Genomic DNA, 57,671 nt, shown 5'->3' on the forward strand with positions numbered 1-57,671 from the left:
TGGTAAGGCAGAGGTCTGCAAAACCTTCATCACCGGTTCAAATCCGGTTACCGCCTTCCAAAATATCTTGCCGGCGTGGCGGAATTGGCAGACGCGCTGGACTCAAAATCCAGTTCCTTCACGGGAGTGCCGGTTCGACCCCGGCCGCCGGTATACTAAAGACTGTTAAATCATTGATTTAACAGTCTTTTTTGTTTATTATTTTCTCGAATACATAAAAAAACCATCTCAAAAAAATGAGATGGAAAGTTAAGTGAGAGAGTGATAAGTATAGTGCGAATAAATACAAGGGTTACAGAAGAATGTGGGGGTTCTGCATCATCGTCATTAAATGTTCCTGCAGTAGGAATATGAATTTCTGTCATATTATATTCAATAACTTGAACTGTGATGATTGCAACAGTTCCAATGATTGCTAACATAGTAGTCATACTTTCACTCCTCTCTTAATTTTAAATAAAAGTACTTACTTAACTGATTGACTAGAGACTAAAAAGATACATCAACATGAACGTTGAGCTTTAGCACTATACAACGTAAAGATCACTCTTAGCTATTTTGAGAAAAGCCTTCTCCTCGACCAGTCTTGTTCTACTCATTGGTGTCTCTCGACATTTCTGAGCAATAGCCTATGTTTGTATAGGAGCCTCACCTAACTTATTACAAAGAAATAATAGTCTTTTAAGTAACTCTTTGTCAAGACATAAGCAGAAGTCAAAACAGTTCTATTTACAAATGAATGCGACGAACCATTTCTTCTGTTATTTGTTCTACAATATCAATGGTTGTTTTTGGCGAACGTTGATTTCTGGGGATATCGATTGAGTAAATTTTGGCAATACGACCAGGATTTGCATCCATTAATACAACCCGATCAGAAAGTTGAACTGCTTGTTGAACATCATGCGTGATCATCACAATTGATTTAGTCGCAATTTGATTGTTTAGCCAAATTTCTAATAAATCGTTAGATAATTGGCTGGCTGTAATGATATCTAAAGCTGAAAAAGGTTCGTCTAAGAGCAATAAGCTAGGTTCGATGGCTAAAGCACGAGCAAAGCCTACACGCTGTTTCATTCCACCAGATAACTCTCTAGGATAAGCTTTTTCAAAACCAGTTAAACCAATCATTTCAATGAGATTACTGACTCTTTTATTTATTTGTTCACGGGAAATTTCTTTACGGTTTTCTAAGCCAAAGCTGATATTTTTTTCAACTGTCAACCAAGGAAAAAGGGCAAAATGTTGAAAAACCATGCCGATATTGGCATCAGGCTCATTAATGATTTTATCTTCAAAAGTAATTTCACCTCTAGTTGTACGAAGAAGTCCAGCAATACTTCTGAGCAACGTTGATTTTCCTGTTCCTGATTGTCCGATAATACTTAAAAATTCATTCGTTTTAACTGTTAAATCAATATTTTCAAGGACTTTTAAATGTTCTGAATGTCCTTCAATTTCAAATTCTTTATATACTGATTTTATGCTTAATAATTCTTTATTTTCCATCGTCTTATTAGATAGGTCAAGGGAAATCACCTATCGTTCTCCTCTCTAGTTTATCTTAAAAATTTAGTCGAGTTGAGTCGTCCAGCTATTAATAGTGAAATTTTTGTTTTGCTGCTCGATATAAAGGTTGCCAAACAAAGGCGATACATAAACCAACAACGAAACACATCGCTAAGGTTCCTAAGGCAGATTTATCTTTTACACCATCGTTTGCCGCAATATATTGTCCTAGGCCAGTAACATCTATTGATTTTTTGCCCCATTGAATGCTTTCTGCTGCGATATCAGCGTTCCAAGCAGCACCAGCAGCGTTAATAATTGCTGTAATGAGGTAAGGTAAAATAGAAGGGATCAAAAATTTTGTCCACCATTGCCATTTAGATAATTTAAAAAGTTTGGTCACGTCACGAATATCATCAGGGATGGCTAAGTAGCCAGCAATTACATTAAAGAAAAAATACCATTGGCAACCAACCATGATGAGTGGTAAAATCCACCATTCTAATTTGTTGAAGCCCATACTAATAATCAACACAATGAATGGAGTATAAACATTTGACGGAATGGAGCCTAAAATTTGTCCAATCGGTTGAACGATACTTAAGCGCCGATTATCATTCGCAACCCAGATTGCTAAGGGAGTAAAGATAATGCCAGCAACGACCATAGCCAAGGTAACCCGTAGCGTAGTATAAAGGGTTAATCTAGGAATCATGCTGAAATCTTGATGGGGCAAGAAATGATAGAGCTTAATAGAACAATAAACCCCAATAATGGTTAAGCTGACATACCATAATGTTTTGAAGAAATGGCGTAATTTTGCTAGTAATCGATAGAGATAGTCTAGCTTGAAAAAGTACCAAACTTTTGGTAAATCGTAAATCCAAAAATGACTGAATTTCACAAAAGCTTTTGAAAAGTATTTCGTTAAAGTTGCTTTTTTTAATAAATGATAAATGATGGATTTAGGTGGCGTTGTACTTTCGACATCTGTTTCATATTTAAAATAATAAGTGGCTCGAACTAAAGGTTGAAAAACTAAAAAGTTTAAAATCACCACATTGATTAATAAGGCAAAAACAGCCCATAAACAGGATTTAAAGTCGGCTCGATTTAATGCTACTTGGATATAAGAACCAATTCCTGGTAAATAAAGGTTGGTTTCTTTAGGAAAGGCAACAGAAGCTTGCTCGCTGGCCACCAAGGCAAACCAAGCCGCAGTTTGAGAAATAATAACGTTCCAAAGTAAGCCAGGAATTGAGTAAACAAATTCAAGCCGCCAAAATTTTTCCCAAGCATTGTACTTGAACTGATCGGTCACATTGACTAGATCTGAAGGAATAACTTCCATTATTTGATAAAGAGTCAACATGATGTTCCAAGCTTGACCTGTGAAGATGGCAAAAATAGCAACCGCTTCTGCGCCCATCACATTTCCTGGAAATAAACCAAGTAACCAAGCAGTTGTAAAGGTCAAAAAACCTAGCAATGGAACAGATTCAAGGAAATTAACTAATGGTAAAATGACTCTTCGTGCCGTTTTATATTTTACGGCTAAAATACCAAAAACAAAGGAAAACAGGAAGGACCAAGCCATACCCACAATCATTCGAAACATGGTTCGAATTGAAAAGTAAAAAAGATTTGATGGAGATAAGAAATCATCTGTTTTACTTGGTGTTGCGAGGAATTCTTCTGAGGGAAGGGTGTGGAGAGGGCGATTCATTTTTAGCCAAGAGAAGACGATGATAAAAATGAAAATGCCTAAAATGATGAGCAAGGTAAGATTTCCGATACTTTTAGCAAGTAGGGTATTTTTCTTAGATGATGCAGTGACAGCTTTCAATTTAAAAACCTCCAATTAATCATATTAAAGAGGTCGCCGAATAAAAGAAGAAGATTATAGGGTAATCACAATAATTGAGCTTTGGCTTTCTGAGACGTAAGAAAAAAATTCTAGTTATCTTAGGAAAGCCTTAATTCGACAATCCCTGCTTTACTCGTTACTGTCTCTCGACATTTCCGAGCGATAACCTGTGTTCTTCAGAGTAACCTCACCTAATATGATTCTATTTGATTTACATGCTTATCATACTCGTGACTAAAAATAAAACAATTTCTAGCTGGTTATACCTGAATTACTGTTTGTTGTTATTCTATTCAATGATTCTTAAAAAGATTGCCCACATTCTGTTTTTTTAGGGAGAAATTATCAGATGAGTATGTTATGTAACGCAAGGTGAATAGTATAGGATGTTGTATTTTTAGTTTGTCTCGTTTACTGTTAAAGATGTAAGTAGTAACTATAAGTGAATGGCTAAAAAAATTAAAAGTAATCTAGCACCTAAATTAAACAACAAAGAAATTTGTTCAGAAGAAAGGAAATTATGATGATTATTTGGTTAAACGGTGCGTTTGGAGCCGGAAAAACGACCATTGCACATGAGTTACAACAAAAACTTCCCAATGCAATCATTTATGATCCAGAAATTATTGGTAGTGCATTGATGGAGTTAGTTCCCGAAGAAATGAAAGAAAATGATTTTCAGGAGTATCAGGAATGGCGTTGCTGGAATGCTCATTTATTAAAACGAATGTCCAAAGAGTCTGGACGGCCGATTATTGTTCCAATGACCCTTTATAAAAATGAATATGAAGAAGAGCTGATTGGATATCTGAGACGAGCAGGCATTGACGTTTATCATTTTTTGTTAGCGGTAGAGAAAGAAGAAATTTTACAGAGATTATTGAAAAGAAATGATGGAACTTTTGAATGGGGGAAAAATAAGTTGCCCGAAGTACTTGAAGGTTTTCGTCAGATTCAGTTTACCGAGATTTTTAGAAATCATTCAGCTGACACGACAGAAATTGTAGCAACCATTCTTAATAGAATAACCGAATAAAAATAAAATAAGGGACCTAAGCCGAAATGACTTAGGTCTCTTATTTTCTACTTCTTAAGATAATCAACTACCAGCTACCCTGATTTCTTCAAACTTTAAGACCGCACATTTACGACAATCTATTTTTACACTGTCAAAATTTTCTTTCAAGTCTTGCATTTTGTTATTTTTAGCAGTATATTTTAGGTGTACCTAAAATATATTAGAGGTTAACCTTCTAACAGGAAGGGCCTTTTAAAATTATTGCAAAACGAAAGAAGGAATTGAATTGAAAAATTCAGAAGAACATGAACCAAAGCAAAGACATCATTTGATTGAATATGCAAATGGTCCTTCGCTTGAAGAAATTAATGGCACCATCGACGTGCCTAAAAATATGAGTTTTTGGAAAACGTTATTTGCTTACTCAGGTCCAGGAGCATTGGTAGCAGTGGGGTATATGGATCCAGGAAACTGGTCTACTTCAATTACTGGGGGACAAAATTTTCAATATTTATTGATGTCGATTATTTTAATTTCCAGTTTGATTGCAATGTTGCTCCAATATATGGCTGCTAAATTAGGCATTGTTTCACAGATGGATTTAGCACAAGCGATTCGTGCTAGAACTAGTAAGACGTTAGGTATTGTATTATGGATTTTAACAGAGTTAGCAATTATGGCTACAGATATCGCTGAAGTTATCGGGGGCGCAATTGCCTTATATTTATTATTTCATATTCCTTTAGGTCTGGCTGTCTTCATTACGGTATTTGATGTTTTACTTTTGTTGTTATTGACAAAAATTGGTTTTAGAAAAATTGAAGCTATTGTTGTTGCTTTAATTGTTGTTATTTTTGTGATTTTTGCTTATCAAGTGGCATTGTCAAATCCAGTATGGGGAGATGTAATTAAAGGGCTGGTTCCTAGCGCAGAAGCTTTTTCTACATCACATGCGGTGAATGGGCAAACGCCACTGACAGGTGCATTGGGGATTATTGGTGCAACAGTGATGCCTCATAATTTGTATTTACATTCTTCTGTTGTGCAAAGTCGTAAAATTGATCGTAAAGATAAAACCGATATTCAACGCGCTTTACGCTTTTCAACTTGGGATTCTAATATTCAATTAACGATGGCATTTTTTGTTAACTCTTTATTATTGATTATGGGTGTGGCCGTTTTTAAATCCGGCAGTGTCAAAGATCCTTCATTCTTTGGTTTGTTTGATGCTTTATCAAATCCAGCGGTTATGAGTAATTCTATTTTAGCGCATATTGCAGGTTCTGGAATTTTATCAATTTTATTTGCGGTAGCCTTATTGGCATCAGGACAAAATTCAACAATTACAGGAACGTTAACTGGTCAAATCATTATGGAAGGGTTTATTCATATGCGCGTACCAATTTGGTTACGTCGGATGGTCACACGTTTGTTATCTGTTATTCCTGTCTTAATCTGTGTTTTAATGACCAGCGGAAAAAGTACAGTGGAGGAGCATATTGCGATTAATAATTTAATGAACAATTCACAAGTTTTTCTAGCATTTGCTTTGCCATTTTCGATGTTGCCTTTACTGATGTTTACAGATAGCCGTGTTGAAATGGGTGAACATTTTAAAAACTCGTGGTTAATTAAATTGTTAGGCTGGGTTTCTGTCATTGGCTTAATTTACCTCAATATGAAAGGTTTACCTGATCAAATTGAAGGATTCTTCGGTGATAATCCGACAGCGAGTCAAATTACGTTAGCCGATAATATTGCCTATGTCATCATAGCACTCGTCATCCTCTTGTTAGTTTGGACGGTTGTGGAATTATATAAAGGCGATAAACGATATGCACAGCAGCTTGCAGCTATGGAGCAACAAGTAGAGGAGGTTAAATAATGAAATTTTCAAAAATTATGGTTGGTGTTGAAGAGTCGCCAGATGCGTTAAAAGCATTTCATTATGCTATCCAAAAAGCAAAAGAAGAACAAGCTGAATTGGTTATTGTTTCGATTTTAGAAGAGAAAGAGATTAATGTTTACCAATCGTTAGATAAAAATTATTGGCAAGAACAGTTGGCGAAATTAGAGAAACAAACGGAAAAATATCAACAAGAAGCGTTAGCGAATGGCATCGATAAAGTAAGTGTAATTGTCAATGAAGGGAACCCAGGAGAATTAATTATTAATAAGCTTATTCCTTTGAATAAACCAGATTTGTTAATTATTGGCTCCAAGTCAACTAGCAAATTAAAAAGCTTTTTTGGTAGCCAAGCAGCTTATATGGCTCGATATGCACCAATTTCTGTAATGATTATTCGCTAACAAAATTGAAACAGTTAAAAAAGCCGCCACGATTTACTATTCGTGGTGGCCTTTTTATAGTAATTTTTGTTTATATAAATAAACAGCCAAACTTAGTTGTAGCGAACTATCAGGAAATTCTAAAGTTAAGTGAAGAATCTCTTCTATTTTTTTTAAGCGGTAAATAATTGTATTACGATGTACATACATATTTGTGGCAGTCAACGAAATATTTTTATTCGATTGAAAGTAGGTGTTGATGGTTTCTAGTAGGGAACTTTCATGTTTTTGATCTTCTTTTTCTAATGGTTCAATCAATCGTTGATATATTTTTTGTTTGGCTTGTTTGGTCAGGGTTTCGATCATTAAACGATAAAAAAAGAGGTCGTCATAATTCAAAATAGTTCGTTGTTGTAATTCTTGACTTGCTTGTGCTAAGTGGAATGTTTCTTGTGCTAATTTATAAGAATCACACAGATTGGTGATTTTTTTGACAGTTGGCCCAATCGCTAATTTAAATGATAATTTTGGATTCAGTTTCATTAGTTGCTCTAGTAAATTCTTGGCAAGATGAGTGGTTTGTGCAAGGTAGGTGGCTTCCTCTTGCGCTGGATTTTCTAGTAATAAAATAAAGCCAGTTTGTGTAGGAAAGGCAGTAATTTTTTGTCGATATCCTTCTAAAATATGATTCAATTGATGGCCAATGCTATTCATTTGAATAGTCGGATTAAACAGTTGTTCCAATTGTTCAATGGCTACAAGCAAGAGACTAAATGTATCTTTTTCATTTAATTGCAGATAATTACTAAATTCTTGCCAAGCTTGAGGATTGGTATTTTTTTCTTGGATAAGGTCTTGAAACAGCGCCCCGATCTTTTGCCTCGTTGTTAAATTTTCCGAAGATTCTAATTGAAGTTGTGGTAAAAGGTAGTGAGCACAGACCTCCACAGATAATAAATCAATCGTCTGTAATTTTTTGGTAGTTTGCCAAATCACTAAGTAAGATAAGCTGAGATTTTTCTTTTTGATGGGTAAAATTCGCAAAGATAACTGATGGTTCGCTAAGGAAAATTCAACAGTCAATGGTTCTTTATAAAATAATAGGAGCTCATTGTTCTGGGCTTTTAAAGCTGTCTCAAACTGTTTTTTGAGAGTCGCGTTATTTAAAATACTGGTGATTCTTGTTGGCGCATCAGGTAAATCAAAATGATTCATAATCTGAAAACGCTCGTCTAAAAGCATTACAGGCGCTTGAATCGCGGCACTTAATACTTCCAGTAATTGGGTACTTTTTCCGCCAGCTTTGATAATTGTATAAAATTTATTATGCATATGAACAGAATGTTGGCTAATCGTTTCGTCAGGTTGATTGACTCGGCGATTGACCAATGAAATAATTTGAGAAAAGTTGTAATTATAAGGGATTGAGAGAATTGGTAATCCGACGTCATTCGCTAATTGGATCATCTCTTGTGGAACTTCATTGAAATAACGTTGGACTTTAAAGCCTAGAGCAGCGCAGTTCATATTTGCTAGTTCTTGAATAAGACGTTTTTGCAAGCAAGGCTGATCTTTGAAAATATAGCCGGTAGTTAATAAAATTTCTCCTGGCGTTAACCAGTCAAAAGCATCAGGATTTTCTAAAATATTTGCTTGTAGAATTGGCGCATCTAAATTGGTCTCGTGCGTCAATAAGGTTAAACCAGGTAGTTCTTCTGCATGGAGTAGATCATTGACCGTCATCATTAGCAAGGCCTCCTTTTGTATGAATTATCTAAAAATTAAGTGTATTTATTGTAAGATGTTACAAAACTATTTTAGGGAAAATAAGGTATCCTTATACTAATAGAAAAAAGTTCCAAGTCATCACGTGATTGGTAGTCACAAGTGACCAAATAAGAACAATCAGCGCTTACAACCTATAGAAACGCATCGTTTAAAGATATAGCAATAGTATACTTAATTTTTAATGCTTTTACTATTGTTTCAGCTACTTTAAATTTCTCAAGTATTTCTATAATCTGTAAGTTTTTTGAGACTCTTATCAGATATGCTTCTTTTTCTATATTTTATCAGAAAATTCTGGTAACTTTGAAGGTTATAGTTTGTAAAATGGAGGGATCGGTATGAAGAAATTAAAAATGTTAGGATGCGTCGGGTTGCTTTTAGCTTTAACGGCTTGTCAGGCGGGAACGGGAAACTCGGCTGATAGTAACAAAGCAGCGGAACAAAAAATTGCAATTAGTTCTGAAGCGGCTATTTCGACAATGGAACCACACACAGCGGGGGATACGACCTCGACTTTAGTCATGAATCAAGTTTATGAAGGACTCTATGTTTTAGGTAAAGAAGATGAATTAGAGTTGGGGGTCGCTGCCGAAGAACCAGCGATTTCTGAAGATGAAACCGTTTATACATTTAAGATTAGAGAAGATGCCAAATGGTCGAATGATGATCCAGTAACAGCAAACGACTTTGTTTATGCATGGCAACAAGTTGCTTCCCCTAAATCAGGATCGATTCATCAAGCTTTATTTTTTGATGTCATTAAAAATGCTAAGGAAATTGCTTTAGAAGGCGCAGATGTGAATACTCTTGGGGTTAAGGCGCTAGATGATAAAACGTTAGAAATAACTTTAGAACGGCCCACCCCTTATTTGAAATCATTACTTTCGTTTCCTGTTTTGTTTCCACAAAATGAAAAATATATCAAAGAACAAGGGGATAAATATGCTACTGATGCAGAACATTTGATTTATAATGGTCCTTTTAAATTGAAAGAATGGGATAATGCCTCTTCTGATGACTGGACCTACGAAAAAAATGATACGTATTGGGATGCTGAAAAAGTTAAATTAACAGAAGCGAAAGTTTCAGTAATTAAGAGCCCAACGACAGCGGTGAATTTGTTTGACTCGAATGAATTGGATGTAGTGAATAAGCTAAGTGGTGAATTTATTCCTGGTTATGTTGATAATCCAGCCTTTCTTTCAATTCCTCAATTCGTCACATACTTTTTAAAAATGAACAGCGTTCGTGATGGAAAAGAAAATCCGGCTTTAGCGAACAACAATATTCGTAAAGCGTTGGCACAAGCTTTTGATAAAGAAAGTTTTGTAAAAGAAGTCTTGCAAGATCAATCAACGGCTACAGATCAAGTAATTCCGCCGGGACAAACGATTGCGCCAGATGGAACAGATTTCACAAAACTAGCTGCTAAGAAAAATAACTACTTAACCTACGATACAGCGAAAGCAAAAGAATTCTGGGAAAAAGGGAAAAAAGAAATTGGGCTGGATAAAATCAAATTAGAATTTTTAACAGATGATACAGACAGCGCCAAAAAAGCTGCTGAGTTTTTCCAATTTCAATTGGAAGAAAATCTAGATGGATTAGAAGTGAATGTTACTCAAGTTCCTTTTACTATTCGTGTTGATCGTGATCAAACGAGAGACTATGATTTAGAATTATCTGGTTGGGGAACCGATTATCGTGATCCATTAACAGTTATGCGCATCTTTACTTCGGATAGTACCTTGGGCGGCGTAACGTTCAAGAGTGATACGTATGATCAATTAATTCAAGAAACTAGAACAACACATGCGGCTGATCAAGAGGCTCGTTTAAATGACTTTGCTCAAGCACAAGATATTTTGGTGAATCAGGAAACGGTTTTAGCACCAATCTACAATCGAAGCATTTCTGTATTAGCTAATCAAAAAATCAAGGATCTGTATTGGCATTCATTTGGACCCACGTACAGTTTAAAATGGGCTTATGTTAACTAATTGAATGAAGGTAGGAAGGGGTTTGTCATGCTTTTAAAAAACTGTAAATTAGAAACAGGATTTTCTACTGTGAATCAGCGAATTGTTGCGACAGAAACAGCTAGCTATGATATTCGAATTGAAAACGAGGTCTGTACTGCGGTCGCACCGCAGTTAAGGCCTTTAGAGAACGAAACAGTTATCGATGTGAATCAGCAACTCGTTTTACCTGCGCTAAGAGAAATGCATATTCATATTGATAAAACGTATTTTGGGGGACCTTGGAAGGCATGTCGTCCACTAACGAAAGGAATTTTAACACGTATTGAAGAAGAAACTTGGCTGTTACCTGAACAATTACCAACTAGTTTAGAACGTGCTTGCCAAGTTATTGAGCAGTATATTCAACAAGGCCATTATCATATTCGCAGTCATTGTAATGTAGATCCATCTATTGGAACGAAACATATTGAAATTACTAAAGAAGCATTTAGTCGATATGAACAATACATTACTCATGAAATTGTGGCTTTTCCTCAACACGGATTACTCCGCTCACAAGTCGAACCTTTGATGCGCGAAGCCTTACGCATGGGGGCAACTCATGTCGGCGGCGTTGATCCAGCCCTTGTGGATCGTCATGTGGATCATTCAATCGCAAAAATATTTGAATTAGCTACCACATTTAATAAAAAAATTGATGTTCATTTACACGCCCGTGATACTTTGGGACTTTATGAATTTAATAAATTTGTTGATTATACAGAACAAGCAAAGATGTTTGGCAAAGTCACTTTAAGTCATGCTTTAGCCTTAGGGAGCTTAGAAGAAGCAGCAATTAGAGACATTGCGCAAAAATTCATCGAAACAGGTATTGATTTGACTTCGACTGTACCAATTGGAATGCCCACCATGCCGATTCCAACCTTGGTTGAACAAGGTGTTAAGATCTCCATGGCTCATGACAGTTTGACGGATCATTGGTCGCCTTTTGGCAGTGGCAATACAATAGAAAAATTAAATACAGCCGCTCAAAGATTTAAAATTAGCGATGAGTATCGCTTGAATCGTTTATGGGGCTTAGCGAGTAATTTTGTAACGCCTCTTGATCCTAACGGGCAGCAAGTTTGGCCTAACGTCGGCGATTCTGCAGATTTCCTACTATTTAATGCTGAGAGCACTGCTCACGTGATTGCACGCCAACAGCCAATCCAACAACTGATACTAAAAGGACAACTGGTTGAAGCCGTTCAAAAGGGGGAAAAAGAATGACAGCATCCATTGTTTATTTGAATAATGTTCGTTTAGAAACTGGTTTTGCTAAAGACCACCACGAATTAACGTATACTAAAACCGCACGCTATACTTTAGCGATTCAAGAAGGCAAAATCCAAGCGATTATTCCGCAAAATCAAGTCACTGAAAAGCAACAAGGCACTGATTTAAACGGACAACTGGCTATTCCCGCTTTTCAAGAGAGTCATAATCACTTAGATAAAACCTACCTTTCATTAGGCTGGCGTGCTAGCCAACCTGTTAAAAATTTAAAAGAGCGTTTAGCAGACGAAGCCAGTGAACTTAAATTGTTAGCTCCGTCAACAGAACAACGAGCGACGGCCATGATTGAAAAATTGATTGGGTATGGAGCCTCTTATATTCGGACACATGTCAACATTGATCCTTATGTAGAACTAGAAAACTTCTGGGGCGTCAAAAGAGCCTTAGAAAAATATGCGCATGTGATTGATTATGATATTGTTGTCTTTCCACAGCATGGATTATTAAAAAATCCCCAAACGGTTTTACTCATGAGAGAAGCTCTAAAAAATGGTGGAACAATGGTTGGTGGTTTAGATCCTGCAGGCATTGATTATGCAATTGAAGAATCTTTAGAAACTATTTTCGATCTGGCAGAAGAATTTCAAGTAGGAATCGATATCCACTTGCATGATACGGGGGAAGTGGGCGTTTATACAATTGATAAATTTTTAGACATTTTAGAAGAACGAAAATTTACTCAGCGAACCGCTATCAGTCACGCCTTTGCGCTGCTAGATGTACGACCAGCAGAAAAAGAAAAACTATACCAACGCTTGGCAACGCATCAAACGGCGATTATGTCTACAATTCCCTATGATCCTCGTTATTTATTGCCACCAATTGATGTGTTACGCCAAGCTGGTGTATCGGTTCATTTAGGTAGTGATGGCTTTTTTGACTCTTGGAGTTCTAATGTTTCAGGTGATTTATTTGAAAAATTACGTAATTTTTGTGAAATGACAGGAAAGATTACAGAAGAGCAACTTACTCAAGCTTACGTCCATGGCTGTGGCAAAGTAGCACCTTTTTCATTTGAAGAAGAACGCCTTTGGTTTACAGAAGGCGACGAAGCAAACTTTATTTTTACAGAAGCAGCTTCTACAGCAGAAGTGATTGCTAGAAAACCACAGAAACGCCAGATTATGTTGAAAGGACAATGGGTTTAACTTGCTTTAAAATTAGGTAGAAATAGAATGCTAAAAAGCCAAACAGAGGAAACAAGGTTCAGCTCTGAGCAACGCATAGTGTCAGTCTAGCGGTTACTCGTCACAGTTTAATCCTTATAAAGTGCTTCTGCTCACAACGTGTATCAGCGTTTCAAGTTTGTTTGACTCACTTTAACATAGCACTTTTGCGTATCTTCCTTTATAATAAGACAAAATGAAGGAGATGAACCAAGCATGACTGAACAAACGAGAGAAAACAAAAAAGCAGCCTACGAATTGTGCTTACAACAATTGAGCGGTTTGTTAGAAATAGAAACGGATGCTATTGCAAATTTAGCAAACTCGTCCGCGTTACTTGCACAAACATTACCAGACACCGTTTTTGCTGGGTATTATTTATATAAAGATGAAGAATTAGTTTTGGGGCCTTTTCAAGGGAAAGTCTCTTGTACCAGAATTAAAATGGGCAAAGGTGTCTGTGGTGAGTCCGCGGAAAAACAAGCTACATTGATTGTTGATAACGTGAAGACACACGCCAATTATATTTCTTGTGACTCAGCTGCGATGTCTGAAATCGTTGTACCGATGGTAAAAAATCATCAATTGGTCGGTGTTTTAGATATTGATAGTGGTGTAACAAATAGCTATGATGCGGTTGACCAACTGTATTTGGAAAAATTTGTTACCTTGTTACTAGAAAAATCAGATTTTTAAGCAGACTATTTTTGCTTTCTGACAAATCATGAGAAAATAAAGTATAAAATTTGATCATGAAAGAAGGTGAGTCATTTGTTAGAGCTGTATATAAATTTTAAAGGTGAAGCAAAAGAAGCAATTGCGTTCTATGAAGATGTTTTTGATACAAAATGTCAAAATTTAATGACTTTTGGCGAAGCACCTGAAGATCCTGAGCATCCTATAAACGACGAGATAAAGGATTTAGTGATGAACGCAAGTATCATTATTGAAGGAACCTATGTAATGATTTCAGATGTTCCTGATATGTTTGGTTTTGAAGTTACGGAAGGAAATAACCTTTCGCTCGTGGTTAGCACAGATGATGATGAAAAAATTGATCGCTTATTTAAGCGATTATCTGAAGGTGGCACTGTTACAATGCCGTTTCTGAAACTTTTTGGTCCAAAAAGTATGGTTCCCTAAAAGATCAGTTTGGCATCCATTGGATGTTTAATTATTATGAAGAAGATTAAAAAAATCCCCAATCCGTTATTTTCATTGGATTGGGGATTTTTTATTCATGAAAGAATTGCTTCTTAGCGATTTGATACTGCCGTTGCTTTTCTGTCCAAAATTGCTGATCGTTTTCATCAATTTTGCGAATGACTTTTGCTGGATTACCCCCAACAATCGTGTTGGCAGGAACGTCTTTTGTAACCACAGCACCAGCAGCAACAATAGCATTTTTTCCAATTGTAACGCCAGGTAAAATGGTGGCACTTCCGCCAATCCACACGTTATCTTCAACAATAATTGGCGTACCGAATTCTAATTCTGCAGTTCGAATCGTTGGATCAATTGGATGGCCGGCAGTATAAAAACTAGCACGAGGGCCAACCATGACATTATCACCGAAGATGATTTTGTTTACATCTAAAAAAATGCAATCCATATTTGCATAAAAATTTTCTCCTACCTCAATATGGCGACCGTAATCTACATGGAGGGGTGGGGTGATATATAACTCATTGCCAGTTTTTCCTAATAATTCTTTTTCTAGGGCCACAATTTCTTTCACATTATCGATAGGAAGTTGATTGATTTTTTGAGCTAACACCTTGCCTTTTGTTGATTTGTTTTCGGGTAAAATGGTGGGGGCGTAATATAATTCACCTTTTAACATTTGCATATAATCAAAGTCATTTTGTTTCATGTAAGCGCTCCTTTAGGCTTTTTCTCTATTGTATCAAATCAATACAATAAGTCGAGGAATATGTAAAATAAAAAAGGACAGATAGCAAAATAGCCTTGCTTATCTATCCTTTATCTAAGGTTATCCAATTTTTTTAACTCTCCCGCCAATTTTATCTGCTAATTTTTGTGCTTCTTTTTCAGAGTGGTAAACTAAACAACCTGATTTATCTCGCGTACGTTTACCATCTGCAGTTAAATAGCCATGAAAAAATTTGATTGCATACATAGACATCACCGCCTTTCTAATTGAAAATAGTGTAAATGGAGCGATTAAAAATGTCAAATAATAGAAGTGCTCTTAACCATTCTTATCTTTTTTAGTTCGAAGATAAGCTTGGTTAAGAGCACCATTTCACTTAATAAATTAGTTTGAAACGGGTCGTTGAGTGAAATTCCTGTTCAGGTGAGAGGGTGATAGAACCGAACAACGGAAATCTTTCAGCACCAGGACAGACTTGGGTTTCAAATGTGAGCGCTCCGTGATTGACTAATTTTTGCCCTTGAATATCGGGACCGTTATCAGCAAAATTTGCTGAAAAAATAACAACTGAAGGTTGATCAGTGAACATCTCTAAGGTGATATCTTTAGTAGGACTTTTTAAGATAACATCCGGGTTAATTAAATCATGATTGGTTAAGATGAAAGGGTGATCGAAGCCGTTCATCTTTTGGATTTGTTCATCGTTACTTGAAAAAACCTCAGCTAATTTTTTAGGTTTTTGTAAATCAAAAGCTGTCTGGTCGACGGAAGCTAATTCTCCAAGCGGTAAAACTCTTTCATCAAGCGGGACAAACTTTTGGGCATTTATTTGTAACTCATGCGCATCAATGGGGATTGTAGGATTTCCAGTTAAATTAAAGTAGACATGATTGGTTGGATTAAAAAGTGTTTGTTCATCTGTAGTTGCCTGATACTCAATTTGCCATTCATTTTCTTCAGTCAATGTATACGTGACTGAAACAGTGAGATTTCCAGGAAAACCATTTTCACCAGCAGGACTCTCTAGCCAAAATTTCACAGAAGGATTCGCTTGTGCCTCTTGGATTTCGCTGTGCCATTTTTTACTTTCAAACCCAGGTGTGCCACCGTGAAGTGTTGTTTGAGTAGGAGTATTAATCATCGTTTGATACTTTTTACCCGCTAGTTCAAAGGAGCCATCGGCAATTCGGCCAGCTGTTCGACCAATTGTTGCACCAAAATATAAGTCTTTAGACAAATATTCATCTGCTGAGGGAAAGCCTAGCACGAGTGATCGGGATTCATTTTTTGTAAGAGGAACGTCGAGCGCAACAATTCGCGCACCAAAATCTGTTGCTTTTAAAGTCACACCATTTTTATTCGTCAGTGTGTAAAGAAGCATTCCTTGTCCAAATGATTCAGTTGAAATAGTCAAAATAATCAATCCTTCCTTTAAGTAAATATTTAGTAAATTTAACTTTGTTGTTTAGATTATTTAAATAGTCAAAAAGAAATGCTAAGAAAATAAATCTTTATTTAATTGTATTGTACACGTTTTCAATTGAAATGACAATTAAGAAAATATTAAGTAAACATTTGCAAAAGTTTAGTAAATATTGTACAATTTGTTTACTAGTGAAAGGAGCGATTAGTGATGGAAGAACTGTTAATGAATCGATTTGTAGAAATATTTGGTGAGAAAGGGACAGCCTGTTATTTTGCCCCTGGAAGAATTAATTTGATTGGTGAACATACAGATTACAATGGCGGTCATGTTTTCCCAGCGGCTATTACTTTAGGGACATTTGGTGTGGCAAGAAAAAGAGACGACCAAAAAATTCGGATGTTTTCTGATAATTTTAAAGAGGTTGGTCTCATCGAATTTTCATTAGAAGATTTAACCTATTCAGATTCAGATGATTGGGCAAATTATCCTAAAGGCGTTTTAAATTACTTGATTGAAAGCGGACACAATATTGATTCTGGCTTAGATGTGCTCTTCTACGGTACGATTCCTAATGGTGCTGGCTTGTCTTCTTCTGCTTCTATTGAACTTTTAATGGGAACGATCTGTAATGATTTATATGCTTTACACTGTCCAATGCTTGAATTGGTGCAAATCGGTAAAAAAGTGGAGAATGAATTTATTGGCGTTAATTCAGGAATTATGGACCAATTTGCCGTAGGGATGGGAGAAAAAGATCAAGCTATTCTACTAGATACCAATAATATGCACTATGAAATGGTTCCCGCCAAATTAGGTGAGTATACGATTGTCATTATGAATACTAACAAACGCCGTGAATTAGCAGATTCAAAATATAATGAACGTCGTGCAGAATGCGAAGAAGCCGTTCGTTTGCTTCAAAAAGAGTTATCTATTGAATTTTTAGGTGAATTAGACAGCGAGACATTTGAACAATATCAAGCATTGATTGGAGATCCAGCGTTGATTAAACGAGCGCGTCATGCCGTCACAGAAAATGAACGAACTTTATTGGCAAAACAAGCGCTAACTGAAGGGGATTTGGAAGAATTTGGCTTATTATTAAATGCCTCACATCGTTCGCTAAAAGAAGATTACGAAGTAACTGGCATTGAGTTGGATACCTTAGTGGCTTGTGCGCAAGAACAACCAGGCGTTTTGGGCGCACGGATGACTGGTGCAGGGTTTGGCGGTTGTAGTATTGCTTTGGTACCAAAGCAAAATATAAATGCATTTATTGAAGCTGTTGGCCAGAGTTATCAAGATAAAATTGGCTATGCTGCTGATTTTTATCCTGCATCAATTGATGATGGTGCCAGAAAGTTATTTTAGAAAGGAAGGCTTTAAATGTCTATTTTAGTATTAGGTGGCGCAGGCTACATCGGCTCACATGCCGTCGATCAATTAATTTCAAAAGGCTATGCCGTTGTTGTTGTTGATAATTTATTAACGGGGCATCGTTCAGCAGTTCATGAACAAGCGACTTTCTATGAAGGCGATATTCGTGATAAAGCTTTTTTACGTAGTGTCTTTGAAAAGGAATCAATTGAAGGGGTGTTGCACTTTGCGGCCAATTCTTTAGTAGGAGAATCCGTGGAGAAACCGTTAATGTATTTCAATAACAATGTTCACGGCACTCAAATTGCCTTGGAAGTCATGCAAGAATTCGGAGTGAAACACATTGTTTTTTCTTCCACAGCGGCCACTTATGGCGAACCAAAAGCAATGCCTATTACAGAAGAAACCCCAACGAATCCTAAAAACCCGTATGGGGAAAGTAAATTAATGATGGAAAAAATCATGAAATGGTGCGACAACGCTTATGAAATGAAATATGTTGCTTTGCGTTATTTTAATGTTGCAGGAGCAAAAAAAGATGCCTCAATTGGTGAGGATCACACGCCAGAAACGCATATTGTGCCAATTATTTTACAAGTGGCATTGGGCCAACGAGCAGAGCTAAGTATTTTTGGGGATGATTATGATACACCAGATGGCACGTGCATTCGAGATTATGTTTACATTGAAGACTTGATTGCAGCACATATTTTGGCTTTAGAATACTTGAAAAATGGCGGCGAAAGTGACGTCTTTAACCTGGGTAGCAACAACGGCTATTCTGTTAAAGAAATGTTAGATGCTGCTCGCGAAGTGACAGGTCAAGAAATTCCTGCGACAATCGCCCCACGCCGAGCAGGGGATCCTAGTACGTTAATTGCTTCTAGTGAAAAAGCCAAACGAGTTTTAGGCTGGCAACCAGAAGTAACTGAGGTCAAGGATATTATCGCCACCGCTTGGCAATGGCATGTGAAACATCCTCAAGGCTATAATGAATAGGAGAACATCAGATGATGAAAGAAAGTAGTAAATGGATTGCTGCATTTGTAGAGATAATCATAGAAAATGGCGATTGGACGGAAACAGACCGCTATTATTTGACGAATCGGATTGCCAAACTAGTTGGCTGTGATTTTTTTGAACAACCAGAAGCGGTTGCTTGTGAGCAAGAACCGTTGCGTGTGGTGGAACATCTTTTAAATATTGCACAAGCCAATCACCAAATCGATGACTCAATTACGGAAGCAGAACAACTAGAAGCGGAGTTAATGGATTTTATTACGCCGACCCCAACCATCATTAATCAGAAGTTTATGGATTATTATCAAGAGTCTCCACGAAAAGCAACGGATTATTTTTATCAGTTATGTAAAACGAATAACTACATTAAAACGAAAGCAATCGCCAAAAATATTATTTTCCCAATGGACTCACCCTATGGTAAACTAGAAATTACCATTAACTTATCGAAGCCAGAAAAGGATGCTCGAAAAATTTTGGCTGAAAAGAAAATGAGTCAAAAAAAATATCCAGCGTGTATGTTATGTATGGAGAATGAAGGCTATTATGGCCGTGTAAATTATCCAGCACGTACAAACCATCGGATTATCCGACTAAATTTAGAGGACGAAGCTTGGGGCTTTCAATATTCGCCATATGCTTACTATAATGAGCATGCGATTTTCTTGGACCAACAACATCGAGAAATGAAAATCGAGAAAAAAACGTTCCAGCGACTCCTTAAAATTACGGAGTTATTCCCTGAATATTTTGTGGGCTCTAATGCAGATTTGCCAATTGTTGGTGGTTCTATTTTATCTCATGATCATTACCAAGCAGGACGTCATACATTTCCAATGGATTTAGCACCAATGGAAAAAAGATTTTCTTTGAAAAAATATCCTGAGATAACTGCTGGTATTTTAAAATGGCCGATGTCTGTGATTCGTCTTCAAAGTGATCGTCAAGAGGAACTAGTTGAGGCGGCCGAATTAATTTTGACCAAATGGCGCAATTATTCTGATGAACGTGTCTCAGTTCGGGCCTATTCAAAAGATGGCACACCGCATCATACGATTACGCCAATTGCCCGACGCAAAGGGTCATTATTTGAATTGGATTTAGTTTTACGAGATAATAATGTTTCGGAGGAATTTCCAGATGGCATTTTTCATCCACATCCAGAAGTACAACATATTAAGCAAGAAAATATTGGCTTAATTGAAGTAATGGGACTAGCTATTTTGCCACCAAGGCTGGCACAAGAATTAAGAGAAGTCGAAAAGTATTTATTAAAGCAACCCAATCAAATTGCTGAAAGTCATCGAGCTTGGGCGGATGAACTCAGTCAGCAAACCATCACTGAAGCCAATGTCAAAGAAGTGATCCAACAAGGAATTGGGACAATTTTTGTTCAAATTTTAACAGATGCCGGCGTCTTTAAACGTGACGAAGAAGGTCGTCGTGCTTTTGAACGATTTATTCAATGTATAGAAAATGATTAGTTTGAGGTGAGGAACATCGTAACCATTAAAGATATAGCAGAGCAAGTCGGTGTTTCTTCGGCGACAGTTTCGAGAGTTTTGAACTATGATGAAACATTATCAGTTAGTGATGAAACGAAGAAGAAAATATTTGAAACAGCAGAAACGTTAAATTATAAAAAGCGAGCCAGAAAAAAACAAGCAGGCAAAAAGAAAATTCGGTTTGTCCAATGGTTCAGCGATCCAGAAGAACTGGATGATATTTACTATTTATCGATTCGTTTAGGTGTTGAAAAGCGGGCAGAGGAATTGGGTTTTCTTTTAGTCAAAGAATCTCTGACAAACCTGTCTCAAAAAAGATTTGATGGGACAATTGCCCTAGGAAAATTTGATGAAAAGCAAGTGGCGGCCTTAGCCGCCTTAGGCGCACCTCTTCTATTTGTAGACTTTGATGCAATGGCTTTTGGCCAAAACTCCATTGTTGTTGATTTTGCTGGAAGTGTTAAAACAATTGTGCAAGAATTTTTGGCGCAAGGGCATCAGAAAATTGGTATGCTTTCTGGGCAAGAATATACGAAAGAGTCCCACGTGGCATTGGTTGATCCACGTTTTGTCGCTTTTAAAGAAACCTTAAAAGATCTGGACCTTTATCATCAAGAATGGGTTGTCGAAGCAGCTTTTTCTGTTGAAGAAGGCTATCAAGCGATGAAAGACTTTATTGAAGAAGCGGACACTCGTCCAACCGCTTTTTTCGCTGCAAGTGATACATTGGCGATTGGTGTAATGCGGGCGTTACAAGAAGCAGCCATTCGTGTGCCAGAAGATATTTCTATCATTGGTTTTAATGATATTAGTGTCGCAAAATATGTTTCACCAACATTAACAACAGTTAAAGTTCATACTGAATGGATGGGTGAGCTAGCCGTTGAGACAATGAAAGAGTTATGCTTGAATCCCCCCCCAGTTCCTAGAAAAATTATTGTCGGAACGGAATTCATTCAGCGAGATTCAACGAAACATTCATCAAAATAACAGCAAAACTTGGAGAGTTTTTTCCAAGTTTTTTGCTCTTTTGTGCTGGTTTTCAACAATCAAGAAAATGGAGGGAAACAGATGCAACCGAAATTAATTATTTTACGTGGTAATTCTGGTAGTGGTAAAACAACGATAGCTAACGCGCTTCATCAGTGTCTTAAAGAACAATCGTTATTGATTTCTCAAGATGTGGTGCGCAGAGAAATGCTTCGTGTTAAAGATGAAACAGGTAATCTAAGTATTGCTTTGTTAAAACAGTTGGTAGCTTTTGGGTATCAAGAATGCCAGTATGTGATTGTTGAAGGGATTTTTCAAAAAGCCATTTATCATTCCTTTTTTCAGGAAATAATCCATCTCTTTGAAGGAAACGTTCAGGTTTATTATTTTGATATTTCTTTTGAAGAAACGCTGAAAAGACATAGCCAGAGAAACAAGAATCAAGAATTTGGTGTCGTGGAAATGAAACGTTGGTGGCTACCAGAAGATTATTTAGGGTTTCCGGGAGAACAGCGGTTATCTGAACAACTGTCTGAAAAGCAGATTATCAGGCAAATTTTAGCAGATATTCAGTAGTAAGTGCTGCGCTTTTTAGAGAAATGGATGTTGTGGTATGATAAAAAAGAAGGAGTGGTTTCAATGGATTACCAAGAACGATTAAAAAATTTACCACCTGAAGTCATGACAGCTTTTTCAGAATCATTTATTTTTTTAATCAGTAATGATAAAGTTCAACATTTTCCTGCACGAGACTTAACGCAAGCTGAAATGATTCAACGAGTGAAAGAGAAATTAGGTGAAGCGGTGACGTGGTCCTTATGGCAAGGGTTCGTTATTGCTGTTAATTCAGAAGAAACATGTGTTGCTGTTTTGCCCAAATATCATCAACTCGATGGTTTTTGAAAATGAATAAGGGAGCGAAGAATTATTCGCTTCGTTGTATAAAATGAAAACGTTTTTTGGGAGGGAAGGCTGATGTCTGAGCTAGTGGTTATTAGAGAAATGCAAGAGAAAGATATCTTAGCGCTGGATACTCAATTTGTCCAACAAGGTTGGCCAAGTCGCCAAGAGATTTTAATGAACTATTTAGAAGAACAATTAGTCAAGCAACGAACGGTTTTTGTAGCGGAGAAAAAGGCAACGCTGTTAGGTTATGTGACGTTACTGCCATTAGCTAAGGAAGGACCTTTTAAAAATTTATATCCTGAAATAGCTGATTTCAATGTATTCTTACCATTTCAAAAACAAGGAGTGGGGCGGTTATTATTAAATCGTGCAGAAAATGTTGCCAAAAGTTATGCAGATACTGTTTCTTTGGGAGTAGGCCTGCATCCTGGTTATGGTGCAGCGCAAAGATTATATATCAAACAAGGATATGTGCCAGATGGTTCAGGAGTCTGGTTTCAAAATAAGCAGCTGAAACCAAACGATCGGTGTGTTAATGATGATGAGTTAGTTCTTTATTTATCGAAAAAACTATAGAGTAGCCAAAGTAATACTCTATAAATATCATTTAGGAGGTTGTTACCCTTGATTAGAAAAATGAAGCCAACAGATGCAGCGGCGTTAACTATCATTAATAAAGAACAATTGGGCTATGAAGTTCCCGTTGACGTGACCTGTAAACAGATTGAGAAATTACTACTAGCCAGTGACAGAGAGTTTTTATATGTTTATGAAGAAACGAAGACAGGGAAGATTTTAGGCTATGTGCATGCGCAACTGTATGAAACAATTTATTCCCAAACGTTATTGAACGTTCTGGGATTAGCAGTGGCAAAAGAAGCAGAAGGCCGTGGAATTGGCAAACAATTAATGACGAAACTAGAAACGGAAGCTAAAAAGTGTAACTTGTCTGCGATTCGCTTAAATTCAGGGGAACAGCGTACAGCAGCACATCAATTTTATGAACACATTGGCTATGTTTCTGATAAAAAACAAAAGCGATTCATTAAATACTTGGATACTTAAGTTATGTCTTTAAAAAATAACAATTTCCTTTAAAAAAATAAGTAAAAACTAGTGAAATTTTCAGCGAATTAGTGTAAAATGTATCTCAATGACTCAACGAGTGTTTCAGCCGAAACACTGTCAAAGAAAGTACATACAAAGAAACAGAAATAGCCATTTTTGATGGCTGTTTTTTTATGGAGGAGGCAAATTATGACGAAAAAAAATAGTATGATGTACTTAGCAATTTCTAACTTATTTCTTGTTTTTCTAGGCGTAGGCCTAGTCATTCCCGTAATTCCCCAATTAAAAGAAGAAATGCATTTTTCTGGTACCACAATGGGAATGATGATTTCTATTTTTGCGATTGCCCAATTAATCACATCGCCAATCGCAGGTGTCCTTTCGGATAAAATTGGTCGGAAAAAAATGATTGCGACGGGCATGTTGGTTTTTTCAATTTCTGAGTTATTATTTGGTTTAGCCCAAGCGAAAAGCGGTTTTTATATTTCTCGTGGTTTAGGTGGGATTGCCGCCGCTTTATTAATGCCGTCAGTGACAGCCTTTGTGGCAGATATGACCACGATTTCTGAACGTCCGAAAGCGATGGGGCTTGTGTCAGCTGCAATTAGTGGTGGTTTTATTATCGGACCAGGAGTTGGTGGTTTTATTGCTTATTTAGGTATTCGCGCTCCATTTTTTGCGGCCGCATTTTTAGCATTTATTGGTTTTATTTTGACATTAACTGTTTTGAAGGAGCCGGAGAAACGAATTTTAGCCGCTGTTGAAGCGAAAAAAGGTTCATTTATGGATATTTTAAGAAATCCAATGTTTACCTCATTATTTGTGATTATCTTAATTTCCTCTTTTGGCCTGCAAGCGTTCGAATCTATTTATAGTATTATGGCGACTATTAATTTTGGCTTTACCACAAGTGAAATAGCAATCGTGATTACGGTTAGTGGTATTTTAGCGTTGATTTGTCAGTTGTTTTTCTTTGATGCAATCGTCCAAAAAATAGGTGAAATGGGTTTAATCCAATTAACCTTTTTTGCAAGTGCCATTTTTATTGCCGTGATTGCCTTTACAAAAAATAATTTAGTTGTTGTATTTTCAACGTTTATTGTCTTTTTAGCGTTTGACTTGTTTAGACCAGCAGTAACTACTTATTTATCCAAACATGCTGGAGATCAACAAGGAACCATCAACGGACTAAATTCGACATTTACAAGTTTTGGTAATATTTTAGGACCAATGGCAGCAGGAGCTTTATTTGATATCAATCACTTTTTCCCTTATTATGTTTCAGCAGTAATTCTGTTAGGAACGGGCTTTTTATCGTTATTTTTAAATCGAAATAAGATGTAAAAGAAAAAATAAGTATTTGGAATATAAAAATTCCGAATACTTATTTTTTTTTTGATCACCAACCGTTCTTGAAAAAAACAAAAAAATAAACAGTGTTCGCTTGATTAATCGAACGTTTGTTCGTATAATGATTTTGCAAGTGAGGTGATGTTTATGAAATTTGATTATGAAAAAGAACCTAGTCGCGATATTCTTTGTATTGATTGCAAAAGTTTTTACGCTAGTGTAGAATGCGCAGAACGTGGGTTAGATCCGTTGAAAACGATGTTAGTAGTGATGAGTAATGCCGAAAATGCGGGGGGATTAGTTTTATCAGCATCGCCAATGGCAAAAAAAGTTTTAGGTGTTTCAAATGTTACGCGTAAAAATCAAGTGCCCGCTCATCCTGATTTATATGTGGTTCCGCCACGAATGAATTTGTACATGAAAAAAAATCAAGAAATCAATAATTTATATAAAAAGTTTGTCGCAGATGAAGATCACTCTGTGTTTAGTGTAGATGAATCATTTCTTGATGTAACGGCTTCTTTAAGTTATTTTCATTGTGAAACCGCCTATAAAATGGCTCGGATTATCCAAAGAGTCGTTTATAATCATGTGGGTATTTATGTGACCGTTGGGATAGGGGACAATCCGTTACTGGCTAAATTGGCGTTGGACAATGGCGCCAAACATTCGCCAGACTTTATTGCAGAATGGCGGTATGATCGTGTACCAGATACTGTCTGGCAGTTGCCTTCTTTGACAGATTTTTGTGGGATTGGTCGCAGAATGGCTAAACGACTGAATCGTTTAGGAATTGATTCTGTATATGAGTTAGCGCAAGCGAATCCGCATCTTTTACAAGAAACATTTGGCGTGATGGGGCTTCAATTGTATGCTCATTCATGGGGGATTGATCGTACCTTTTTAGGGAAAAAAGCACCACATAAAGCTGAAAAATCATTTGGGAATAGTCAGATTTTACCGAGAGATTATGCGCGAAGAGATCAGATTGAACTAGTCTTAAAGGAACTGACAGAACAAGTGGCTGCTCGTTTAAGAAAAGCGCATTGTCAAACGGAATGTATCACAGTCTACGTTGGTTATTCCAAAGGTCAAATTGACCGTGAAGGACGAACTGGTTGGCGAAAACAACAAACGATTTCTGCAACAAACAATACAAAAGTTTTGATCACCTATGTATTAGCCCTTTTTAGAGAACATTATCTAGCGGGAACCGATGTCCGGCAATTAGGGCTTTCATATGGGAAATTAGTTTGGAATGAATCTTTACAATTAGATTTATTTTCGGAACCAGAAGAGCAAATTAGTGAAATGGAGTTAAACTATCTGATTGATAAAATCCGACAAAAATTTGGCTTTCAAGCTTTAATCCACGCCTCTTCTTTGTTGGAAGGCGCGACGGCAATTCATCGTTCAGGATTAGTCGGTGGACATGCTGGAGGAAATGTCGGTTTAGGAGGATAACATCATGAAACGAACAAAAAAAGAATTTACACCTTATAATGAGTACCATGATCGGCCCTTTGAACTGAAATGGGCGACCGCTTTTGCATTGGGGGAGTTACAAGAAGGAATCGAAGCTTCTGACGAATATTCTAAGAGAGCGTTTGAACGCTTACCGCAACAGACAACAGAAGAAATTGAAGAATACTTAGAGCAGTCTTTAAAAAATAACCAGGTTTTAGAAATCCAATTGAATACATTGGATGATTTTGGCCGTGTTCAACCGCCAATTGTTGGTGTTTTTGAAGGGATGAGTTCAATGGAGTATGCAAAAGTTGGACATACACATATTTTATTTGAAGAGATTCGGCATATTAAAAGTCATGAGTTTACAAAGTGGTCGAGCCTTGATTAAAAAACTATTGTTATACGTGCGTTTTGTGAAAACATATGAGATAATTTTCATAGGTAATAGAAATAAAAATTATGGAGGTGGCTAGGATGGGACATCATTTAAAAGGACACCATGGCAAAAAAACAAATGCGAGTGGCGGCTTTTTAACAAAGTTATTGGCTGGTGGTGCCTTAGTGGGCGTAGGAAAAAAGTTATACGACAATCGTGAAAAAATTAAAGAGCTGTTAAGTGACGACAAAGAAAAAAGCAACGATACTGAAAACAAATAAAGGACTGGATTGACGGAATGGTAAAAGATGCAGCGTATATTATTGAAGAGATTACCACGATTTTAGAAGGAACCTATTTTGTGATAACCAAGAAAGCGAATAAGCGCCGCATGTGTTTACATGTTTCAGATACCGCGAAAGAATTTTTACGTTGTCGACTGGAATATGAAACATTCTTAGAGCAACAGTTTGATTATGCCACAATGTTTTTAGAAACATGTACGGAAGATGTTTCTGTTGAAATTCAAACGGGACTACTTGAAGAAACAAATTATCAAGCATTAACCGTGGAAAAATTACAACAGATAGCCACTAAAATGTAACACAGCTGTTGTGTTAGTTTTGATTCTTAATTTGGTTAAGGAGGCGGATAAAATGTCAGTATATCAACATATTTTGGTTGCTCTTGATGGCTCAGATCAATCTGAAAAAGCTTTTCATGAAGCTGTCAGGATTGCCAAAGAGGAACAAGCCACTCTTTATTTAGCTACAATTATTAATGATGCTGAATTTACGACGAGTCCATTTTCTTTTGAAGAATTGTATGATTTAGAAAAACACAAGTCAGAAGAGATGCTCACTGAAAAGGCAAAACAAGCGAGTGAAATTGGTGTAAAAACAGTCAAAAAAATTGTTGAGCTTGGGAGCCCAAAACGTTATCTTGCCAACACGATTTCTGAAAATTATGCCATAGATTTAATTGTGCTAGGTGCCACGGGAAGAGGTGCTATTCAACGAACCTTAATTGGTTCTACTACAGATTATGTGGTTAACCATGCTTTGTGCAATGTCTTAGTCGTTCGCTAATTGTGAGTAAATAATCAAGGGAACAATGTTTTATCGGGACGTTTTTTTAAATTAAACGAGAGGTGAGTTTATGAAAACAAAAATCGGAAAAACAGTTATCTTGTCAGCGTTTTTATTCACAAGTTTCTTTTTACTGAGTGGTTGTACCTCGGCTGGCGAAGAGATGGAAAAAACAATTGATCGACAGAAAGAAAAAGTCGATAAAACGGTCGATAAGCAGAAACATAAAAATGAAAATTCCATGGAAAGTTACGACGAAAAAGTTGACCGTTCTTTAGATAGTCAAGAAGACAAAATCGATACTACTGAGTAACGGGAAAGCTTTCAACTATCGGCTAGTAAATAAATAATATACAAAAGGGAGCATCCACTGCAGTTATTTCTCACAGCGGATCCTCTCTTTTGTGGTTAAAAAGAAAAAGTTAACTGCTCCCCAACAGTTAACTTTTAATCATGTTGCACATAGTTAAAACACTCTATGTATCATTTATATCATTTGAAACGGGTAGTGTAAAAAGAAATCTCTTGAAAAGAGTCTCCATTTATAGGGAAGAATTCCCATAAAAAAGAGAAACGTATAATCACAGAGAGTTAGAGAAAGCAAAGGGAAATAAGTATGTTAAAATAAGAAGCAAGAAAGAATACAAGTATGCAGAAAATAACAACTAATTAGGTGAAAACAATGGAAATACATTTTGAAAAAGTAACAAGCGATAATCGTAAAGCAGTGGAAAACCTACAAGTTTTCGCTGAACAACAAACCTTCATTGAATCAATGGCAGAAAATCTAAAAGAATCGGACCAATTTCCAGAATGGGAATCGGCAGGTATTTATGACGGCAATCAATTAATCGGCTATGCCATGTATGGACGTTGGCAAGATGGGCGCGTTTGGTTAGACCGCTTTTTAATTGATCAACGGTTCCAAGGACAAGGTTATGGGAAAGCAGCCTGTCGACTTTTAATGTTAATGCTAATAGAAAAATACCAAACAAACAAGCTATACTTGAGTGTTTATGATACGAACAGCTCAGCAATTCGGTTGTATCAACAACTCGGTTTTGTATTTAATGGTGAATTAGATACGAATGGTGAGCGGGTAATGGAATGGACACATCAGAATAAGTAGATAGAACAGGTGAGACAAAAGCCATAGCGCATTTTGTTTCACCTTTTTCTTTTAATTGGCTTCATTTGTTTACTTTTAGTAAGTAAAATGGTAAATTTAGTTCAATCTGTTTTGAAAAAAGAGTTACTGGAGGGTAAGGATGAAAATAGAATTTTTCCATGATGTTATTTGTAGTTTTTGTTTTCCAATGTCTGACCGCATGCATGAGATTCAACAAGAATTTCCTGAAATTGAATTGATCCATCGGTCGTTTGCGTTGGGGTGGTCCGCAAACGATTTTGAAACAATGTTTGGCTCACGAGCAGCAGTAAAAGAAGAAGTTTTGACGCATTGGGTGCATGCCAATCAAAACGATTCAAAGCATCGTTTTAATATTGAAGGGATGAGGAAGCAACGATTTGATTTTCCAACATCAAAGAATGCATTATTAGCAGCAAAAGCAGCTGGATACATTGGCAACCAAGACACTTATTGGTTACTGTTTGATAAGTTACAAGAAGGTTTATTTATGAGAAGTTTAAATATTGAAGAGCCAGAAGTAATTGAGGAGCTAGTAAAAGAGACAACGATTGATTTTGCTTTATGGAAAGAAGCTGTTGCTTCCGAGGCTGTTTGGGCGGCGGTTCAAGAAGATTTTGCGCTAGCTTCTGCTTATGGTTTACAAGGAGTTCCCGCACTAATCATTAATCAAAAATATTTAATTAATGGTGCAGTACCGAAACAGCAAATCAGCCAAACTATTCAAAAAATTCTCGCAGAAGAAAAACAACAGCAACCGTTAGTTTCATTAACTCCTTCTTCTGAAGAGTCAGCTTCGTGTGAGTTTAAGGAAGGCACATGGACGTGTCATTAAGCAGCATAAAATAACGTTATTCTTTGACAAAACGAAAGACTTCTGTAATAGTTAATGCGGGGGTGATAATATGTTTAACGCGTATAGAGAATACTGGAATAATATTACAACAATGAATGCGTCAGCAACACGAGCACAATATTGGTGGCCACAATTAATTAATTATTTGGTGTTAGGGATTTATTCAGCAATTACGGGCGTTTACAGATATATTGAAGTAACACCCAATGATGGAACAATCATTAAAGAATGGAATACCGTGACCATTATCTTTTTCTTGCTGACTGCTTTAATTTGGTTGGCAAACTTTACTGTTCGAGCAAGAAGACTGCATGATCGCGACCACAGTAACTGGTGGATTTTATTCTATTTACTTCCTTTTATCGGTACTTTAGTGATCTTCATTACATTAATTTTGCCAAGTAAAAGTCACACAAGATGGCCAGTGAATCAATCAGAAATTTAATTTGCTGGTTTCGTTTAGCTGATTATCTTAAGAGTGAAAATAGGACATAAGTCATTTCGACTTATGTCCTATTTTCTTTTTTATTTCAGAAAAATATCTTCTGTATGATGGCACCTCACATTACGCGGTTCTTGATAAAAGGGCTATCTTTTTGGTAGATAGGGAAAACCATTAAGACGTTAAAAGTTTAATAAATCGAGCAATTCTCTTTTGTTAGAAAATAAGATAGCATCATTAATTAAAATACTTGGAACGCTGGTTTCAATAATTGGTTGATTGGTAATAATCAAGTCAAATTCTTCGAGTCGATGGTCACCTAATTGTTCTTCCGTAATTGCTAACGTATTTGAACGAATCCGATGCAAAGCTAAAATATCGTGGACATAGTTTCCAATATATTGACTATGATTCAGGCCCATGTCGCTAATAATCAAAATCTTTTTTGAGTCGAAACTCTGGTTAATTTCTGGAAAAGTATTAAGCAACCAAAAAATATAAGAAGATGAATAGTTTAATAGATTTGTTTCTAAAAGAGCGGAAAAGAAATGCAATTCTGCTTTTAATCGTGCATATAAGTGAAGCTGAGTAAAATGAATTTGTCGAGTGAAAAAGGTGGCCCTTTGTGTCAATTCGGAGGTGTCAAAAGGCACTAATTGAGAAAACAAATAAAGACAGGTTAACAAGTGAACAGCGAAGTCGACGACTTCTTCTGTTAATTGTTCAATCTGTGAAAAAGCATTAAATTTTAAATTTTCACGTATTCTTTGACTGATGACTTCTTGGTCTTCGGAGTAGTATTGCTGAAAAGCGCCTCTTTGAAAATATCGGAGAACTTCCCGATAGGTTTCACGGCTGAGTCCAGTGAAATGACGACTGAGTAAAAGATAATCTTCCATTTTGATTGGACTCTTTTTATCTGTTTTTTTCTGGAAACGTTGTTGAAATCCTTGATGCTCTCTTAATAAATCAACAATAAAATACATAATAAAGAAATCGTGTTCATAACTGTTATCCATACTAATAATATTTAATTGGCATTGATTACGACGCATTAATTGTTTGATTTCCTGCTTATCTAATTGATAAGGCAATTCATAATGACCATAATACATTAAAAAGAAAAAGGTTGTAAAAATACGTAAAGGCAATTCTTCTGTTTGGCTAGTTAATTGATAGCCTTGATCAACGATAACGCGAAGAGAGTAAGTTTCCAAGACCTGATTACACTGCTTCAATTTTCGAGCAAAAGAAGAGCGACTAATATTGATGGTATCGCAATAATATTCGATGGTTTTGCCAGGATTTTGGATAAACTCATGGAGCAATTGGGTGGTCGTTGACGTTTTTGCCATATCCGTCAGCACGTTTAAATATAAGGACACATTAAAGTTTTCTAAACGATAGCCTAATTTATGCGATGTTTTAATGGTTAAACTTTCGCCCCAACGCTGTTTAATCTCCTCAATATAACGAATAAAAGTAGACTCAGAACTACCAATATATTTTGCAAGTTCTTTTTTAGTCATCCATTTATCAGAAATGGATAAGACACGAATGATTTCTTCCATTTTCCGATAATTTTTTTCTAAAAACCTAATCATATTGTTTCCTCCCAAGTCCTTTACTTTAATGAAACAATCATCGAAACAATAACGCAATTTCAGAAATGAAACCGCTTGGTATGAAAGCTGGTGTGATTTAATGAGCTCCTTCTCTGTATAATAATTATCAGATTAGAATAATGAAATTTTACGTGCTAGGCAATTCTAATTTAACTGTTAATTCATAAAAGAAAGGAGAGAACAGACATTAAATTACTAAAGAAATTTGGGGTTTTCGGCGTAGTCTTTTTACTTGTCTCATCCTATTTCATACCGCTCATTGGCTATGCAGAAACAGCCAAAGAAGTTGAAATTACATCCGCTCAAATGATAACAGATGAGAATGATAAAACGAATATTAATATCGAGTTAAATCTTCTCAACCAAACAGAGCAGCCATTACAACGAGAAATTCAATTGAAAAATGCACAGTTCATGGATACTGCTGTAATTGAAAAAGACGGATATTCTTACCAAGTGACTAATGGTACGCTTTATCTGACTTTGGACGCACAAGTAAAAAAGCCGGTACAGCTTTCGTTAGCTGTTGAGCAAAGTTCGCTTCAAACAGCTCAGCCACCTAAGTTATTGTATGAAAACAACGAATATGATGTTTCAGTTACTTCTGAAAAAATAACAGTAGAGGATTCTGCTAAAGAATCAACTGAACCAGAAAAAATAACTGTACCAGAAAATACGAAAGAAACTAACAAAAATGATTCGGCTCCAGAAAAAACAGAACAGCCGACCGCAACAGAAGAGGTAACCAATCCATTTGCAGAAGCAAGAATGGCGCCAGCTACTTTGAGAGCGAATCTGGCACTGCCTTTAATTGCACCACAATACACGACGGATAATTCTGGGACTTATCCGACAGCTAATTGGCAGCCCACAGGCAATCAAAATGTGTTAAACCATCAAGGGAATAAAGACGGTAGTGCACAATGGGACGGCCAAACGAGTTGGAATGGGGACCCTACTAATCGCACAAATTCTTATATTGAGTATGGCGGTACAGGAGACCAAGCCGATTATGCCATCCGAAAATATGCTAGAGAAACAACAACACCAGGGCTTTTTGATGTATATCTTAATGTGCGTGGGAATGTTCAGAAAGAAATCACGCCATTGGATTTGGTCTTAGTCGTTGACTGGTCCGGTAGTATGAATGAAAACAATCGGATTGGTGAAGTTCAAAAAGGAGTGAACCGTTTTGTTGATACATTGGCAGATAGCGGTATTACCAATAACATCAACATGGGCTATGTTGGCTACTCAAGTGACGGTTATAATAACAACGCCATTCAAATGGGGCCGTTTGATACAGTCAAAAATCCAATTAAAAATATTACGCCAAGTAGCACTAGAGGAGGAACTTTCACTCAAAAAGCATTAAGAGATGCTGGTGATATGTTAGCAACGCCAAATGGACATAAGAAAGTCATTGTACTTTTAACGGATGGCGTCCCAACCTTCTCTTATAAAGTGAGTCGAGTTCAAACAGAGGCGGATGGTCGCTTTTACGGGACACAATTTACGAATCGACAAGATCAACCAGGTAGCACTTCTTATATCTCTGGTAGCTATAATGCGCCAGATCAAAACAATATCAATAAACGGATTAACAGTACGTTTATCGCCACGATAGGTGAGGCAATGGCCTTAAAACAACGTGGGATTGAAATACATGGATTGGGCATTCAATTGCAAAGCGATCCACGAGCTAATTTATCTAAACAACAAGTTGAAGATAAAATGCGTGAGATGGTGTCAGCCGATGAAAATGGAGACCTTTATTATGAATCCGCGGATTATGCACCAGACATTTCTGATTATTTAGCGAAAAAAGCCGTTCAGATTTCAGGAACGGTTGTAAACGGAAAAGTAGTTGATCCAATTGCTGAACCTTTTAAATACGAGCCAAATACATTATCAATGAAAAGTGTGGGTCCTGTTCAGGTTCAAACATTACCAGAAGTGTCGCTAACAGGCGCTACAATTAATAGTAATGAGATTTATTTGGGTAAAGGGCAAGAAATTCAAATTCATTATCAAGTACGTATTCAAACAGAGTCAGAAAACTTCAAACCTGATTTTTGGTATCAAATGAATGGTCGGACAACGTTTCAGCCATTAGCCACGGCCCCTGAAAAAGTTGATTTTGGGGTTCCTTCGGGAAAAGCACCTGGCGTGAAGTTAAACGTGAAAAAAATCTGGGAAGAGTATGATCAAGACCCGACAAGTCGGCCAGATAATGTGATTTATGAAATTAGTAGAAAGCAAGTAACTGACACAGCCAACTGGCAAACTGGGTATATTAAATTATCAAAACCAGAAAATGATACCAGCAATAGTTGGGAGCGCAAAAATGTAACCCAACTTTCCAAAACCGCGGATGAAAGCTATCAAGAAGTTCTTGGGCTTCCCCAATACAACAATCAAGGACAAGCTTTCAATTATCAAACAACCCGTGAATTAGCAGTTCCTGGTTACAGTCAAGAAAAAATCGACGATACTACTTGGAAAAACACGAAGCAGTTCAAGCCATTAGATTTAAAAGTAATCAAAAATTCTTCCTCAGGTGAGAAAAACTTAGTGGGAGCCGTCTTTGAATTGAGTGGTAAAAATGTTCAAACAACATTAGTGGACAATAAAGATGGTAGCTATTCCTTGCCAAAAGATGTGCGCCTACAAAAAGGGGAACGCTATACATTAACTGAAGTAAAAGCACCTGCAGGACATGAGTTAGGCAAGAAAACGACTTGGCAAATTGAGGTGAGTGAGCAAGGCAAAGTAAGCATCGATGGACAAGAAGTGACCACCACAAATCAAGTTATTCCATTGGAAATTGAAAATAAATTTTCTTCTTTGCCAATCAGAATTAGAAAATACACCATGCAAAATGGCAAACAAGTGAACTTAGCAGAGGCGACTTTTGCGTTGCAAAGAAAAAATGCTCAAGGAAGTTACCAAACTGTGGCAACTCAAAAAACAGATACTACAGGATTGAGCTATTTTAAAATTAGTGAAACTGGTGAGTATCGAATGGTGGAACAATCAGGACCATTAGGCTACGACACTCTTGCTGGAAATTATGAATTTACTGTTGATAAATATGGGAAAATTCACTATGCAGGCAAAAATATTGAAGAAAATGCGCCAGAATGGACACTGACACATCAAAATAATTTGAAACCTTTTGACTTAACAGTTCATAAAAAAGCCGATAATCAGACGCCACTTAAAGGAGCGAAATTCCGTTTAACAGGACCAGATACGGATATTGAATTACCAAAAGATGGCAAAGAAACGGATACTTTTGTTTTTGAAAACTTAAAACCAGGGAAATATGTTCTAACAGAAACCTTTACGCCAGAAGGATATCAGGGGTTAAAAGAACCAATCGAATTAATAATTCGTGAAGATGGTTCAGTCACGATAGATGGGGAAAAAGTAGCAGATGTTTTAATTTCTGGAGAGAAGAATAATCAAATTACTTTAGACGTTACGAACCAAGCAAAGGTTCCTTTACCTGAAACTGGTGGCATAGGACGCTTGTGGTTTTACTTGATAGCGATTAGTACATTCGTGATAGCGGGTGTTTATCTCTTTATTAGACGACCAGAAGGGAGTGTGTAATCAATGAAAAACGCACGTTGGTTAAGTATTTGCGTCATGCTACTCGCTCTTTTCGGGTTTTCACAGCAAGCATTAGCAGAGGCATCGCAAGCAAGCGTTCAAGTTACGTTGCACAAATTATTGTTCCCTGATGGTCAATTACCAGAACAGCAGCAAAACACAGGGGAAGAGGGAACGCTGCTTCAAAATTATCGGGGCTTAAATGACGTCACTTATCAAGTCTATGATGTGACGGATCCGTTTTATCAGCTTCGTTCTGAAGGAAAAACGGTCCAAGAGGCACAGCGTCAATTAGCAGAAACCGGTGCAACAAATAGAAAACCGATCGCAGAAGATAAAACACAGACAATAAATGGAGAAGATGGAGTGGTTTCTTTTTCATTAGCTAGCAAAGATTCGCAGCAACGAGATAAAGCCTATTTATTTGTTGAAGCGGAAGCACCAGAAGTGGTAAAGGAAAAAGCTAGCAACCTAGTAGTGATTTTGCCTGTTCAAGATCCACAAGGGCAATCGTTAACGCATATTCATTTATATCCAAAAAATGAAGAAAATGCCTATGACTTACCACCACTTGAAAAAACGGTACTCGATAAGCAACAAGGCTTTAATCAAGGAGAGCACATTAACTATCAGTTAACGACTCAGATTCCAGCGAATATTTTAGGATATCAGGAATTCCGTTTGTCAGATAAGGCGGATACAACGTTGACACTTTTACCAGAATCAATTGAGGTAAAAGTGGCTGGAAAAACAGTTACTACAGGTTACACACTGACGACGCAAAAGCATGGATTTACGCTTGATTTTTCAATTAAAGACTTACAAAACTTTGCAAATCAAACAATGACTGTGTCGTATCAAATGCGTTTAGAAAAGACCGCTGAACCTGACACTGCGATTAACAACGAAGGACAATTAGTCACGGACAAACATACCTTGACTAAAAGAGCCACAGTTCGTACAGGCGGCAAGTCTTTTGTCAAAGTTGATAGTGAAAATGCGAAAATCACCTTGCCAGAGGCTGTTTTTATCGTCAAAAATCAAGCGGGGGAATACCTCAATGAAACAGCAAACGGGTATCGTTGGCAAAAAGAAAAAGCATTAGCTAAAAAATTCACGTCTAATCAAGCCGGTGAATTTTCAGTTAAAGGCTTAAAAGATGGCCAGTACTTCTTGGAAGAAATCTCTGCACCAAAAGGTTATCTTCTGAATCAAACAGAAATTCCTTTTACGGTGGGAAAAAATTCTTATGCAACGAACGGACAACGAACAGCACCGTTACATGTAATCAATAAAAAAGTAAAAGAGTCAGGCTTCTTACCAAAAACAAATGAAGAACGTTCTATTTGGTTGACGATTGCAGGCCTGCTAATCATTGGGATGGTAGTCATTTGGCTATTTTATCAAAAACAAAAAAGAGGAGAGAGAAAATGAAGCAATTAAAAAAAGTTTGGTACACCGTTAGTACCTTGTTACTAATTTTGCCACTTTTCACAAGTGTATTAGGGACAACAACTGCATTTGCAGAAGAAAATGGGGAGAGCGCACAGCTCGTGATTCACAAAAAGAAAATGACGGATTTACCAGATCCGCTTATTCAAAATAGCGGGAAAGAAATGAGCGAGTTTGATAAATATCAAGGACTGGCAGATGTGACGTTTAGTATTTATAACGTGACGAACGAATTTTACGAGCAACGAGCGGCAGGCGCAAGCGTTGATGCAGCTAAACAAGCTGTCCAAAGTTTAACTCCTGGGAAACCTGTTGCTCAAGGAACCACCGATGCAAATGGGAATGTCACTGTTCAGTTACCTAAAAAACAAAATGGTAAAGATGCAGTGTATACCATTAAAGAAGAACCAAAAGAGGGTGTAGTTGCTGCTACGAATATGGTGGTGGCGTTCCCAGTTTACGAAATGATCAAGCAAACAGATGGTTCCTATAAATATGGAACAGAAGAATTAGCGGTTGTTCATATTTATCCTAAAAATGTGGTAGCCAATGATGGTAGTTTACATGTGAAAAAAGTAGGAACTGCTGAAAATGAAGGATTAAATGGCGCAGAATTTGTTATTTCTAAAAGCGAAGGCTCACCAGGCACAGTAAAATATATCCAAGGAGTCAAAGATGGATTATATACATGGACAACGGATAAAGAACAAGCAAAACGCTTTATTACTGGGAAAAGTTATGAAATTGGCGAAAATGATTTCACAGAAGCAGAGAATGGAACGGGAGAATTAACAGTTAAAAATCTTGAGGTTGGTTCGTATATTTTAGAAGAAGTAAAAGCTCCAAATAATGCAGAATTAATTGAAAATCAAACAAAAACACCATTTACAATTGAAGCAAACAATCAAACACCTGTTGAAAAAACAGTCAAAAATGATACCTCTAAAGTTGATAAAACAACACCAAGCTTAGATGGTAAAGATGTGGCAATTGGCGAAAAAATTAAATATCAAATTTCTGTAAATATTCCATTGGGGATTGCAGACAAAGAAGGCGACGCTAATAAATACGTCAAATTCAATTTAGTTGATAAACATGATGCAGCCTTAACTTTTGATAACGTGACTTCTGGAGAGTATGCTTATGCGTTATATGATGGGGATACAGTGATTGCTCCTGAAAATTATCAAGTGACTGAACAAGCAAATGGCTTCACTGTCGCCGTTAATCCAGCGTATATTCCTACGCTAACACCAGGCGGCACACTAAAATTCGTTTACTTTATGCATTTAAATGAAAAAGCAGATCCTACGAAAGGCTTTAAAAATGAGGCGAATGTTGATAACGGTCATACCGACGACCAAACACCACCAACTGTTGAAGTTGTGACAGGTGGGAAACGTTTCATTAAAGTCGATGGCGATGTGACAGCGACACAAGCCTTGGCGGGAGCTTCCTTTGTCGTCCGTGATCAAAACAGCGACACAGCAAATTATTTGAAAATCGATGAAACAACGAAAGCAGCAACTTGGGTGAAAACAAAAGCTGAAGCAACTACTTTTACAACAACGGCTGATGGATTAGTTGATATCACAGGGCTTAAATACGGTACCTATTATTTAGAAGAAACTGTAGCTCCTGATGATTATGTCTTGTTAACAAATCGGATTGAATTTGTGGTCAATGAACAATCATATGGCACAACAGAAAACCTAGTTTCACCAGAAAAAGTACCAAACAAACACAAAGGTACCTTACCTTCAACAGGTGGCAAAGGAATCTACGTTTACTTAGGAAGTGGCGCAGTCTTGCTACTTATTGCAGGAGTCTACTTTGCTAGACGTAGAAAAGAAAATGCTTAATTTCTAGCATCACCGAAGAAATTTTTAGAAAAACAAAGAGCCTGGGCCAATCACTGTCCCAGGCTCTCATGCTTTATTTTTAAGGAGGAAGCAATGAAGTCAAAAAAGAAACGTCGTATCATTGATGGTTTTATGATTCTTTTACTGATTATTGGAATAGGTGCATTTGCGTATCCTTTTGTTAGCGATGCATTAAATAACTATCTGGATCAACAAATTATCGCTCATTATCAAGCAAAAGCAAGCCAAGAAAACACCAAAGAAATGGCTGAACTTCAAGAAAAAATGGAAAAGAAAAACCAAGAATTAGCGAAAAAAGGCAGCAATCCTGGATTAGATCCTTTTTCTGAAACGCAAAAAACAACGAAAAAACCAGACAAATCCTATTTTGAAAGTCATACGATTGGTGTTTTAACCATTCCAAAAATAAATGTCCGTTTACCAATTTTTGATAAAACGAATGCATTGCTATTGGAAAAAGGAAGCTCCTTGTTAGAAGGAACCTCCTATCCTACAGGTGGTACGAATACACATGCGGTCATTTCAGGCCATCGTGGTCTCCCTCAAGCCAAATTATTTACAGATTTGCCAGAATTAAAAAAAGGCGATGAATTTTATATCGAAGTCAATGGGAAGACGCTTGCTTATCAAGTAGATCAAATAAAAACCGTTGAACCAACTGATACAAAAGATTTACACATTGAGTCTGGCCAAGATCTCGTCACTTTATTAACTTGCACACCGTATATGATAAACAGTCATCGGTTATTAGTTCGAGGACATCGTATCCCATATCAACCAGAAAAAGCAGCAGCGGGGATGAAAAAAGTGGCACAACAACAAAATTTACTATTATGGACATTACTTTTAATTGCCTGTGCGTTAATTATTAGCGGCTTCATTATCTGGTACAAGCGACGGAAAAAGACGACCAGAAAACCAAAGTAGTATGACGAAAAGGCTAAACATACTAAAAAAAAGAGTAAAAAAATAGCTTTTCAATTTTTAATCCTCCTTATCGTGCATAATTGAACCAGAGAAACAGAAGTATTAACGAAATAACTAAAAGAGCAAGCCCTGAATAAAAAGCGACAAAGGGCCAATCAATCGACTGTTTAAATTCCTGCCAAGTTTGGATTTTTCTGTTTTTTTTCGCGCTATCCTCAAGCGTGAGTAAATAATTCAATAGTAAGAGGAGTAGCAACACCGTGAAATCATTTGTGGTAAAAAGCACATGTAAAAATAGAATGACAAAGACAACACGGGATAACACTCGATTCCGCAAAATTAAAAATAACTTAGCACGCATAATAAACCACCATTTCTTATCAGAGATAATGAATCTGTTTTTGTCTACTCTTTAGTTATATCATAAAATTCTTAATAATGAAAAAATGACTCGAGAAAATAATTGAAAAAAGTTTTTTTTCCTGAATCATTATTTTCGTAAATAAAGAATAAACGTGTTACTCTTGGCTTATCAAATTTGGAAGGAGTGTTAAAAATGAAATATCTGGATATTATTGCTTTAATTTTATTGATTGTCGGAGGTTTAAACTGGTTATTAGTTGGTGCATTTAATTTTGATTTAGTTGCAACAATTAGTGGCGGTGCAACCACACCATTAGCAAAAATTATCTATATTATTGTCGGAATTTGTGCGATTTATTCTATTAAGTTTTTAGCTCCTTTGTTCCGCGAACCATAGGATTGATTTAAAAGATTTAGATAACGTGAAGTTATTTTGACTTAGCAATTGAGAGTTTCCTTGAGAAAGGGGACTCTTTTTTTATTTTCTATATTCGTTTCAGAAGGTTTAGACAAGCTCAAAAAATATTTCAAGAGAGCTGCGTTGTTTTCAAAATAGAACCTAGCATTACCTCGAACGTACCTCAAATAACCTGTGTCTTTTTTTGAATCATTAGTTCAAATTGATGTGATCACTAGTGAGAAAAATCAGCTCTAGGATATATAGGAAAATATAAGCATCAAATAGGGATTTCGATGATAAATTATCTTTTTCCTTGTTATGATTATAACAAGGAAAAAGAAAGTAGGGATTTATTTATGGAATTACAGGTGACAAAAAAGGCTAAATTTTTTTGTTTGGCGATGGCATTACTAATGACATTAGGTATTTTTATCAGCGCTGGTACAAGTGTTTATGCATCTGACCAGCTAGAGGATTCAGAAGTTGAGGCTGTAGCAAAAGGACTGGAAGAAATGTATGCGAATGGAGTGACGGAAGATAACTTTAAAAACTATGTCAAAAATAATTTTGCTCAGCAAGAGATTTCTTCAGTTGAGGAAGAATTAAATGTAAATATTTCTGATGCTTCAACAGTAGTTCAAGCACGTTTTAATTGGAATGCATTAGGAAGTTGCGTTGCTAACAAAATCAAAGATGAGTTTTTTGCAATGATTAGTATCAGCGCAATTGTAAAAGCTGCACAAAAGAAAGCCTGGAAAGAATTAGCAGTGACTGTATTACGCTTCGCTAAAGCCAATGGGTTAAAGACGAATGCTATTATTGTAGCTGGACAACTAGCTTTATGGGCAGTTCAATGTGGGCTAAGCTAATGAATTTAAAAGATCATGTTACGGAAATAGTAATTACTTTTATCATCGCTTTTGTGTATACTTGGATAGATTCAGGAGAAATTGAAATCTTAAAAACTCTTTTGATAACAATAATATTTTTAGCCATGTTCTATGCAATACCCAAAATCACCAATAGAAAAAGAAAATGAAGTGGTTTTAGAAAGATAATGTGATAGGAAGTGTAAGAGGAGGTAACGAGCCTTCTCTTGCTTATAGAAAAAAAGAGCTAAAACCTTTATTTTATAAGGTTTTAGCTCTTTTTTGTTTTTCTCTACTTTTCTAAAAATGGAGACGGCGGGAGTCGAACCCGCGTCCAAACATATTGCCACTTAAATCTCTACGTTCATAGACACTCATTTAAAGGTTCGCTTTACAGCGTGCCGAGTGACAGGCATTCTGTATTGCTAGTCTGGTAAGCTCCTCTAAATTTTACAGACGGAAAAATTTAGCGTATCCCACTTCGATTAGGACCCTGACCCGAGCACATGGGCGATGCCGGGAGGATCTTCGCTAGCTGGTTTTTAGGCAGCTAAAGCGAAAGAATTGTTTTCGTTTTTAGCAGTTATATTTAACTGTAACGTTTTAACGTAGCCGTAACCTACGAAACGCAATTCAAGCTCAACTATGCCTGTCGAATCCGTAACGCCCCCGAAATAACATAAGTATCCCTTGATACTTATCAAAGTATAGCATAAATTCCTTGTTTTTTCAAAGAGTAGGATAACACTCTGTTAGATATTCATAAAAAGAGGAAGGATGGACCGTAACTCAGTTCATCCTTCCTCTTTTTATGAAAGTGTGTGGGTATGTTTTGTAATCCATTGTTGCAAACGGATATTCAACCAAAAACCATAAATTCCTAAAGTAATTATAGTTAATAAAAGCCATTTAATCCAATGACCGAATAATTGCATAGCTGTACCGTCAAAATAAAGGCGTTTACCATCAATAACGGTATGCTTGATTTTCCAGTTGTACATCATACAAATTCCCCAAGGTGCGCAAATGCCTAATGTAAAGACAGTAATCAAGGTTGCTAAAATTGAAGTCCCGATATACGTTGCTAAACCACCGTCAAAATATGAATTTTTCATTCTTTTCCTCCTTATCTCATAAACTTTATTATAACAAGAATAAATGGCCTGGGAAACAAAATGAGGATGAAATAAGTATTTTTATTCATTATTGATGTGAAATATGTTATTTATGCAACTCAAATTTGGCAGCATTAGATATTTTGTAACAAATGTTATCTAATGTAACTACCATAATAAACCGTTTTCCTTAGAAAGTGAATTAGAAATTTTAAAAAAAGGCTATTTAAATGAGCATTAATATTGTGTGAGATATATCTTTTTGCTATTGTCAACTTCTGAAAAAGACCACTAAGTGGAAAAAATAAGAGAAAAGAAGGGTGAATAATTTTTTATGACAAAAAGTGTAAAATTTTTAGTGTTACTGTTGGTAATGATTCTACCAATTGCGGGGGCGTTATTGATTGGTCCAATTTCGTTTGGCGCCGAATTGAGCAAAAGTTCAATCGTTGACAAAGTAGAATTAGATCACACTACTTTATATCAAGGAGAGATGACCTCAATTAAAGTATCTTTTAGTGACAAAGAAAATCAGAAAATAAAACCTGGAGATACTATTACTTTAACTTTACCAGACGCACTAGTTGGAATGACCGAGAACGATAGTTCACCACGAAAAATCAATTTAAATGGTTTAGGGGAAGTTTTTATCTATAAAGATCATGTTGTAGCAACATTTAACGAAAAAGTTGAATCTTTACATAATGTGAATGGGCATTTTTCTTTCGGGATTAAAACGCTTATCACCAATAGTTCTCAACCGAATGTGATAGAAACGGATTTCGGAACAGCAACGGCGACTCAACGTTTGACGATTGAAGGAGTGACTAACACAGAGACTGGCCAAATTGAGCGAGACTATCCGTTTTTTTATAAAGTAGGCGATTTGGCTGGAGAGTCAAATCAAGTACGTTGGTTTTTAAATGTGAACCTCAATAAATCCGATGTCACAGAAGATATTTCAATTGCGGATCGACAAGGAAGTGGTCAACAATTAAATAAAGAGAGTTTTACATTTGATATTGTGAATGACAAAGAAACTAAATATATTTCACTTGCCGAGTTTGAGCAACAAGGTTATGGCAAAATTGACTTCGTAACAGATAATGACTTTAACTTACGTTTTTATCGGGATAAAGCACGCTTTACTTCCTTTATCGTCCGTTACACTTCGACAATCACAGAAGCAGGCCAACATCAAGCAACATTTGAAAATAGTTATGACATCAATTATCAACTAAACAATCAAGACGCAACGAATGAAAAAAATACATCACAGGTTAAAAATGTTTTTGTAGAAGGCGAGGCAAGCGGCAATCAAAATGTGGAAATGCCAACAGAAGAAAGTCTAGACATTCCTTTAGAGACAATAGATGAATGGGAACCAAAGACACCTACTTCGGAACAGGCAACAGAAACAAGTGAAAAGACAGACACAACAGAAACCGCAGAAAGCAGCCAACCAGAAGTTCATGTCTCACCAACAGAAGAAGAAAATCCAGATGAAGGTGAAACACTAGGCACGATTGAGCCAATCATACCTGAAAAACCAAGTGTGACAACTGAAGAGAATGGCACGACAGAAACTGCAGAAAGCAGCCAACCAGAAGTTCATGTCTCACCAACAGAAGAAGAAAATCCAGATGAAAGTGAAACACTAGGCACGATTGAGCCAATCATACCTGAAAAACCAAGTGTGACAACTGAAGAGAACGGCACAACAGAAACCGCAGAAAGCAGCCAACCAGAAGTTCATGTCTCACCAGCGGAAGAAGAAAATCCAGATGAAAGTGAAACGTTAGGTACAATTTTACCAATCCTACCTGAAAAACCAAGTGTGACAACTGAAGAGAATGGCACAACGGAAACTGCAGAAAGCAGTCAACCAGAAGTCCATGTGTCGCCAACGGAAGAAGAAAATCCAGATGAAAGTGAAACACTAGGCACGATTGCACCAATCATACCTGAAAAACCAAGCGTAACAACTGAAGAGAATGGTATAACGGAAACGGCAGAAAGCAGCCAGCCAGAAGTTCATGTCTCACCAACAAAAGAAATTACTACAACTGAGAAAAAACAGCCATCCACAGAAACAACTGTGGAGAAAAATAAAAATGTTACATCAAAAAATCAACCACAAATACTAAACGCTCCATTAAATACATTGAAAAATGAAGGAAGCCCACAGTTGGCTCCCCAACTGCTTAGTGAACCAATTCAAAAATTAAATGAAGCAAACGGGCAACGAGAACTTCCCAAAACAGGCACAACAAAAACACCGTTTATGCTAATAGCAGGAATACTGGCAAGTACATTTGCCGTTTTAGGTGTAAGTTATCTACAAATCAGAAAGAATTAACAATAGAAAAGCCATCCAGCTTTCGCTGGGGGGCTTTTCTATTATCTGGAGATAAATTGCTGATAGGCGCCAATCAAAAACTATGCTACAGTAAGGTAAGTACTGCTCGAAAAGGAGGGAGTAAATGACTAAAAAAATATGGTCGCACTTTCGGAAAAGCTTCACTTGGTACATTTTGATTGGCGTGATTGTTTCATTATGTAGTGCTTTAGCAATTTATTTTTTTCAACAGTTGTTAGATCATTATCAAAAAAGTTTCCAACTAGGGTTGTTAGTAGCGTATGGAACGACAATTATTTTAATTCCTCTATTGTCTTACTGTGAACAGAAACCGAAAGCTTACTTAACTAATGGCATCTATTTCTATTTGAAGAAATTAAGTTTAATAAAAATGAGCAAGATTTCCTATGAAGAATATCTAAAACTGGGAGCGGGGGCTTTACTACAAAAAGTAGAAGTTGGTGCAGCAGCTGGGAGAAATATCCACTTGAATTTTTATGGGCGCTTATTTCGAGAGTTAATTCCAGAGACGTTATTTAATTTATTTTTCATAGCATTGATTGATAAAAAATTATTACCAGCAGTTCTAATTGGTTATGTGATTGTATTTATTTTAACCAAAATACTTTTGAAAACGCTACAAAAAATGAAAGAAAAAACACTTATTTCTGAAGAAGCAATGAATGCTACTTTGATACGAGGGATGACCGAACTAGTAACTTTTAGAATTAATCGAAAATATAAAAAAGAGATTGAAAATTACGCGTTAATGGCAGAGGAAAATAGTCAAAATATAACAAAAATGACTATGATCCATGAATTTTTCTTTGGCTTTTTTGCCTTGTTAGTTGCACTTATCAAAGTAAGTATTGTCGTACTTAGTTTTACTAACGTCGTGACGCTAAGTTTAGGTGGACTTGTAGCGATAGTGATGTATATCGATCGAATTTATACGCCGATAGCCATATTTAATGTTTTATTTGTTCAATATAATTTGGATAAAGTAGCCTATCAGCGCTTGGAAGATTTTTATAAAAAAGAAGATGATCCTGACTTAGCGGTTTCCGGCAAAGCGTTACCTGAAATTCAAACAATTTCATTAAAAGATGTGTGTTTTAGCGTAGATAGTCAAACGATTATGTCCCAACAAAATCGACAATTTTCAATGAATAAAACCTATGGCTTGATTGGAAAAAGTGGGACAGGTAAATCTACCCTGATTAAATTGATTTTAGGATTATTGAAGCCGACAGAGGGGACAGTTTATGTGAATCAATTTCCTCTAACACAATTTAATTTGGAAGATTATTATGAAAAAGTTTTTTATTTATCTCAAGATGTGCCAATATTTCAAGGAACGTTAAAAGAAAATATTGTATTTAATCAAGAAATTTCTGATGAACAAGTAATTGAAGCTATGTATCGTTTTCAGTTGGGGGAACTTTATGAACGGTTGCCGGAAGGTTTAAACACTATTGTGAGTGAAAAAGGAATGAATTTTTCTGGTGGTGAAAAACAACGGATTGCTTTCACACGCTTAGCATTTACACAAGCAGAGATCCTTATTTTAGATGAGGCGACTTCTGCATTGGACGAAAAGACCGAAGAAAAAGTGTTACAAGAAGTACAAAAATTTACCCACAATAAGTTGACTATTTTGGTTACTCATCGACCTAAAACCCTGCGATTTGTAGATGAAATTATTGATTTAAATGAGTGAACTTGTTAGCTCTTTGGCGCTTCTTTTGCTACACTTTTTATAAGAATTGAGAGAAAGGGGCAACTGTTGATGAATAATAATGAGCAAGAATTAGCGGAATTTTGGGATGAATTTGCAGAAGAATATGAAGAAATTCAACAAGAATCGCCATTTCCAATTGCTCGAGAATTACGTGATTTCTTGGTCCAAGAAGGCATTTTTCCGTGTCAGACATTTCTGGATATCGCAGGTGGGACGGGACGATACTTACCTTTTTTTCAAGAGCAAGTCACGGAGTATACGCTAGCCGATATTTCTCAGAGAATGTTGGAGATTGCGGAAGCAAAAGCACAAAGCAACGTTGTTTTTCTTCACCAAAGCCAAGAAAGACTGATTGAGACTGGGAAAAAATTTCAAGTCGTTTTTTCAGCGATGAACCCTGCTTTGGATACGCCGGAAAAAGTTAATGCATTGTGCCAATTAAGTGAAGAATGGTGTCTTATATTTCGGCTAGTGGAAGAGCAAGATTCGTTGTTTTCTCCTTTTGAGCAAGAGAGCAACCCGCAGTTAAAATGGATGGCACAATACAAAGCATTTCTAAAAAAAGAACAGCGACCTTTTTTCACAAAAAAATTTTTCTTTGAAGCATCAGAAGCTATTTCAAAAGACTTTTTCCGCAGCTATTTTGAAGAACAATGGTCAGTTCCAATTTTAGAACAACGCGTACAAGAAATTTTTGGTTCTCATGAAATTAAGCAAAATCAGCGTACCATTATTTATGAATTAATTGCGATTCCATGTAAAAAAACAACCAGCGATGACTAATTATCGCTGGTTGTTTTTCGGTTATTTAATTGTGCGAAAGCTTTTTCTGGAATCTCTTTTTTATCAATTTTGACAGGAGATTGGATGATTCTTTTTTTACTAATGGTTGCTTCTATGTAAGCATTTGGTTCCAAAGGTTGAGGATTTTTGTCTGTCCGTTCGTAGTCCATAACTTGCGTTTTTCCATTACTTTTAACAAAAGTTAGTCGATAGTGTAAAGAATATTGGCCATCTATGCTTTTTTGATTGTCATCTACTGTTTGTTTTCGTTCAGGAATTTCTAGAGGAACTTGTGCATAGGCTTTTTCACCCTTATATGTATCTGCATAATAACGATAGCCTGTATAACCACCAACAATGAATAAGCCAATAAATAAAATAGCGCCGATTTTTTTCATTTTTTCTCCTCCTAACAATTTACAAAAATAGCATAGCAAAAGAAGAAGGAGATGGAACATCGAAAAAACGAACAGTTATCTTACAAAACTGTTCGTTTTTTTTGGTCTATTTAGCTTTCATCAGAGAGTAGAAAGGAATCATTTTTCTTACGATAACTAAAGAAAATAACAAAGTACAGTAGGCCTGTTAAAAGAGTGACGCCTAACGAATTTGTAAATAAGATGCCAATAAAGATGAGACCTAAAATGATTAACGCAAGGAGATTAATACTTTTTTCAAAGAGAGACCCTCGTTTTAAAGACAGAACAAACGCCGCAGCGCTAATTAAAATCCAAATTAGCAAGACAGTGTAAGAGAGAGAACCGGCTAAGTAACCAAATAATTCATCGCCAACAAAATAAGAAAGAATAACGCCCAGATATAAAACACTGGCGCAGAAGAAAACTGAACGTTGAGGTACTTGGTGCTTGTTTAAAACCGCTAGTTTACTCATGGGTCCTTTTTTATCTTTTAAGCGAAAATATAAAAGGCGAGAAGAGGCGTATACTCCAGAATTAATAGAAGAAAACAAGGCTAAAATAATCACAAAATTTACGATGTCAGCAGCAAAAGGAATATTCATTTTTTCAAAAACCATAACAAATGGACTCACCGTTGTGCCTGCTAAGGTATTCCAAGGGAAAATAATCAAAAGTAAGAATAATGGAATGATATAGAAGGAAATAATCCGTCCCATCACACCACGAATCGCTTTAGGAATGGCTTTTTTAGGATCATCTGCTTCACTGACAGTAATCGCGATTAATTCTGAACCGCCATAAGAATAAATAACTACTAATAAAGAATTAACTATACCTTTCATGCCATGTGGGGCGAAGCCACCATGATCGGTGATACTTTGTAAAGTAGGGAAGACACCACTGCCTAGCATTTGTTGTCCCACCAGATAAACACCAAAAATAATTAACAAAATGATGACACTAATTTTAGCAAACGCCAACCAATATTCTGTTTCTGCAAATAAACGAACCGAGTAAAGATTAATGAGCGTCGTTAAAATAGCTAAAATAAAAACAAAAAACCAAGCAGGAATATTAGGAAACCAAAGTTGTAAAAAGGAAGCTGCGGCAACCGCTTCTGCGATAATATTAATTGTCCACATGGAATAATAAACCCAATCAATAAAATCAGCAGAATGTGCACCTAAAAATGGTCGAACCAAGCCAGACAAACCATGATGTGTGTCTCCGCCATCTAAAACAAGTTTTCCTAAACCACTCATGACGATGAAGAGAACAGCACCGCCAATTAGAAAGGCGATTAAAACAGAAGGACCAGCAATACCAATTGCTTCGCCACTTCCTTTAAAAAGACCTGCGCCAATCGCTCCCCCTAAGGCTAACATCGTAATGTGGCGCGAGCTTAATTGTTTTTTTAAGGTTGTTTGTTGTGTTTCACTCATAGGATTCTCCTTTAATTGAAAAAAAATAATATGAAAATAACTTTCTTTATTATATACAATTTTCTGACAATTACAACTATTCTGTCAATGAAAATGAAAAAATAAGTGAAAAATATTATGAAAATAAAAAAATCGAGCAATTTAAGTGATTAAAATCGCTCAATTTTTTTATTAATTTTTATTTTTTAATAGAGTCATAATTGTTAATGGAACAGTAATGACTACATAGCCGATGATACTAGCCACTACTAAATAAGCTATAGGACTCGAGAAATTAAATAAGTCCGTTAAAAGTATTGCGACAATCATTGAAATAGCATAACAAATGAATAATTGAATAAACCGCTTTGCAGACAAAAAATCACCTCTTCCTAATTAGTTAAAGTCTCTTTTCAATCATTTAGTATACACCTGAAAAGAAGAATAAACTATCATTAATTAAAAGAAAAAGTGAAACAACTAGCGGATTTTTTGTTCAGCTGATTATCTTAAGAATTAGAAAATGAGGTCGGGACAGAAGTGTTTAACTCCTAGAACCAAGTAGGTACTGTTTAACATCTATTTGCTTTGCAAATAGTGTTTCTCAGCAATAAGAAGGGATTTCTGAAAATTGTTCTATAATTTTTGGAGACCAAGTAGGTATTGTTCATCATCGAATCACTACGTTCTTCGTGATTTTCAACAATTTCGGCTTATTTCCGAAGGACCTTCAACTCTTAGAGGTTTAGCTCTTAGAAGTTGTTGAGAACGAAGCAACGCGTAGTGTTGCTTCTGTTCCCGCCGTTTATCAGTTTTTGAGCGTGAAGTAAAAATCCAAAGTGATTTTTATCCCACGCCCATTTTCATTTATGACGTTGGCTTCGTGTAAATTGAGAAGTCTCGTCCTCTCTAGTGGTTGATTGCTGTGTTCGTTGTACGGCTTGCTTTTCTGGCTCGCTCTTTTTTGCAACATCAGTCACAACGTTTGGCTTCTGAGAAGGGGGAACAGTTGTTTTTTTGTTTAAAGTTGGCGTAGTTCTTTTTGTTTCTTTCTTTTGTTTCTTTTTATTATTTTTATCATTTCCAGTGACTGTCAAATAGATAATCAGAAAAATCATTAGGATCGTTGCAACAATTAATAGAATAAACATGTTAAATGAAATGAACATGCATGGCCCTCGTTTCTCGTTTTTTCTTAGTTTACCAAAATTTCAAAATTTCGTCACTCTTTTCTTCAGAAAAAACGAATTTCAAAGGGGTTAAAAGAAACTTTTATAAAAAAGCCTCCTTTTTTGTGTGAAAATGCACAAAATTTCTGGAATCGTTTGCTGTTAAAACCAGATACTGGTAAAATAATTATTGTATAAGAATCATTTTAAAAAACGATTTTTGTTACAAATAACGTATTTGTTGAAAAGGCACTGTGAAGTAGTTAGAGACGACAGCCAAGTGACTTTTAATGACAGCCGCCCAATTAATTTCATGGAGCCTTTTCGTAGAAAACGAGGAGGTTATTTTGCGTGAAAGTGAGTATATTTTCGACATGCGTGGTGGATTTACTTTTTCCAAATGTAGGGCAAGCAATGGTAGAGGTTTTGGAACGTTATGGCTGTGAAACGGTTTTACCAACAAGCCAAACGTGTTGTGGTCAGCCAACGTATAATAGTGGCTATGTGACAGAGAGCACGACAACGCTTAAGAATCAAATTGATAGTTTTGACGGTGCCGATTATGTGGTGGGACCTGCGGGGTCTTGTGTCGGCATGATGAAAGAATACCACAAATTTTTAGCAGATGATCCTATTTATGGACCAAAAGCACAACGTTTAGCTGAGCGAACTTACGAGTTTAGTCAGTTTCTTTATCGTGTCTTAGGGGTCAAAGATGTTGGCGCAACGTTACATGGGAAAGCCACTTATCATCGTTCTTGTCATATGACGCGAATTTTAAATGAACGAGAATCACCCTTTGTTTTGTTGGATCATGTGAAAGGATTAGAAATGATTCCTTTAGGACATCTTGAAAATTGTTGCGGATTTGGCGGAACGTTTTCAGTGAAAATGCCAGCTATTTCTGAACAAATGGTGACGGAAAAAATGAACGATGTGATTGATACAGGCGCAGAAATTTTAATTAGTGCGGATATGGGTTGCCTGATGAATATCGGGGGTAAATTCAATCGTGATGGGAAAAAGATTAAGATTATGCATATTGCAGAAGTCCTTAATCACGAAGTGGATGAAGCACGCATGGACCAACCACAAATCATATCGGTAGGGTAAGGGGGAAGAACTGTGGGATTATCAACGAGCAATAAGCCGTTAAGTGAACGAATTGAAGAAAGTAAAAAAGATGTGTTTATGCAAAAGGCTGTCGCTAAAGCACAAGATGCCCAATGGGAGAAACGAGAAGGTGCGCGGGAAGCTTTAGGCAATTGGCCACAATGGCGTGAACTGGGAGAACAAATTCGCCAACATACCATTCAGTATCTGCCTGACTATTTAGAAGAGTTCAGTGATAACGTTGCCAAACGAGGTGGCAAAGTCTTTTTTGCTCAAACCGCCGAAGAGGCCAATGAATATGTGAAACAAGTGGTTCTAGAAAAAAAGGCGAAAAAAATTGTGAAATCTAAATCAATGGTGACGACCGAAGTCGATATTGATCCAATGTTATTGGGATTAGACGATGTCAGTGTGATGGAAACAGACTTGGCGGAATTCATTTTACAAATGGATGACTGGGATGAGCCGTCACATATTGTTTTCCCAAGTATTCATAAAAATCGCGAACAGATTCGTCAGGTTTTTGCGAAAAAATTAGGGTATCAAGGAGATAATGACCCGGTAAATTTGGCACGCTGTGCACGAGAAGTGATGCGCAAATTCTTTTTGGAAGCGGAGATTGGCATTACAGGTTGTAATTTCGCTATTGCGGATAGCGGCTTAATTAACTTAAATACAAATGAAGGAAATGCTGATTTGACCATCAGTATTCCTAAGACACAAATCGTGTTAATGGGGATGGAAAGAATCGTACCAACAATGCGTGAAGCAGAGGTTTTAGATAACCTTTTAGCCAGAAGTGCCGTTGGTCAAAATTTAACAACGTATGTGACGTTTGCCGGGCAAAAAAATGCGGATGAATCCGATGGTCCAGAAGAATTTCACGTGGTCATTTTGGATAACGGACGTTCAAAAGCGTTAGGAACAGCCTTTCAGCCAGTCTTACAGTGTATTCGTTGTGGGTCTTGTCTGAATGTTTGTCCGGTCTATCGCCATATTGGAGGGCACGGTTATGGCTCTATTTATCCAGGACCAATTGGTGCTGTGCTTTCTCCAATTTTAGGTGGATATAAACAGTTTGGGGAATTGCCTTATGCATCTAGTCTTTGTGGGGCATGTACGGAAACGTGTCCTGTGAAAATTCCATTGCACGAATTATTAATTGAACATCGTAAAGTGATGACCGATGATCTGAAAATGAAACATGGATTTGAAGATTTCCAAATGCGTATGGTAGGTAAAGCCACTGGTTCACCAGCAATGTTTAAAGCAGCCATGAAAGTCGATCATGCTGCAGCGGGCATTTTAAGTAAACAAAAAGACATTACTGTTGAAAACATGTACAATCATGGAGGCTACCTTGATAAAGGACCAGGGTTAGTAAAAGGTTGGACCGATGTTCGTGATTTGCCAAGACCACCAAAATCTTCAGAAAACTTCAGAAGTTGGTTCAAAAAACATCAAGAAGGTGAAAAAAATGACTAACGAAGCGATTCAAAATCGAGAACCTTTTTTACAAAATCTACGAGAAAAATTAGACGTAGAAAAACAGCCTGTTTCGGCCCATCCATTTGAGCCAGTTAATCATTTACCAGAAGAACAGTTGGCAGATAAAACACCAGCAGAGCTATTAACGATTGTGAAAGAACGTGTGGAAACGATTCACACGAACTTAGTGGAAACCACACAAGAAAATTTACTGACGACGATTCAGCAAATTGTTGCTGAGTTTGGTGGGGACAATCTTTTATTGCCAACAGATGCACGTTTTGAAGCCTATGGATTAGCTGATTTAGCTAAGTCATTAGAGGCTGTTTCTGTTAAGCAATGGCAACCTGGAAGTGAGCAACGAGAAGCGAATATTCAAACAGCTGCTCAGGCAAATATTGCGATTGCCTTTGCTGAGTTTTTACTAGCTGAATCAGGAACGATTGTGGTGGAGTCCAATGCGGGACAAGGCAGAGCCTTACATTTTTTACCGAAGCATTACATTTCAATTATACCGTTTAGCAAACTCGTTCCACGTTCGACTCAGCCAGCAGCTTTTTATACAGAAAAAATAGAAAAAGGCGAAAAAATCGGCTCAGCGATTCACTTTATTTCAGGGCCTTCTAATTCAGGAGATATTGAAATGCAACTGGTTGTCGGGTTGCATGGTCCTTTAGAAGTTTGTTACGTGGTTGTGATGGATCGCTAAAACGCTAGAAGCATAATCAATTCAGCCCTTTTTAGAATTGATTATGCTTTTTTTATGAGCAGGATCAAAAAAGTAAGAATCAAATTTGAAAGAAATACGTTTTTTTTCTGACCATTTTGTAAAAAAAGCGTACATAAAAATTAATTGGGTGTTAAGCACTATAGGATTGATTTACTTTGTGGTAGAATATGAGACATAAGATAATAAGGTTTTTGGAGGAATGAGTTTGAAATCAAAAGAATTAATTAAAACAGTCGTCTTTTTTGCCTGTTTAGCTTTGGGTCTGTTTTTACTGAGACAATTTGTATTTACGCCTGTCGTAGTGAGAGGTCATTCAATGGATCCAACGTTAGCAGATGGTGAACGGGTAATTACGTTAAAAAACACAGAAATTAATCGTTTCGATATTATTACTTTCCCAGCGCCAGATGAACCAGATAAAAATTATATTAAACGTGTGATTGGTTTACCTGGAGATACAATTGCGTACAAGGATGATACGTTGTACATCAATGGAAAAGAAGTTGACGAACCCTATTTAGATGAATTTAAAAAAGCCTTAACAGATGGTCAACCTTTGACAGGCGATTTTTCATTAAAAGAAAAAGTACCAGCAGATAGCTACTTTGTTTTAGGTGATAATCGACGGAATTCAAAAGACGGTCGTGTCATTGGTTTTATTCATAAAAAAGATATTTTGGGTGAAGTGAAATTTGTGATGTGGCCATTCTCACGGTTTGGTCCAATACCAGAAGTGTCAAAACAATAAAAGAGACAATGAGTAAAAGAGAAGGACGGAAATGTGTAAAAACAAACACATGTTTCCGTCCTTCTTTTGTGGTAAAATAAAGGCAGTGCAAAGGAAAAGGATGTGAAACCATGAGTGTGCAGTTTATTAGAGGAACCGCCGTGGCAGACTTAGAAGCGCCACTTATACAGGCGACAAAACAATGGCTAGAGGAAGACGCACAGCATGAAGTATTCTATTTAGTCCCGAACCATATTAAGTTTGAGCAAGAAATTCAAGTCTTGCAAAAGTTACGTCAATTACAGACAACTACGTCTGATTCAATAACCAGTACCCGTCTGCAGGTTTTTAGTTTTTATCGTTTGGCTTGGTACTATTTACAACATACACCTTTTTACTCGGCAGATGTTTTATCTGATGCAGGTGCTGCGATGATTTTTCGCAAAATTTTAGTAGAAGCAGAAGAAGAGTTACAAATTTTTAGAGGTGAAATTAACAAGCCTGGCTTTATTCAGCAACTATTTCAGCTTTATCAAGAAATGCGCGAAGGCAATATTGAGATTGCGGAGCTTTATCCATTTTTAGAAAAACAAACGGAGAACCCTAAAGGACAAGATTTACAACTTAAGTTTCAAGATTTAACGTTAATTTTTACGCGATTCCAATTGCAAATGAGTCAGTATGGCTATGAATCAGCGGAGATTATTCAACATTTAAGCGAGTATTTACAAACGGTTGATTTGTCGAATGTTCAATTCGTTATTTCAGGCTATCAGCAGTTTACTGCCAGAGAATTAAAGTTGATTGAAGTGCTAATGGCGCAAGCAGGTTCTGTGAAAGTAGCCCTTTTATTGGACAAACAATATCCGCATGACTTACCTGATCCGCGGTCGTTATTTTATGAAGCGGGACAAACCTATCATCAGCTTTATCAACTAGCAAGACAGAAGCAAATCCCGATTCTTTCAGATTATGTGGAAAAGAAAGAGGTATTAATTACAAATCCAGATTTGCAAGGATTAAACGATTATTGGATTCAATCGCAAGAACACCTGCCTCCATTAAGCACAGCTGACTGGAGGGGCGATGGCTTATTTCTGTGGCGTGCTGAAAACGTTAAAGAAGAATTAACACATGTTGCAACCGAAATTCGCCGTTTAGTGGTGGAAGAAGGGTATCGGTACAAAGAAATTCAGGTGTTGACTCGTGATTTAGATTGTTATGAAAATTTATTAGAACCGATTTTTGCGGAACACGAGATTCCTGTTTATGTCGACCGAGATATGGCTATGGATCGGCATCCTTTAGTCGAATGGATTGAATCTTTATTTGCTATTCATTCGTACAATTATCGTTATCGCGATGTGCTCCGTTTTTTGAGAACGGAATTATTTATGCCAATGAATCAACTCGCTACTTCTGAAGAAAGCTTGACTGATTGGTTAAACCAACGGAACGCTTGGCGCAGAAAAGTTGATATTACCGAAAATGTAGTCCTGGCATACGGCTATGAAGGTTATTATTGGTCACAAGAAAAAGATTGGGAATTTATTCGGTATGATTTTGAAGCGGAAGAGCAAGAAGATGTCGCTACGATGGAAGAAGAGTCAAATGCGATTCGTCAATCGCTTCAACGGCTGTTACCTAGTTACTTTCAAGCAATGATAAGTGCCAAAACTGGTTTGGAAGCAGCGACCGTCTTCTATCACTTTTTACTGCAAAGTGGTGTGGCAACACAATTAAAAATGTGGCGCTTACAAGCTATCGAAGCAGGTCAACTAGAAACAGCTCGTAACCATGAACAGACTTGGGATGCATTGATGTCATTACTAGATGAATACGTCACTGTTTACGGAGAAAGTTCGTTTGATTTTACAACGTTTCAAGAAATATTTGTTAGTGGTTTGGAAGGTTTGCACTATAGTAAAGTGCCGACAGCGATTGACCAAGTACAAGTTCGCGCAATGGATTTAACTCGACCTGGCGCTGCCAAGGTTACTTTTGCTATTGGGATGACGGAAGAAATTTTTCCACAAAAGATTGAAAATAAAACACTATTGTCTGATGAAGAACGTCAGACAATCAATGATACTTTAACGGAAAACCAATATTTACGTGGGACAACTGGGCGCAAAATTGCGCAAGAACCGTTTGTTGCGTATCTCGTCTTTTCTTCAGCGCGAGAACGGTTATATTTAACCTATCCAAGTGTTAAAGACACCGCTCAAGAAGTCAAACCGTCTCCTTATTTTAAAAATATCCAAAAAGATTTAAACTTGCCCGTTTTTGAAAAAAATGAAACAACCATTTTCGATGATGAAACGACCAGTTTAGCCCATATTAGTACGTATCGGACGTTAATCGGTGAATTAACGCGTTTGAAAAGACAACGGAAAGAAACACAAGAAGGATTGTTGCCTTTCTGGTTAAATATGGAAAAAGCGCTAATGAACCAATCAATTGCGCCGCTAGCCAAGCAAGTTTTCGAAAGTTTAACGCATCAAAATATTCCTGAAAAGATTGATGAGGTGTTAGCAGAACCTTTATATGGTAAAGATATTTATACATCCGTTTCTCGGATGGAGAGTTTTTATCGCTGTCAATATCAATACTTTTCTCGCTATGGCTTACGTTTGAAAGAAAGAGATGTCTTTGGGCTTTCGCCAGCAGCTACAGGGGAATTTTTCCATGAAGCATTGGATCAGTTCTTTAAATTATTGATTATGAATCAACGGAACTTATCTGAATTAACCGATCAGGAAGTCAATTTATTGGCGGAGGAAGTACTAAATAGTATTTTAGGGGATGCACGTTTTTCTGTATTAACGACCTCTAGTCGCATGAACTATATTCGCTATCAATTGAGTCAAACAATTAAAAAAGTCAGTTGGGCGCTGAAACGCCAAAGCCAACGAAGTGGCATGACGACTGTTCAAACGGAAGTGTTATTTGGCCAAATTGCCGCTAAAAAAGGAATTTCTGGTTTGGAATTACCATTAAAAAATCAAGGGAAAATTCATGTTCGGGGAAAAATCGACCGGATTGATCAATTGGTTACACCCGAATCAACCTATTTAGGTGTGATTGATTATAAATCGAGTCACCGTAAATTTAATATGACAGAAGCGTATTACGGCTTAGCCATGCAAATGCTGACGTACTTGGATGTGGCTTTAATGGATGCTGTGCAATTAGTTGGTCAAGAAGCTAAACCTGCTGGCTCACTTTATCTGCATGTACACAATCCTACGTTATCTTATGAAGGCAAAGACGACATTGAACAACAAATGCTTAAAAAATATCAGTTTGATGGTCTTTTGATGAAAGACCCAGATTTATTGGATCATTTAGATACGAGTCTGCAAGCTAAACAAAGTTCGTTGCTGTTTCCGATTGAAGAATCCGCCAAAGAACAAATTAAACCTGGTCGTCGCCAAGAAGATAAATTTGTGACAGAACCAGAATTAGGCGCGTTGCTTTCCCATAACCGAAATAAATTTATTGAAGCGGGGAATCAAATTATTGGCGGCGAAGTTCAACTTAATCCCGCTTATCAAGGCAAGGAACGGATTGCTTGTCGCTATTGTCCGTTTCGAAGTG

54 protein-coding genes, 2 tRNA genes, 1 other RNA gene, 1 pseudogene and 2 riboswitches (2 of these 60 running past the window's edge) are annotated in these 57,671 nt (G+C 36.8%); of the genes and pseudogenes, 43 read left to right on the forward strand and 15 right to left on the reverse strand.

The window, feature by feature from the left end; all coding sequences use genetic code 11:
* Window positions 1-56 (forward strand) — tRNA-Cys (locus tag IGL32_RS03990) (it extends 15 nt beyond the left edge of the window).
* Between the two features lie 13 nt (window positions 57-69).
* Window positions 70-153, forward strand: a tRNA-Leu gene (locus IGL32_RS03995).
* A 17-nt stretch (window positions 154-170) separates the two neighbouring features.
* Here IGL32_RS03995 and IGL32_RS04000 read toward each other — a convergent pair.
* The 3 genes from IGL32_RS04000 to IGL32_RS04010 all read right to left on the reverse strand — a co-directional run bounded on the left by IGL32_RS04000 (window position 171) and on the right by IGL32_RS04010 (window position 3,370).
* The gene (locus IGL32_RS04000; protein WP_002358168.1) at window positions 171-431 is read right to left on the reverse strand and encodes a hypothetical protein; all 261 of its coding nucleotides are present in this window, start codon (window positions 429-431) and stop codon (window positions 171-173) included.
* A gap of 68 nt (window positions 432-499) precedes the next feature.
* Window positions 500-667: riboswitch (M-box (ykoK) riboswitch) on the reverse strand.
* Between the two features lie 62 nt (window positions 668-729).
* Window positions 730-1,509, reverse strand: coding sequence for an ABC transporter ATP-binding protein (locus IGL32_RS04005; RefSeq protein WP_002360638.1), 780 nt, complete (start codon window positions 1,507-1,509; stop codon window positions 730-732).
* An 88-nt stretch (window positions 1,510-1,597) separates the two neighbouring features.
* Window positions 1,598-3,370, reverse strand: a complete 1,773-nt coding sequence (locus IGL32_RS04010) for an ABC transporter permease subunit (RefSeq protein ID WP_002384764.1) — start codon at window positions 3,368-3,370, stop codon at window positions 1,598-1,600.
* A gap of 44 nt (window positions 3,371-3,414) precedes the next feature.
* Window positions 3,415-3,582, reverse strand: a riboswitch (M-box (ykoK) riboswitch).
* Between the two features lie 314 nt (window positions 3,583-3,896).
* Here IGL32_RS04010 and IGL32_RS04015 point away from each other — a divergent pair.
* The 3 genes from IGL32_RS04015 (at window position 3,897) to IGL32_RS04025 (ending at window position 6,704) form a co-directional block, all read left to right on the forward strand.
* Window positions 3,897-4,412, forward strand: coding sequence for an AAA family ATPase (locus IGL32_RS04015; RefSeq protein ID WP_002384763.1), 516 nt, complete (start codon window positions 3,897-3,899; stop codon window positions 4,410-4,412).
* A gap of 268 nt (window positions 4,413-4,680) precedes the next feature.
* Entirely contained in the window at window positions 4,681-6,279 is a 1,599-nt protein-coding gene (locus tag IGL32_RS04020) for an Nramp family divalent metal transporter (RefSeq protein WP_002382010.1), read from the forward strand.
* Window positions 6,279-6,704: a universal stress protein gene (locus tag IGL32_RS04025; protein WP_002358161.1), complete on the forward strand. Its 426-nt coding sequence runs from the start codon at window positions 6,279-6,281 to the stop codon at window positions 6,702-6,704. Before IGL32_RS04020 ends, IGL32_RS04025 begins: the two co-directional genes overlap by 1 nt.
* A gap of 54 nt (window positions 6,705-6,758) precedes the next feature.
* Here the strand turns inward: IGL32_RS04025 and IGL32_RS04030 are convergent, their stop codons facing one another.
* Window positions 6,759-8,429, reverse strand: coding sequence for a PucR family transcriptional regulator (locus IGL32_RS04030; RefSeq protein WP_002358159.1), 1,671 nt, complete (start codon window positions 8,427-8,429; stop codon window positions 6,759-6,761).
* Between the two features lie 380 nt (window positions 8,430-8,809).
* Here IGL32_RS04030 and IGL32_RS04035 point away from each other — a divergent pair, with 380 nt between their 5' ends.
* The 5 genes and pseudogenes from IGL32_RS04035 to IGL32_RS04055 all read left to right on the forward strand — a co-directional run bounded on the left by IGL32_RS04035 (window position 8,810) and on the right by IGL32_RS04055 (window position 14,147).
* Entirely contained in the window at window positions 8,810-10,471 is a 1,662-nt protein-coding gene (locus tag IGL32_RS04035) for a peptide ABC transporter substrate-binding protein (RefSeq protein ID WP_002363656.1), read from the forward strand.
* Entirely contained in the window at window positions 10,472-11,722 is a 1,251-nt protein-coding gene (locus tag IGL32_RS04040) for an amidohydrolase family protein (RefSeq protein WP_430600092.1), read from the forward strand.
* A complete protein-coding gene (locus tag IGL32_RS04045) occupies window positions 11,719-12,936 on the forward strand; it encodes an amidohydrolase (RefSeq protein ID WP_002379298.1) in 1,218 nt (405 codons plus the stop codon). Before IGL32_RS04040 ends, IGL32_RS04045 begins: the two co-directional genes overlap by 4 nt.
* A gap of 234 nt (window positions 12,937-13,170) precedes the next feature.
* A complete protein-coding gene (locus IGL32_RS04050) occupies window positions 13,171-13,650 on the forward strand; it encodes a GAF domain-containing protein (RefSeq protein WP_002360627.1) in 480 nt (159 codons plus the stop codon).
* Window positions 13,651-13,716: 66 nt separating this feature from the next.
* Window positions 13,717-14,147 (forward strand): annotated as a pseudogene (locus IGL32_RS04055) (VOC family protein).
* Window positions 14,148-14,188: 41 nt separating this feature from the next.
* On the opposite strand, the gene IGL32_RS04060 reads toward IGL32_RS04055, so the two are convergent.
* From IGL32_RS04060 to galM, 3 genes are all read right to left on the reverse strand, one after another.
* Window positions 14,189-14,827, reverse strand: a complete 639-nt coding sequence (locus IGL32_RS04060) for a sugar O-acetyltransferase (protein WP_002379300.1) — start codon at window positions 14,825-14,827, stop codon at window positions 14,189-14,191.
* A gap of 120 nt (window positions 14,828-14,947) precedes the next feature.
* Window positions 14,948-15,094: a hypothetical protein gene (locus IGL32_RS04065; protein ID WP_002384758.1), complete on the reverse strand. Its 147-nt coding sequence runs from the start codon at window positions 15,092-15,094 to the stop codon at window positions 14,948-14,950.
* A gap of 130 nt (window positions 15,095-15,224) precedes the next feature.
* Window positions 15,225-16,229, reverse strand: coding sequence for a galactose-1-epimerase (gene galM / locus IGL32_RS04070; RefSeq protein ID WP_002399811.1), 1,005 nt, complete (start codon window positions 16,227-16,229; stop codon window positions 15,225-15,227).
* A gap of 252 nt (window positions 16,230-16,481) precedes the next feature.
* On the opposite strand from galM, the gene IGL32_RS04075 reads away from it, so the two are divergent.
* From IGL32_RS04075 to IGL32_RS04160, 18 genes are all read left to right on the forward strand, one after another.
* The gene (locus IGL32_RS04075) at window positions 16,482-17,645 is read left to right on the forward strand and encodes a galactokinase (RefSeq protein ID WP_156210082.1); all 1,164 of its coding nucleotides are present in this window, start codon (window positions 16,482-16,484) and stop codon (window positions 17,643-17,645) included.
* A 15-nt stretch (window positions 17,646-17,660) separates the two neighbouring features.
* A complete protein-coding gene (gene galE, locus IGL32_RS04080; protein WP_002379301.1) occupies window positions 17,661-18,650 on the forward strand; it encodes a UDP-glucose 4-epimerase GalE in 990 nt (329 codons plus the stop codon).
* A gap of 14 nt (window positions 18,651-18,664) precedes the next feature.
* Window positions 18,665-20,155, forward strand: coding sequence for a UDP-glucose--hexose-1-phosphate uridylyltransferase (gene galT / locus IGL32_RS04085; RefSeq protein WP_002379302.1), 1,491 nt, complete (start codon window positions 18,665-18,667; stop codon window positions 20,153-20,155).
* A 6-nt stretch (window positions 20,156-20,161) separates the two neighbouring features.
* Entirely contained in the window at window positions 20,162-21,166 is a 1,005-nt protein-coding gene (locus tag IGL32_RS04090) for a LacI family DNA-binding transcriptional regulator (RefSeq protein WP_002379303.1), read from the forward strand.
* Window positions 21,167-21,175: 9 nt separating this feature from the next.
* A complete protein-coding gene (locus tag IGL32_RS04095) occupies window positions 21,176-21,742 on the forward strand; it encodes a kinase (protein ID WP_025187406.1) in 567 nt (188 codons plus the stop codon).
* Between the two features lie 27 nt (window positions 21,743-21,769).
* Window positions 21,770-22,069, forward strand: a complete 300-nt coding sequence (locus IGL32_RS04100) for a hypothetical protein (RefSeq protein WP_002390034.1) — start codon at window positions 21,770-21,772, stop codon at window positions 22,067-22,069.
* 72 nt (window positions 22,070-22,141) lie between these two features.
* Window positions 22,142-22,648, forward strand: a complete 507-nt coding sequence (locus tag IGL32_RS04105) for a GNAT family N-acetyltransferase (RefSeq protein WP_002361584.1) — start codon at window positions 22,142-22,144, stop codon at window positions 22,646-22,648.
* Window positions 22,649-22,696: 48 nt separating this feature from the next.
* Complete coding sequence (locus tag IGL32_RS04110; protein WP_002369669.1) at window positions 22,697-23,137, forward strand: GNAT family N-acetyltransferase; 441 nt, start codon at window positions 22,697-22,699, stop codon at window positions 23,135-23,137.
* 192 nt (window positions 23,138-23,329) lie between these two features.
* A complete protein-coding gene (gene emeA, locus IGL32_RS04115; protein ID WP_002358140.1) occupies window positions 23,330-24,484 on the forward strand; it encodes a multidrug efflux MFS transporter EmeA in 1,155 nt (384 codons plus the stop codon).
* 153 nt (window positions 24,485-24,637) lie between these two features.
* On the forward strand, window positions 24,638-25,954 hold the full coding sequence (locus IGL32_RS04120) for a Y-family DNA polymerase (RefSeq protein ID WP_156210081.1): 1,317 nt from the start codon (window positions 24,638-24,640) through the stop codon (window positions 25,952-25,954).
* Between the two features lie 4 nt (window positions 25,955-25,958).
* Window positions 25,959-26,348, forward strand: a complete 390-nt coding sequence (locus IGL32_RS04125; RefSeq protein ID WP_002358138.1) for a hypothetical protein — start codon at window positions 25,959-25,961, stop codon at window positions 26,346-26,348.
* Between the two features lie 71 nt (window positions 26,349-26,419).
* On the forward strand, window positions 26,420-26,617 hold the full coding sequence (locus tag IGL32_RS04130) for a hypothetical protein (RefSeq protein ID WP_002375234.1): 198 nt from the start codon (window positions 26,420-26,422) through the stop codon (window positions 26,615-26,617).
* A 17-nt stretch (window positions 26,618-26,634) separates the two neighbouring features.
* Complete coding sequence (locus IGL32_RS04135) at window positions 26,635-26,940, forward strand: hypothetical protein (protein ID WP_002358136.1); 306 nt, start codon at window positions 26,635-26,637, stop codon at window positions 26,938-26,940.
* A gap of 52 nt (window positions 26,941-26,992) precedes the next feature.
* Window positions 26,993-27,424, forward strand: a complete 432-nt coding sequence (locus tag IGL32_RS04140) for a universal stress protein (protein ID WP_002391595.1) — start codon at window positions 26,993-26,995, stop codon at window positions 27,422-27,424.
* A gap of 70 nt (window positions 27,425-27,494) precedes the next feature.
* Complete coding sequence (locus tag IGL32_RS04145) at window positions 27,495-27,737, forward strand: hypothetical protein (protein ID WP_002377858.1); 243 nt, start codon at window positions 27,495-27,497, stop codon at window positions 27,735-27,737.
* Between the two features lie 369 nt (window positions 27,738-28,106).
* Complete coding sequence (locus IGL32_RS04150) at window positions 28,107-28,553, forward strand: GNAT family N-acetyltransferase (RefSeq protein WP_002396414.1); 447 nt, start codon at window positions 28,107-28,109, stop codon at window positions 28,551-28,553.
* Between the two features lie 139 nt (window positions 28,554-28,692).
* A complete protein-coding gene (locus tag IGL32_RS04155) occupies window positions 28,693-29,406 on the forward strand; it encodes a DsbA family oxidoreductase (RefSeq protein WP_016618002.1) in 714 nt (237 codons plus the stop codon).
* A 70-nt stretch (window positions 29,407-29,476) separates the two neighbouring features.
* Complete coding sequence (locus IGL32_RS04160) at window positions 29,477-29,872, forward strand: DUF805 domain-containing protein (RefSeq protein ID WP_002358131.1); 396 nt, start codon at window positions 29,477-29,479, stop codon at window positions 29,870-29,872.
* A gap of 179 nt (window positions 29,873-30,051) precedes the next feature.
* On the opposite strand, the gene IGL32_RS04165 is transcribed toward IGL32_RS04160, so the two are convergent.
* Entirely contained in the window at window positions 30,052-31,473 is a 1,422-nt protein-coding gene (locus tag IGL32_RS04165; RefSeq protein ID WP_002382000.1) for a helix-turn-helix domain-containing protein, read from the reverse strand.
* Window positions 31,474-31,647: 174 nt separating this feature from the next.
* On the opposite strand from IGL32_RS04165, the gene ebpA reads away from it, so the two are divergent.
* The 4 genes from ebpA (at window position 31,648) to srtC (ending at window position 39,374) form a co-directional block, all read left to right on the forward strand.
* Window positions 31,648-35,112 (forward strand): endocarditis and biofilm-associated pilus tip protein EbpA, encoded by a 3,465-nt coding sequence (gene ebpA / locus IGL32_RS04170; protein ID WP_430600125.1) that lies wholly within the window; start codon window positions 31,648-31,650, stop codon window positions 35,110-35,112.
* A gap of 3 nt (window positions 35,113-35,115) precedes the next feature.
* The gene (gene ebpB / locus IGL32_RS04175; RefSeq protein ID WP_002379309.1) at window positions 35,116-36,546 is read left to right on the forward strand and encodes an endocarditis and biofilm-associated pilus minor subunit EbpB; all 1,431 of its coding nucleotides are present in this window, start codon (window positions 35,116-35,118) and stop codon (window positions 36,544-36,546) included.
* Window positions 36,543-38,426 (forward strand): endocarditis and biofilm-associated pilus major subunit EbpC, encoded by a 1,884-nt coding sequence (gene ebpC / locus IGL32_RS04180; RefSeq protein ID WP_002379310.1) that lies wholly within the window; start codon window positions 36,543-36,545, stop codon window positions 38,424-38,426. Before ebpB ends, ebpC begins: the two co-directional genes overlap by 4 nt.
* 93 nt (window positions 38,427-38,519) lie before the next feature.
* Window positions 38,520-39,374 (forward strand): Ebp pilus assembly class C sortase, encoded by an 855-nt coding sequence (gene srtC, locus IGL32_RS04185; protein ID WP_002379311.1) that lies wholly within the window; start codon window positions 38,520-38,522, stop codon window positions 39,372-39,374.
* Window positions 39,375-39,441: 67 nt separating this feature from the next.
* Here the strand turns inward: srtC and IGL32_RS04190 are convergent, their stop codons facing one another.
* Complete coding sequence (locus IGL32_RS04190; RefSeq protein WP_002358125.1) at window positions 39,442-39,735, reverse strand: hypothetical protein; 294 nt, start codon at window positions 39,733-39,735, stop codon at window positions 39,442-39,444.
* 195 nt (window positions 39,736-39,930) lie between these two features.
* Here IGL32_RS04190 and IGL32_RS04195 point away from each other — a divergent pair, with 195 nt between their 5' ends.
* The 3 genes from IGL32_RS04195 to IGL32_RS04205 all read left to right on the forward strand — a co-directional run bounded on the left by IGL32_RS04195 (window position 39,931) and on the right by IGL32_RS04205 (window position 41,176).
* Window positions 39,931-40,134: a DUF378 domain-containing protein gene (locus IGL32_RS04195; RefSeq protein ID WP_002381996.1), complete on the forward strand. Its 204-nt coding sequence runs from the start codon at window positions 39,931-39,933 to the stop codon at window positions 40,132-40,134.
* 359 nt (window positions 40,135-40,493) lie between these two features.
* A complete protein-coding gene (gene entV, locus IGL32_RS04200) occupies window positions 40,494-41,006 on the forward strand; it encodes an enterococcin EntV (protein ID WP_002358120.1) in 513 nt (170 codons plus the stop codon).
* Window positions 40,991-41,176 (forward strand): hypothetical protein, encoded by a 186-nt coding sequence (locus IGL32_RS04205; protein ID WP_002384733.1) that lies wholly within the window; start codon window positions 40,991-40,993, stop codon window positions 41,174-41,176. The genes entV and IGL32_RS04205 overlap by 16 nt, the downstream gene beginning before the upstream one ends.
* Before the next feature lie 134 nt (window positions 41,177-41,310).
* Here the strand turns inward: IGL32_RS04205 and ssrA are convergent.
* Window positions 41,311-41,677: a transfer-messenger RNA gene (ssrA, locus tag IGL32_RS04210) on the reverse strand.
* A gap of 138 nt (window positions 41,678-41,815) precedes the next feature.
* On the reverse strand, window positions 41,816-42,121 hold the full coding sequence (locus IGL32_RS04215) for a DUF898 family protein (protein ID WP_002360604.1): 306 nt from the start codon (window positions 42,119-42,121) through the stop codon (window positions 41,816-41,818).
* Between the two features lie 334 nt (window positions 42,122-42,455).
* Here IGL32_RS04215 and ace point away from each other — a divergent pair, with 334 nt between their 5' ends.
* The 3 genes from ace (at window position 42,456) to IGL32_RS04230 (ending at window position 47,004) form a co-directional block, all read left to right on the forward strand.
* The gene (gene ace, locus IGL32_RS04220) at window positions 42,456-44,480 is read left to right on the forward strand and encodes a collagen-binding MSCRAMM adhesin Ace (RefSeq protein WP_010714416.1); all 2,025 of its coding nucleotides are present in this window, start codon (window positions 42,456-42,458) and stop codon (window positions 44,478-44,480) included.
* Between the two features lie 124 nt (window positions 44,481-44,604).
* Window positions 44,605-46,200: an ATP-binding cassette domain-containing protein gene (locus IGL32_RS04225; protein ID WP_430600093.1), complete on the forward strand. Its 1,596-nt coding sequence runs from the start codon at window positions 44,605-44,607 to the stop codon at window positions 46,198-46,200.
* A gap of 69 nt (window positions 46,201-46,269) precedes the next feature.
* Window positions 46,270-47,004, forward strand: a complete 735-nt coding sequence (locus IGL32_RS04230; protein WP_002386601.1) for a class I SAM-dependent methyltransferase — start codon at window positions 46,270-46,272, stop codon at window positions 47,002-47,004.
* On the opposite strand, the gene IGL32_RS04235 is transcribed toward IGL32_RS04230, so the two are convergent.
* The 4 genes from IGL32_RS04235 to IGL32_RS04250 all read right to left on the reverse strand — a co-directional run bounded on the left by IGL32_RS04235 (window position 47,001) and on the right by IGL32_RS04250 (window position 49,995).
* A complete protein-coding gene (locus IGL32_RS04235) occupies window positions 47,001-47,402 on the reverse strand; it encodes a YxeA family protein (RefSeq protein WP_002358048.1) in 402 nt (133 codons plus the stop codon). The genes IGL32_RS04230 and IGL32_RS04235 overlap by 4 nt on opposite strands.
* Before the next feature lie 110 nt (window positions 47,403-47,512).
* Window positions 47,513-48,865 carry an amino acid permease gene (locus tag IGL32_RS04240; RefSeq protein WP_002382100.1) on the reverse strand — a complete coding sequence of 451 codons (1,353 nt, stop codon included), beginning with the start codon at window positions 48,863-48,865 and terminating at the stop codon, window positions 47,513-47,515.
* Between the two features lie 171 nt (window positions 48,866-49,036).
* The gene (locus IGL32_RS04245) at window positions 49,037-49,222 is read right to left on the reverse strand and encodes a hypothetical protein (RefSeq protein ID WP_002358046.1); all 186 of its coding nucleotides are present in this window, start codon (window positions 49,220-49,222) and stop codon (window positions 49,037-49,039) included.
* Between the two features lie 485 nt (window positions 49,223-49,707).
* Window positions 49,708-49,995 (reverse strand): hypothetical protein, encoded by a 288-nt coding sequence (locus IGL32_RS04250; RefSeq protein WP_002384728.1) that lies wholly within the window; start codon window positions 49,993-49,995, stop codon window positions 49,708-49,710.
* Window positions 49,996-50,364: 369 nt separating this feature from the next.
* Here IGL32_RS04250 and IGL32_RS04255 point away from each other — a divergent pair, with 369 nt between their 5' ends.
* The 5 genes from IGL32_RS04255 to IGL32_RS04275 form a co-directional block, all read left to right on the forward strand.
* On the forward strand, window positions 50,365-51,126 hold the full coding sequence (locus IGL32_RS04255; RefSeq protein ID WP_002365495.1) for a (Fe-S)-binding protein: 762 nt from the start codon (window positions 50,365-50,367) through the stop codon (window positions 51,124-51,126).
* A gap of 12 nt (window positions 51,127-51,138) precedes the next feature.
* Window positions 51,139-52,611, forward strand: a complete 1,473-nt coding sequence (locus IGL32_RS04260) for a LutB/LldF family L-lactate oxidation iron-sulfur protein (protein WP_002365496.1) — start codon at window positions 51,139-51,141, stop codon at window positions 52,609-52,611.
* On the forward strand, window positions 52,604-53,323 hold the full coding sequence (locus tag IGL32_RS04265) for a LutC/YkgG family protein (RefSeq protein WP_002379317.1): 720 nt from the start codon (window positions 52,604-52,606) through the stop codon (window positions 53,321-53,323). Before IGL32_RS04260 ends, IGL32_RS04265 begins: the two co-directional genes overlap by 8 nt.
* A gap of 220 nt (window positions 53,324-53,543) precedes the next feature.
* Window positions 53,544-54,092, forward strand: a complete 549-nt coding sequence (gene lepB / locus IGL32_RS04270) for a signal peptidase I (RefSeq protein WP_002358039.1) — start codon at window positions 53,544-53,546, stop codon at window positions 54,090-54,092.
* 110 nt (window positions 54,093-54,202) lie between these two features.
* Window positions 54,203-57,671, forward strand: the 5' portion of a protein-coding gene (locus IGL32_RS04275; protein WP_002379318.1) for a PD-(D/E)XK nuclease family protein. Its footprint extends 122 nt past the window's final position; the window shows 3,469 of its 3,591 coding nt (coding positions 1-3,469); the start codon lies at window positions 54,203-54,205; its stop codon lies beyond the right edge, outside the window.

It is taken from the genome of Enterococcus sp. AZ035, assembly GCF_050548325.1.
GTDB lineage: Bacteria > Bacillota > Bacilli > Lactobacillales > Enterococcaceae > Enterococcus > Enterococcus faecalis.

Excerpts from the sequence above, each read along its gene's own strand:
- IGL32_RS04000 (WP_002358168.1), bottom strand. The coding sequence starts at position 431 with ATGACTACTATGTTAGCAATCATTGGAACTGTTGCAATCATCACAGTT.
- IGL32_RS04005 (WP_002360638.1), bottom strand. The coding sequence starts at position 1,509 with ATGGAAAATAAAGAATTATTAAGCATAAAATCAGTATATAAAGAATTT.
- IGL32_RS04015 (WP_002384763.1), top strand. The coding sequence starts at position 3,897 with ATGATGATTATTTGGTTAAACGGTGCGTTTGGAGCCGGAAAAACGACC.
- IGL32_RS04025 (WP_002358161.1), top strand. The coding sequence starts at position 6,279 with ATGAAATTTTCAAAAATTATGGTTGGTGTTGAAGAGTCGCCAGATGCG.
- IGL32_RS04030 (WP_002358159.1), bottom strand. The coding sequence starts at position 8,429 with ATGATGACGGTCAATGATCTACTCCATGCAGAAGAACTACCTGGTTTA.
- IGL32_RS04035 (WP_002363656.1), top strand. The coding sequence starts at position 8,810 with ATGAAGAAATTAAAAATGTTAGGATGCGTCGGGTTGCTTTTAGCTTTA.
- IGL32_RS04045 (WP_002379298.1), top strand. The coding sequence starts at position 11,719 with ATGACAGCATCCATTGTTTATTTGAATAATGTTCGTTTAGAAACTGGT.
- IGL32_RS04050 (WP_002360627.1), top strand. The coding sequence starts at position 13,171 with ATGACTGAACAAACGAGAGAAAACAAAAAAGCAGCCTACGAATTGTGC.
- IGL32_RS04060 (WP_002379300.1), bottom strand. The coding sequence starts at position 14,827 with ATGAAACAAAATGACTTTGATTATATGCAAATGTTAAAAGGTGAATTA.
- IGL32_RS04065 (WP_002384758.1), bottom strand. The coding sequence starts at position 15,094 with ATGTATGCAATCAAATTTTTTCATGGCTATTTAACTGCAGATGGTAAA.
- galM (WP_002399811.1), bottom strand. The coding sequence starts at position 16,229 with ATGCTTCTTTACACACTGACGAATAAAAATGGTGTGACTTTAAAAGCA.
- IGL32_RS04075 (WP_156210082.1), top strand. The coding sequence starts at position 16,482 with ATGGAAGAACTGTTAATGAATCGATTTGTAGAAATATTTGGTGAGAAA.
- galE (WP_002379301.1), top strand. The coding sequence starts at position 17,661 with ATGTCTATTTTAGTATTAGGTGGCGCAGGCTACATCGGCTCACATGCC.
- galT (WP_002379302.1), top strand. The coding sequence starts at position 18,665 with ATGAAAGAAAGTAGTAAATGGATTGCTGCATTTGTAGAGATAATCATA.
- IGL32_RS04100 (WP_002390034.1), top strand. The coding sequence starts at position 21,770 with ATGTTGTGGTATGATAAAAAAGAAGGAGTGGTTTCAATGGATTACCAA.
- IGL32_RS04105 (WP_002361584.1), top strand. The coding sequence starts at position 22,142 with ATGTCTGAGCTAGTGGTTATTAGAGAAATGCAAGAGAAAGATATCTTA.
- emeA (WP_002358140.1), top strand. The coding sequence starts at position 23,330 with ATGACGAAAAAAAATAGTATGATGTACTTAGCAATTTCTAACTTATTT.
- IGL32_RS04120 (WP_156210081.1), top strand. The coding sequence starts at position 24,638 with ATGAAATTTGATTATGAAAAAGAACCTAGTCGCGATATTCTTTGTATT.
- IGL32_RS04125 (WP_002358138.1), top strand. The coding sequence starts at position 25,959 with ATGAAACGAACAAAAAAAGAATTTACACCTTATAATGAGTACCATGAT.
- IGL32_RS04130 (WP_002375234.1), top strand. The coding sequence starts at position 26,420 with ATGGAGGTGGCTAGGATGGGACATCATTTAAAAGGACACCATGGCAAA.
- IGL32_RS04135 (WP_002358136.1), top strand. The coding sequence starts at position 26,635 with ATGGTAAAAGATGCAGCGTATATTATTGAAGAGATTACCACGATTTTA.
- IGL32_RS04140 (WP_002391595.1), top strand. The coding sequence starts at position 26,993 with ATGTCAGTATATCAACATATTTTGGTTGCTCTTGATGGCTCAGATCAA.
- IGL32_RS04145 (WP_002377858.1), top strand. The coding sequence starts at position 27,495 with ATGAAAACAAAAATCGGAAAAACAGTTATCTTGTCAGCGTTTTTATTC.
- IGL32_RS04150 (WP_002396414.1), top strand. The coding sequence starts at position 28,107 with ATGGAAATACATTTTGAAAAAGTAACAAGCGATAATCGTAAAGCAGTG.
- IGL32_RS04155 (WP_016618002.1), top strand. The coding sequence starts at position 28,693 with ATGAAAATAGAATTTTTCCATGATGTTATTTGTAGTTTTTGTTTTCCA.
- IGL32_RS04160 (WP_002358131.1), top strand. The coding sequence starts at position 29,477 with ATGTTTAACGCGTATAGAGAATACTGGAATAATATTACAACAATGAAT.
- IGL32_RS04165 (WP_002382000.1), bottom strand. The coding sequence starts at position 31,473 with ATGATTAGGTTTTTAGAAAAAAATTATCGGAAAATGGAAGAAATCATT.
- ebpB (WP_002379309.1), top strand. The coding sequence starts at position 35,116 with ATGAAAAACGCACGTTGGTTAAGTATTTGCGTCATGCTACTCGCTCTT.
- ebpC (WP_002379310.1), top strand. The coding sequence starts at position 36,543 with ATGAAGCAATTAAAAAAAGTTTGGTACACCGTTAGTACCTTGTTACTA.
- srtC (WP_002379311.1), top strand. The coding sequence starts at position 38,520 with ATGAAGTCAAAAAAGAAACGTCGTATCATTGATGGTTTTATGATTCTT.
- IGL32_RS04190 (WP_002358125.1), bottom strand. The coding sequence starts at position 39,735 with ATGCGTGCTAAGTTATTTTTAATTTTGCGGAATCGAGTGTTATCCCGT.
- IGL32_RS04195 (WP_002381996.1), top strand. The coding sequence starts at position 39,931 with ATGAAATATCTGGATATTATTGCTTTAATTTTATTGATTGTCGGAGGT.
- entV (WP_002358120.1), top strand. The coding sequence starts at position 40,494 with ATGGAATTACAGGTGACAAAAAAGGCTAAATTTTTTTGTTTGGCGATG.
- IGL32_RS04205 (WP_002384733.1), top strand. The coding sequence starts at position 40,991 with ATGTGGGCTAAGCTAATGAATTTAAAAGATCATGTTACGGAAATAGTA.
- IGL32_RS04215 (WP_002360604.1), bottom strand. The coding sequence starts at position 42,121 with ATGAAAAATTCATATTTTGACGGTGGTTTAGCAACGTATATCGGGACT.
- ace (WP_010714416.1), top strand. The coding sequence starts at position 42,456 with ATGACAAAAAGTGTAAAATTTTTAGTGTTACTGTTGGTAATGATTCTA.
- IGL32_RS04225 (WP_430600093.1), top strand. The coding sequence starts at position 44,605 with ATGACTAAAAAAATATGGTCGCACTTTCGGAAAAGCTTCACTTGGTAC.
- IGL32_RS04230 (WP_002386601.1), top strand. The coding sequence starts at position 46,270 with ATGAATAATAATGAGCAAGAATTAGCGGAATTTTGGGATGAATTTGCA.
- IGL32_RS04235 (WP_002358048.1), bottom strand. The coding sequence starts at position 47,402 with ATGAAAAAAATCGGCGCTATTTTATTTATTGGCTTATTCATTGTTGGT.
- IGL32_RS04240 (WP_002382100.1), bottom strand. The coding sequence starts at position 48,865 with ATGAGTGAAACACAACAAACAACCTTAAAAAAACAATTAAGCTCGCGC.
- IGL32_RS04250 (WP_002384728.1), bottom strand. The coding sequence starts at position 49,995 with ATGTTTATTCTATTAATTGTTGCAACGATCCTAATGATTTTTCTGATT.
- IGL32_RS04265 (WP_002379317.1), top strand. The coding sequence starts at position 52,604 with ATGACTAACGAAGCGATTCAAAATCGAGAACCTTTTTTACAAAATCTA.
- lepB (WP_002358039.1), top strand. The coding sequence starts at position 53,544 with ATGAGTTTGAAATCAAAAGAATTAATTAAAACAGTCGTCTTTTTTGCC.